Here is a 56867-nt window from a genome sequence, read left to right as displayed (position 1 = left end):
GACAGCAAGCCGCTGATCGCGACGTCCGGCGGGCGCTGGAGAGCGTTTGGTCGTTATCACCAGGCGCTGCGTCAGGACGATGACTGGAGCGAGCGTCTGCTGGCCCGCGACTTCGCCCAGGCTTACGAAGAACAGATCCGCCTGATCTCCACCCTCCACACCGACCACCAAGGATGATGCGCATGTCTCGCCGTTCGACCGCTTTTTTCAAGACGCTGACTGCGCTCACCGTGCTGGTGCTGCTCGCCGGTTGCTCGTCGCTGTCGCCGTACTCGAAAGTGACCAAGATCAACCTGAAGCTGACCGGCAGCGATCAGCTCAACCCGGACCTCAACGGTCGCCCGTCGCCGATTGTGGTGCGCCTGTTCGAACTCAAGCACCCGGTGACATTCGAGAATGCCGATTTCTTCAGCCTTTACGAGCGCGCCAAGGAATCCCTCAACCCGGATCTGGTGGCCAGCGAAGAACTCGAACTGCGCCCGGGTGAAACCGTGGAAATGAAGCTCAAGGTGGAAGAGGGCAGCCTTTATGTTGGCGTTCTCGCCGCTTACCGCGACTTGCCGGAAAGCCAATGGCGCTACACGGTGCAGATCACTCCGCTGGAAGTCACCGAAGTCGATCTGACTCTGGACCAGACCGGCATCCGCAACACAAATCAAGTGCTCGCCAAGGCGGATGACTGATCATGAATACCCATAAAGTCATTTGGCAGGAAGGCATGTTGCTGCGTCCGCAGCACTTCCAGCACAACGATCGCTATTACGATCACCAGATGAAAACCCGCACCCAATTGCTCGGTGGCTACACCTGGGGTTTCCTTAATCTGGAGATCGACTTGCAGTTCCTCAACATGGGCAAACTGGTGATCAGTGAAGCCTCGGGGATTCTGCCGGACGGCAGCCTGTTCGAACTCGGTGGCAACACCGAACCGCTGGCGCTGGATGTGCCGCCGAACACCGGCAACACGCCGATCTATCTGGCGCTGCCGCTGGTCACGGGTAACCACATCGAGTCGCGACGTCCGGAGCAATCCGACGTGCTGGCGCGTTACACCGCGTATGACGCCGAAGTGGCCGACTCCAACGCCGGCGACGATTCCGCCAGCCAGGTCAGCTGTGGTCGCCCGGATTTCAAACTGTTGCTCGGCGAGCAGCAAAGCGATCAGGCCTACGTGAAGCTGAAGATCTGCGACGTGCTCGACACCACGCCCGACGGCGTGATCAGCCTCGATCCAGACTTCGTGCCGACTTATATTCAGGCTCACGCGTCCAGCTATCTGCTGTCGTGTCTGAAAGAAGTCATCAGCATGCTCAACCACCGGGGCGACACCATTGCCGAGCGCATTCGCTCCAACGGCAAGGTCGGCGGCGCCGAGGTCGGTGACTTCATGATGCTGCAACTGATCAACCGCACCGAACTGCTGCTGCGCCACTATCTGGGCCTGGAGCAGGTGCACCCGGAAGAGTTGTATCGCACGCTGCTGACCATGCTCGGCGATCTGGCGACCTTCTCCGGCGAGAGCAAACGTCCGCGTCTGGACAGCCGCTACTCCCACGCCGACCAGGGCGGGAGCTTTCGCAAACTGATGGAAGCGATCCGTCAGGTGCTGTCGATGGTGCTCGAACAGCACGCCATCGAACTGATCCTGCAGGCGCGTCAGTACGGGATCATCGTGTCGCCGTTGCACGACCACAAACTGCTGGGCTCGGCCTCGTTCGTGCTGGCAGCCAGTGCCAATTGCGACTCCGAAGAACTGCGCCACCGCTTGCCGGCGCACCTCAAGGTCGGCCCGGTGGAGCGCATCCGCCAACTGGTCAACCTGCACTTGCCGGGGATCAAGGTCAAACCGTTACCGGTCGCCCCGCGGCAGATCGCGTTCCACTCCAACAAAACCTATTTCATCCTCGAACTCAGTTCCGAAGACCTGGCACAACTCGAGCGCTCCGGCGGCTTCGCGTTCCACGTGTCCGGCGAATTTGCCGAGCTTGAACTGAAATTCTGGGCCATCAGGAACTGACCGACATGATCAAGGAAACGGATTACAACCAGGACGACAAAACCGTCCTGCTCGATCGTCAGGGCCACGGACCGGCATCGAGTCCGCTGACCGACTTCGCTGCGCCGCCGCGTTTCGAGCAACTGGAAGAACGCATGATCTACGCCGCGCGCCTGCGCCCGGCGGAGGCGTTCAATATCAGCCTCAATTCGCTGGTGGCCGCGTCCTCCGAACTGCTCTCGGAAGTGGTGCGTCTCAAGCACAGCGAAACCCGCGAAGACCTCTACGCGCTCAATGAGCGCCTGACCGCCGGGCTCAAGCTGTTTGAAGTGCGCGCCTTGCACAACGGCGCCGAAAGCAGCCAGGTGATGGCCGCGCGTTACGTGCTCTGCACCGTGGTTGACGAAGCCGTCGTGACCACGCCGTGGGGCAACGAAAGCGAATGGTCGCAGATGAGCCTGCTCAGCAGCTTCCACAACGAAACCTTCGGTGGCGAGAAGTTCTTCCAGCTGCTCGATCGGCTGTCAAAGAACCCGGTCAAGCACCTGCCGATGCTCGAGCTGATGTACCTGTGCCTGTCCCTCGGTTTCGAGGGCAAGTACCGCGTGCAGGCGCGTGGCATGCTCGAGCTTGAAGGCATCCGCGATGCGTTGTACCGCCAGATCCGTCAGTTGCGTGGCGACGTGCCGCGTGAGTTGTCGCCGCACTGGGAAGGCCTCAACGATCAGCGCCGCAGTCTGGTGCGCATCGTGCCGGCGTGGATGGTGGTGTTGTTCACTTTCGTCTGTCTGGTGGTGATGTATTCGGGCTTCGCCTGGGTCTTGGGCGAGCAGCGCGAAACCGTTCTGCAACCATACCAGCCGCTTGATCCAGCCGCGGTTCAACCGCAGTCGCAGCCGTAAACAGGGACGTGTGATGAAAAAGTTTTTCAAGAAAGTCGGCGCCTTCCTGCGCCAGACCTGGGTCTGGACCCTGCTGCTGGTGCTGTTCGTGGCACTGCTGGTGTGGTTCGTCGGCCCGTTGTTGGCGGTTGATGATTACAAGTTCTGGGAAAGCGCGACCTCGCGTCTGCTGACCATCAGCGTCTTGTTCCTGATCTGGGGCCTGACCATGGTCTTCGTCAGCTGGCGCGCCGGTATCCGCAAGAAAGCCGTCGAAGAAAGCGAAGACGGCCAGGATCGTATCCGCCGTGAAGAGCAGATCGACGACGAGCAGAAAGAGTTGAAGGCGCGCTTCAAAGACGCGCTGAAAACCCTGAAGACGTCGAGCCTGTATCGTGGTCGCAGCGAGCGCTGGCGCAGTGACTTGCCGTGGTACTTGCTGATCGGTCCGCAAGCCTCTGGCAAAACCAGCCTGCTGGACTTTTCCGGTCTGGAATTCCCGATCAACAAGATCGACCGCAAGTTGACCCGCGACACCCTCGGCACCCGTCATTGCGACTGGTACTTCGCCGATCACGGTGTGCTGATCGACACCGCCGGGCGCTACACCACCCAACCGGACGCAGAAGTCGACGGCAGTGCCTGGCGCACCTTGCTCGAGTTGCTGCGCAAGCGTCGTCGCGGCCGTCCGTTGAACGGCGTGCTGGTGACCATTCCGGTGGAAACCCTCACCGGTGGCAGCGAGCAGGACATCGACACCCTGGCGCGCCAGGTGCGCGGTCGTCTGCAGGACATTCATCAGAAGCTGCACGTCGATGTGCCGGTGTATCTGGTCCTGAGCAAGGCTGACAAGCTGCTCGGTTTCGACGAGTTCTTCGATCAACTGACCCGCGAAGAAAGCGATCAGGTGCTGGGCACCAGTTTCCGCAAGGAACAGGTCGGCACCGACGTGGCTGTGCTGCGCAACGAGTTCGAAGAACTGCTGCGTCGCCTCAACAGCCAGGTGATCATGCGCATGCACTCCGAGCGCGATACCCAGCGCCGTGGCCGCATCCTCGACTTCCCGCATCAACTGGGGCAGATCGGCGAGCGTCTGTGCCTGTTCGTCGACATGGCGTTCACCGGCAACCGCTATCAGCGTGCAACACAACTGCGTGGTTTCTACCTGACCAGCGCACCGCACCTGACCCAGGAAATGGATTCGACCACCGCCGGCATCGGCGCCAGCCTCGGCATGAATGCCGGTGTGCTGCCGACGCTGCGCAGCGGTCGTTCGCGCTTCATCCACCACCTGCTTAGCCAGGTGATTTTCCCGGAGGCCGATCTGGCTGGCCTGGACAAACGTGAACGCAGCCGCATCCACTGGGGCCAACGTGCGCTGTATGTTGGCGCACTGGCGGCGCTGGCACTGTTCGGCATGCTCTGGGCGGGCGGATTCTCGGCCAACTACGAGCGTCTGGAAAACCTGCGCACACTGGCGCAAAACTGGACTCAGCAGCGCTCGGCGCTGACCCCGCGTGATGACGCGATGGGCGTGCTGAAAACCCTCGACACCAGCTACGCCGCCACTCAGGTGTTCCCGAAGAAGGGCGACGTGTCGTACCACGAGCGCGGCGGTCTGTATCAGGGCGAAGACATCAATCCGTCGGTCAAAGCGGCGTACGAGCGTGAGCTTGAAGCGCAACTGCTGCCACGGGTTGCCACGATGCTCGAAGGGCAGATCCGCGCCAACATGAAGGACCGCGAAAAGCTGCTCAACAGCCTGCGCGCGTACCTGATGCTGAACATGAAGGATCGCCGCGATGCCGCATGGCTCAAGGACTGGATCGCGAGTGACTGGTCGCAACGCTACACCGGCAACACGGCGGTGCAGAACGGCCTGAACGTTCACCTCGAACGCCTGCTGAAGCAGCCTTTCATCTACCCGCTGAACGATCAGTTGGTGACGCAGGCGCGTCAGGTTCTGCGCAGCGAATCGCTGGCTACCGTGGTCTATCGCATGCTTCGTGAGCAGGCGCGCAACCTGCCGGAATACCGTTTCAGCCAACACCTCGGCCCACAGGGTTCGCTGTTTATCGGCACCGAGTACGTGATTCCGGGTTTCTACACGCAAACCGGTTATCAGCAGTATTTCTCGGTACAGGGTTCGGCGCTGGTCACCGACATCCTGCGTGACAACTGGGTACTGGGTGAAGGCGCGGGCATCAGCGACATGGACTTGCGTCGCCTGATGGTCGAGCTGGAGCAACTGTACTTCCGCGACTATGCCAACTACTGGAGCGAGGCCGTTGGCCAGGTGGCCTTGCCACCGATCAGCGACGCCGGTGAAGGCGCCGAGCAACTGGCGGGCCTGACTTCGGCCAACTCGCCGGTGCTCGCGTTGCTGACGGAAGTGCGCGAAAACACGCGCTTCGAGGCCGCCGCAGACCCGGTCGACGAAGCGGGCGAAGCCGCCGATGCGCTGGCCGGGCAGAAGGGCAAACTGGGTAAAGTCGGCAAACTGGCAGCCGCCGCAGCGGACAAGGCTTCGGCCTTGAGCGTCGCGAAAAACCTGCCGGACACCGCCAAGAAATCCCTGCAACGTCGCTTTGAACCGCTGCATCGTTTGCTCGATGACAACAACGGCCCGGCCGCTGACCTGACTCCGGCCCTCAGCGCACTCAACGATCTGCAACTGCAATTGTCCGGTCTGGCCCGTTCCAGTACGCCGGAACAAGCCGCGTTCGAAATGGCTAAAACCCGCATGAGCGGCCAGCGTGATGCGCTGACCAACCTGCGTGCAGCCTCGGGTCGTCTGCCGCGTCCGCTGAGCGTGTGGTTCAACGTGCTGGCCGAAGACTCGTGGCGCCTGGTGCTCAACGATGCTTACCAATACCTGAACGGCCGTTATCAGAACGAGCTGTACAGCGTGTATGGCAAAACCATCAGCAAGCGTTATCCGTTCAGCGCCAGCAGCACCAGCGACGTGGCGATCAGCGACTTCCGCGAGTTCTTCCGCGCGCAAGGTACCGTCGACCGCTTCTTCGACAGCTACATGCGTCCGTTCGTCAGCGGTGATCCGGGCAACTACCGGATGCGCAGCGTCGACGGCCACAGCCTGCCGGTGTCCAAGGTCTACCTCGATCAGATGGCCGCAGCGCTGACGATTCGTCAGAGCTTCTTCTCGATCAACCCGGCCGAACCGACCGTGCAGTTCAAACTGGAGCCTTACACCCTCGATCCGGCAGTCAGCCGTTCCGAGTTCAAGTTCGGCGACAAGACCATGGAATACCGTCACGGCCCGATCCTGCCAATGTCGTTCAAATGGCCGACCGATGCTGAAGACGGGCGCACCAGCCTGGTCATGGACAAAATGGCCGGGCGTCCGATCGGCATCGAGAAGAACTCCGGCCCATGGTCGCTGTTCCGTCTGTTCGACCTGATGCAGACCGAGTACCTGACCGGCCGCGACGTACTGGTACTGAAAGCTGACGTTGGCGGCCTGCGCGCCAACTACCTGCTGACCAGCCAACGCTCGCCGAACCCGTTCGACCTCGGCGTGCTGCGCACCTTCCGTATGCCGGTGCAGCTCTGATGCTGGTGGCCAGTCCCTGGCGCAGCGCGGCGCGTACCGACCCGGGCAAGGTGCGGGCGCGCAACGAAGATGCCTTCCTCGACCTTCCGCAGCAGGGGCTGTGGGTGGTCGCGGACGGCATGGGCGGTCATCAGGGTGGCGACATCGCCAGCCAGTTGATCGTCGCCAGCCTGGCTGAACTGCCGCAACACGACGACTTCGACGAACGCCTCAAAGCCATCCGCCAGTGCCTGCACTGGTTGAACCGGCGTTTGGGGCAGGAGTTGACCGTCACTGCCGGCCGTCACGACAGCATCATGGGCAGCACCGTCGTGGCGCTGCTGGTGGAAGGTAATCGCGCGGCCTGTATCTGGGCCGGCGACAGTCGTTGTTACATGTGGCGCGGGCAGCGTCTGTATCAGCTGTCCAAAGACCATTCGCTGCAACAGCAACTGATCGACGAACAGCAAATGAGCGTCGAACAAGCGGCGGCGCACCCGGCGGCTCAGGCACTGACCCGAGCCGTCGGCGCGGCCGACACGCTGACCCTGGATGTGCTGGAACTCGAGGTGTATCCGGGCGATGCGTTTTTGCTGTGCAGCGATGGTTTGTATCAGGGCCTGAGCAGCGATGCCCTCGGCACCGCCCTCAGCCTCAGCGCGCCGCATGTGGCGCTGGAACGTTTGTTCGATGGCGCCCTGCGGGGCTCCGCTCGCGACAACCTGACTGCCGTGGTGATCCGCCAATGACCAAAATCGAATCGCCAATCGATGACTTGCTGATGAGTGAAGAACAGGCCAACAACCTGACCTACTTCGCCTTCGCCAAGCCCAATAATGCAGAGCCTTTGCTGGCGCCAACCAAGGCCAGCATTGGTGCACTGCCGGACGTATTGGCGGGCCGTTATCGCCTCGAGCGTCTGCTCGGGGCGGGCGGTATGGGCGCCGTCTACCGGGCAAGGGATCTGCTGCATGAACAGTTCGGCGATCCCGACCCTTACATTGCGCTGAAAATCCTCAGCGAAGAATTTGCCGAATCGCCGGACGCCAGTGCCTTGCTCTACAGCGAGTTCGCCCTGACCCGACGCCTGCGCCACGACAACGTCGTGCGTGCGCACACCTTTGAAGTCGACACCGACTGCCAGCGGGCCTTCATCACCATGGAATACATGCGTGGCCTGACCCTGGACAAACTGCTCTGCGAGCGGCCCCTGGGCCTGCCGTGGAAAGAATTGCGCGACATCGTCCTGCCGCTGCTCGACACGCTGGCTTATGCCCACCGTCGCGGCGTGCTGCACGGTGACATGAAACCGAGCAACGTCATGCTCAGCGAAGACGGCCTGCGCCTCTTCGACTTCGGTTTGGGCCAGGCAGAAGAGGGCACCTTGCCCGGTCTGCCGCACCTGAGCCGCGAGCGCTTCAACGCCTGGACCCCGGGCTACGCCGCCCCCGAACTGCTTGAGGGCCAACCGTTGTCGGCCAGCGCGGACGTGTACGGCTTGGCCTGCGTGATCTATGAACTGGCGAGCGGCAAACACCCGTTCCGCCGCTTGCCCTCGACCCAGGCCCGCGACGAGCATCTGGAGCTTGAGCTGCAAGCCCCGGCGAACTTACCGAAACACGGCTGGTCGGCGCTGCGAACCGCGCTGAGCTTCGATCCGGCAGAGCGCACCATCACTGCCCAACAATTGCGTGACGCCTTGGGCGCCACTTCATCCTGGCTGCAACGTCTGCGGTTTCGGGCATAACGGATGACATTCGAACAGGGAGCACTTTATGTTCAACTCAGCTAACGAGACCCACTTCAGCCTGACGGTTGAGGACTATGTCGGCGACCTGCAAGTGCTGTCGTTCACCGGCACCGAAGGCATCAGCCAGCCGTATCGCTTCGACCTCGAACTGGTCAGCGAAAACCCCGATCTGGACCTGGAAAAGCTTCTGCACAAGCAGGCATTCCTGGCGTTCGATCCGCAAGGATCAGGCATTCACGGTCAGATCTACCGCGTCGCCCAGGGCGACGCCGGCAAGCGCCTGACCCGCTACAAAGTGTCGATGGTGCCGCAACTGCAATACCTGCATCACCGCACCAACCAGCGCATCTATCAGCAGATGTCGGCGCCGAAAATCATCGCGCTGATCCTCGAAGAACACGGCATCAAGGGCAACGCCTACAGCTTCCAGCTGAGCCAGCCGTGCCCGGATCGCGACTACTGCGTGCAGTACGACGAAACCGACCTGCACTTCGTCCAGCGCCTGTGCGAAGAGGAAGGCATTCACTACCACTTCCAGCACAGCGACAAAGCTCACCTGCTGGTGTTCGGCGACGACCAGACCGTGTTCCAGAAACTCGGCCAGCCCACCGCCTACGTGCAAGGCAGCGGCATGGTCGCCGACGAACCGGTGATCAAAGGCTTCAAGCTGCGCCTGGAAACCCGCACCAGCCGCGTCACCCGCCGCGATTACGATTTCGAAAAGCCGCGCTTGCAAATGGACGCGGCGTACAAACCGGAGGGTGAAAGCACTGAGCCGGACCTCGAAGACTACGACTACCCCGGCCGCTTCATCGAGCGTGCGCGCGGCAAGTTCCTCAGCCAGCGCGCCCTCGAACGCCACCGCGCGGACTACCGCCAGGCCGAAGGTCGCGGCGACCAGACCAAACTGGTCAGCGGCCACTTCATGGAACTGTCCGACCACCCGCGCAGCGAGTGGAACGACCTGTGGCTGCTCACCGAAATCGTCCACGAAGGCAAACAGCCGCAAGTCCTCGAAGAAGGCGTGACCAGCGACACCACCGACAACAAGGACGACTTCCACCAGGGCTACCGCAACACCTTCCTCGCCACCCCGTGGGACGTGTTCTACCGCCCGGCCCTCGAGCACCCGAAACCCCGCGTCCTCGGCAGCCAGACCGCCCACGTCACGGGCCCCAAAGGCGAAGAAATCCACTGCGACCAATACGGCCGCATCAAGGTGCAATTCCACTGGGACCGCGAAGGCCAGGCCGACGACAAAACCAGCTGCTGGATGCGCGTCTCCAGCTCCTGGGCCGGCGACCGCTACGGCGCGATCAGCATCCCGCGCATCGGCATGGAAGTCCTCGTCACCTTCCTCGAAGGCGACCCCGACCAACCCCTCGTCACCGGCTGCCTGTACCACAAGGAAAACCCGGTGCCGTATGCACTGCCGGCGAACAAGACGCGCAGCGTGTTCAAGACACTCAGCTCGCCGGGTGGTGGTGGGTATAACGAACTGCGCATCGAAGACAAGAAAGGCGCGGAGCAGATCTACATTCATGCGCAGCGCGACTGGGATGAGAACGTTGAGCACGACCAGAAGATTCGGGTCGGGAATGAACGCCACGATACGGTGGTGAAGAACACCTACACCGAGCTGAAAGCCGAGGAACATCGCACCACGATTTCCGACCGCAAGATTGAAGCGAAGCTGGATGATCACCTGACGGTGGGGCAGAACCAGCATGTGAAGCTGGGGACTGCGCAGCTGACCAGTGTGGGGAAAGAGATTCACCTTAAGGCTGGGGACAAGATCGTTATTGAGGCTGGGACGGAGCTGACCATTCTTGGGGGTGGGAGCTTTATCAAGCTCGATGGCGGTGGTGTGACGGTGGTTGGGCCGGTGGTGAAGATTAATGCCGGTGGGTCGCCGGGGAATGGCACCGGGATCGGGATTAAGCCGTCGGTGCTGCCGGGGGCAGCGGATAAGGATAAGGCGGGGAGTTTGATGGATCAGGCGTTGTTGAATGCGCCGCCTGAGAAGGTTAAGCCGACAGTTGATTACCCTTTCTCGCTTTGAACGGACGGACTAGCGTCAATATGAACAAGGAATTTTTTGAATGATCATTAGCCCTCCCTTTCTTCCTGCTCCGGTGGCGGGTGAAACCGACGATGCTTATCTTGCGCGTGCCATGGTGGGTGGTATTCCCGGTGATGGTGGTTATCCGCTGAGCTTTGATCTCAATTGGCATGGCGGCATTCATTTGACCGCGCCGCAAGCAAACGGAAAAGCTCTGCCAGCATGTGCAATTTCCGACGGAACACTAGTTTACTTCCGCCAACCTACTACTGAGGCTGAAGCAGCCCCAGACCATGCTCTTCGTTATCGTGAGCAATGGACAGATGATGGCTGTGTTGTCATCAAGCATGAAACAGATATAGGCGAGGGAGAAAAAGGAAAAATAGTCTTTTATTCGATTTATATGCACTTATCTAAAATCACCTTGGCCGCGCCCGCTAAAGGGAAAAAAATATACCGTAAAGAGGTGCTTGGTGAAGCAGGTAAGATTTACGGAAAACAAGACAGAATTCACTTTGAAGTAATTGCTGACGATAGCAAGATCGAAAATATAGTTGGTCGTAAAGAGAGAGATCTGAACTTCAAAACTAGTGATGGGAGAAAAGATAGCTGTTGGGGGGATATTTATTTCTTTATACCTCCTGAGGTTTATGGGTATGAAAGTCAGCCTTCCATTCCTTTGTCTGCAGTTAACAACTCTCAAATTATTTACCGTTGCCCTGCTATGCCCTCGGGTCCAGCCCCTATCGAAGAGGCCGGATCTACAACTCCCGCTCCTGCAACATCAAATACAGTAGATGGCTATGAATGGGCTTTGGCAATGGAGCTACAAGAAGGCATTTTTGTGAGGATGAGCTTCGCTAGAGGGGGATGTAAGCTGACGAGCTTTACTCATTCAGGATTTGAGCTGGGTACTGTCGAGGAAAAAAGTGAGTACGAGTATTCGCTTTTTAAAACCGCCAGCGACTTATATCCTCAATCACCAAGCGCTGGTTTTGAGTTATTACGCTTTGGCAGAGTAATTGGTGAGGAACCGCTGCAGCCAGTTGATGCTGCTCACTGGCGGAAAATAAAATTTCCTGGAAAAAATGGCGGAGAAAGCAGCGCTGCTTGGGTTAACTTAAACTCACCCACGGTAGGAAAGTTTAGTGATGCTGACTTTCCACACTGGCAAGGTTGGCAGCTGATAAATGACGACAAGGATAAGGATAGTCATTGCCAATCGCCATTCATTCGGGCGTTGCTCGCTTTGGATGTAGGGAAAGTTGTCTCGGATAACACCGACGCTGTAGGTATAGCTACATCTCCTACCTATACCTCTCTGTCGGAAGAAGAGAAACTGAAACTCTCTGAGCGTTATGTCTCTGAGAGAGAGATTAGCAAGAAAAAACTAGAAGCCGCTGATACTCAGTCTCGAATTAAGCGCTTGGTATGTTTTTTTCCAAGTGAGTGGTGTAAAAATGATTTTGACACACGCTACGATTGGCTAAAGAGTGTCGCAGAAAACGGTCCAATGCCTCAAGAGAACTATGATAAGTTAAAAAGGCATCAGGTGGCTTTGGGGTTTTGGGAAGATGCAGCTATTGAAGGTGTAGAAAGTAAACACTGGCACTTTCCCCCTAAAGAATTTATCGCGATGTTTCGAAAGTGCAGCTGGTTAAGCCGAAACGAACTAGTCCAGCTATTGCCAATGAACTCGCTACGAAAAGCTTCAACATGGCAGTGGGAATCGATCAGTCTGCCGAATGCTGGAATAATTCTTGATGGCTCAAGTACGGAAGCGTTAACGCGCAGAAATGATTTGAATAAAGCACTGCGTAAGTTTTTGGTAGTAACTCCTGTCCGATTGGCTTGTTTTTTTGGAAACGCCACTCAAGAAACCCAATGGTACCAGAAGTTTCATGAGGCAAGCCCTTATTGGTATAAACCTTGGGATGGTAGAGGTTTTCTTCAATTGACGCATGCAAGTAATTACATAAAATATTGGGAGTTCAAGGGCGAAACTGTTAGCCCTCAGGTGAAACAAACTCTAGCTACTCATACTACAATGGCAAATAATAATCGGCCCATTGTAAATGGGAAGAAGTTGATGACTGACCCAACAAATTCGTTAAGTGATGCTTCAACCGGGATTCCGCAGGCCATAATTGCAAAGCGTGATGCAGTGAAAGGCTCATATGATGCTGCCAATAGTGCAGGTGCTTATTGGGCGTGGTCTGGTGCCTCCAAACAGGCAGATGGATACTATGGTAGCCCAGCCAGCGTGCTAAAAACACTGACTACCAATGCACAGATCAAGCACTATTATGAAAGCTCTGCATTTGGAAATGTTGCAGCAACGGTCAATCTCGGATCTCCTTCATCTAATTTCAGTTCAATTTGGGGGGTGCAGGCGAGGTTTATCGCTTTTGCGAACGCTCAGATGATTTTAATGGACGCATTGAGCTATCCGACCTCGTCTGAGGTGTTTTCTGACGCCCCATTAGATTTTGTTTATCGGAGACCTAATTAGTGAAAAAAATGACCAGGTTTAATCTATCCCTTGCTGCATGTTTGATTTCAATGTCGGCGGCTTCCTCCGAGGGGAATTCAAGTAGTGCGGCTCTAAAATTAGGAAATGAACCAGGTTACTCTACTTTGGCTTCTGGTGCTTCGGTTGTAGAAATACATCAGGGTAGTTGTAATTATTCTATTGATCTTAAAGCGAGCCAGTACGTAAAGTTTAATACCCCAGACGTAGTGTTTCTGGAGTCCGAGACGCCTCCAAAAGAAAAAGATTGGCCCTATCTCGAACAAGCCGAGATGTCTGCGGGTTATGATTGGAATTTTAAAAAAGATGATAATTTAAAGTCAAAATGGTTCGGGTTGATGTGTGACGGCATCGGGAATTTTGATTTTCAGTCTAACGGTGGCGTTGGTTCAGAAGAGGATAGCCCGGAGCTACAGGATGTTAAACAAACCAATGGTTTTAAATGCCCCGCAACTCTTACGGGCAACGGTTGGGTGCCAAACAAAAATGCCGGTCGTCCTGACAGTTACTTTTTTCAGAAGCTGTCAGGGGCTGGTTGGTCTGGATTTGTTTTCGGGTTTAAGGAGGGAGGAGGAAAAAATATTGCGAGAGTTAGTTTCTGCATAGTGCAGGGAGACAATATCTTGGTGGGGGCGGCAGAAAACCAACCTCGCTCTTTGAGTTTGAGTGAAGAGTCCTTTGATGGCATGAAATCTGTTTTGGAGTCTATACAGTTTCTGAAATAGAAAAGGTGACGGATTTATTTGTGGTATTGAAATTAAAGGGGGTGGATTTATTTGTTGCGCTCAGTGGCTTTGGTCTTGGTAGGGCGTTTAAATAGATCTATTCCGCTTCTTTCACTTTTAAGAGGTGAATTTGGTTGATTCGATTCGTTATTGTTGTGTTGTTCATGTATTGCGGTACGGCTTGGTCTGCTCCACTAGAGCATAAACTACTATGCAACGATGGCGATAATGAACACGGGTCATCGGCCGGTTTGATTCTCGCTTTTGAGGGAGTGGAGATTTTTCTGGATAACACTGATCGTGGATGTCGTGCAGAGTATGTCTATAGAGAGGCATTAGATGGTGCGAGCAATTCCCTGATATTCTCTTATCCAACAAGTGATGATATGGGTCTTAACGCGCAGATCATCATTTTTGCTGCGCCCGACAGTGGCGGTGTAGCTAGATACATCGGGTCGATACCTGCCGGAGCGACTGAATTGGAAGATGGGAATTATGAGGATATTCAACAGTCTGGTAATTCAATTTACAAGAATATCTATCGTATAGAGCGTCGTGAAGTAGTTGTGACCTATGGCAAAGAGCTGATTATTTCCGGTAAGCAATGTGTTTACAGGGATAGAAGTGACAGCGCTTGCCAAGAAATGCTGGGGAGTTTCAGTAGTCCTGTATGTGTTTTTAACGACGGCGAACGGAAAGTATTGGCGGCGATGAATGAATGCGCGGATATGAAGCAGTAATGCCTGATCTCCAAGACGGCCGGTGTGCGGTAGGGTCGGCTTCCGTTGAAAGCCGATAACTACCTTTCCTTCCTGTTGCTTTGACTAGTGCCAAGGCGCGTCATTTCTTCTGAACGGATTCAAGATGAGAAAGCTACTCCCGTTACTCATGGTTTTCCTTCCCCTGACTGCCCACAGCGAGGTCACCTCCGAAAACTACTGCTTCGATGACGCCCACTCGATCAAGTTCGAACTCAGAACCTTCTACGATCACGAAAGTAATTGGTCGGGTGGTTTCGTCAAATACGCGAAGTCGAAAACGCCGATTTCCATCGTACTGACGGATCATCAGGAAGAAATACTTGCCCCGGACGCACCCACGCAAAATACCCGTACCTGGTCCGAGATTGTCGACGGCAAGGTCACGGGAACCTATGAGTGGGTCACCCAGGCAGCGATGAGCGTTTCGATGGTTTACACCAAGAAGTCCAACGGCAAGGAATACAGTTTCCTACTTGACCCCAATGTCGATGTTTCTCTAGACGGTGGTTGCAAGTGGGAGCAGGGCGATCAATGAGTCGAGTGAGCTTGGGTCTGACGCTGTTCGGGGTGTTGGAATCGGCGTCGGCGGGGGCGGAGGCAACATCGTTCAGCCCTGTTAAAAACGTTGAAGTGATGTTGGAAGTGAGCGGGCCGAAAGTGACGGTTCAAGTTGATGCTCGCGAGTCGCGAACCATCGACTTTTCCGCTGAAAAATCCCTGCACGTCGCTATCGACGATTTCAACTTCGATGGCATGAAAGATTTTTCGGTCTGGCAGATCGACGACGGCATGGGCACCTACACTATCCACCGGATTTTCATCTACCGGCCGAAAACCGCTGACTTCGAGGAGGTGCAGCCGGATTGTGGCGATGGTTTCGTCAACCTCCGTGTCGACAAGAAACGCAAAGTATTGCTCAGCACTTACTGGGGAATGAACGGGCCGCAGTCATGCGTGACGCGCTTTCACAAGCGCTGAGCCTGAGCCCGTCACGGTAAACGTTTAGCGCTTGTGCATCTGACAACCCCATTTTCCTTTAAACTCCCCGCCCTCAAGGAACGCGCTCAGGACACGGAATGCCAGCCCCCTCATTCTCTCTTCGCCCCGCGATGGTGCTTTGGCTGTATGCCGCCGCGATCGTGCATGTGCTCGCCGGTCTCACGCTGACCTGGGCCGGTCATTCCGGATTACTCGACGGCTATTTGCACACCCTCGAGCTCGCATTCTGGGGCGCCGATGCGGTTCCTGCCGCCGGCCACGAACAACAGGTCTGGTGGCTCGCACTCTTCGGCGCGACGCTGCAAAGTTATTCGCTGTACATGCTTGCGCTGGTGCACATCGGCAATCGTTCGAAAGCGCCGATGGTGTGGGGCTGGTTGATGGCCGGCATCCTGTTATGGGCGCCGCAGGACATGTGGCTGTCAGCGCAACAACAGGTCTGGTCGCACCTGTGGCTCGACGGTTTTGCGCTGCTGGTGCTGTTGCCGCCGCTAATCTGGCTGTATCGCCATGACCGCAAAAAATCCCGTCCAGAAAAAGCACCGAACGAGTCCAACCCGTTTACCGGCAGCGCCTACAAACGAGTGCTGATCACCGGCGGAACCGGGTTTATTGGCGAGGCGGTGGTCAATCAATTACTCGACGCCGGCCACACCGTGAGTGTGCTGGCGTGTGATCCGTTGAAAGCGGCGAATCTGTTCGACGGTCGCGTGCGTTGTGTTCGGTCTATGAGTGAAATCAGCCACGACGAATCCTTCGACGTAGTGATCAATCTCGCCGGCGCGCCCGTCGCCGGCCCACGCTGGACCGCCAAGCGTCAGGCGCAACTGCTCGCCAGTCGAGTCGGCACTACCGAAGCGTTGATGACCTGGCTGAAGAACACCAAGCACAAACCAGCGCTATGGATTCAAGCCTCAGCCATCGGCTTCTACGGTGTGCGCGATGCCAGCGAAAGCCTCGACGAACACGCCAGCAAGGGCGACGGTTTCATGGCCGAACTCTGCTCGCGTTGGGAGGCCGCCGCGCAACCGGCCACTGAGTTTGGCGTGCGTCAGGTGGTGCTGCGCCTCGGCGTGGTGTTCGGCCCCGGCGGTGCGTTGTTGCCGCTGCTTTTGCCGTTCCGATTGGGCTTCGGCGGGCGCATGGGCGACGGTCGGCAGATCATGAGCTGGGTGCATCGCGACGATGTGCTTCAGGTAATCGCCCGTGCCTTCGACGATGAAAGTCTGGTCGGCACCTACAACATGGTCGCGCCCGAAACGATCAGTCAGGCAGCATTCGCCGAGCAGGCCGGCAAGGTCCTCAAGCGTCCGGTGTGGTTCCACATTCCCGCCGCGCCAGTGCGTGCATTGGCGGGGGAGATGGCGCAGTTGTTCTTCGACGGTCAGCGCGTGGTGCCGCAGCGTTTGACCGAGGCTGGCTACAAATTCCGTTACCCAACTCTCGACGCCGCTCTGCGCGATCTGACCTGAGGATCGCTCATGAGCAAGCCCTTGATGTACCTGCTGGCCGGCAACGGCAGCGCTGCCGATTGGTGGGACGATGCGTTGCCGCACTTTCAGCGCTACGACGTGGTGCCGCTGGAGTTGCCGGGCTTCGGCGCCAATCCGCAGCCACCCTGCGAGGAACTGGCGGACTACGCGCAGACCTTGCTGGCGATGACGGAGCAGGGCAGTGCGATCATGGCGGTCGGGGTCAATGCCTTGCTGGTGCTGCATGCGTTGCAACGGCGGCCGGGGCACTTTTCTCGCAGCGTTTTGCTGGCGCCGGTCGGGGCGTTTTTGTGGCAGCGTCGCTTGCCGGCGCTGATGTCGCCGCTGCCGATCCGCAAGACCATTCACTGGTTGCTGTCGAATAAACCCACGCTGTTCGCGCGCAAGTTTTCCAACCAGACCTGGACTCCCGCGCAGTACCAACGCATGGGCGCCGGCTATGCGCGCTGTCGTGCGTTTGTGCCGCACTGGGATCTGATTCGTGCCGATACTGCGCTGCCGCTGCTGGAGTGGATCACCGATCCGGTCGAGCTGGTTTGGGGCGATCAGGACAACGTGCTGGGCATCGAGCAAGCGGCGGCGTGGTCGGCGATTCTGGCCCGCGCTGATCTGACCATCAGCCTCAAACCCGGTTGGGGGCATTACCCGTGGATCGACGCGCCCGCGCAGTTCGCGCAGTGGCTGGAGTCGGGCGAGCGCGGGTTTGTTGCGCACACCAAGGGCGGGCGTTTGCGCCTGGCTGAGCTGGCGCGGCAACCGGTGCCGGCGGCACTGACGCTCAACGATTGCGCTGATCCGCGTCTGCCTGCGTTTCTCGCCGCCCAATCCGACGTGACCTGGGCGGTGCGCTCCTCCAGTTATGGCGAGGATCAGGCTGACTCGGCGAATGCCGGGTTGAGCACGACTTACCTGCGCGAGCCGCCCGCCAATGTGCCGAAACGCATCGCCGAATTGACTGCCGAAGGCGTCGAGGAAGTGGTGGTGCAACGCTTCATCACGCCGGTAGTGTCCGGGATCGCGTTCGTGCGACATCTCTCGGTAGAGCTCGAATGGGTTGAAGGCCATCTCGAATCGCTGGCCGACGGTCATGTCAGCCCTTCGCGGGCAACGCTTTCGCGGGTTGGCGATGCCTGGCGCAGCGGCGCGTTCACGCCATCCCACGGCTTGACCGAAGAGCGGCTATGGCAATTTCTGCAAGACGTGTTGCGGGTGTTCCACTACGTGCCCGGCGACGTCGAATGGGCCTGGGACGGCTCACAACTGTGGCTGCTGCAATACCGGCCAATCAGCGATTACGGCTGGCGCCGGCACCTGACCGCCGCCAACATCGCCGAGATCCTGCCGCCGCAACCGAGCGTGTTGGTGGAATACGCCCAGCGCCGCGCGGCAGCGAGTATTCCGGCGATCATGGCGCGGTGGGATGCGCGAGTGTTGCAGGACAACGAGCCGTTCACTGCCGTGTTCGGCGGCGCGTCCTACATCAACAACGACCTGTTCCTCGCCCGACTCGCCGACTGGGGCATCAGCGCCAGCAACTATGCCGGTGAAGTCGGCGGCGCGACCCCGCACCTGCCGTGGCAGCCGCTGAAGATGCTGCGCTCGTTGCCGCTGTTCCTGCGCATGCAGCGCATCGCCCGTGGTCATCTGCTGACGCTTGAACGCGGCTTGCAGCGCTTCGATCAAGAGCTCGCCGAACTCGTCGCCCAAGAGGCCGACGGCCAGCAACTGGCGGACTGGTTCACCCGGTTTTACGTGTTTGTGGTGCAAGGCAATCTGTGCATCGCCACGGCACTGGCCAGCAGTGGCGGCGACTGGCTGGGCCGCCCGCCGACCGCGTACGACAACCTTGAAAACAGTCCTCACCGCTTGCCTTGGGAGACCGATCCGGCCACCCCTCGGCCAGCGGCGAGCGAATTGCCGCTCCAGCCATTCCCGCAATGGTCAGGGCTGATCCGCCTCGCTCATTCCACTGGACTACCGGGCCTGCGCGGCTACTACCTGCAAGTGCGCGAGTGGTATCGCGATAACCTGATGCGGATATTTTTCCGCCTGCATCACGCGATGCCGCCGGCGGATCGCGAGCACTGGTTCGCGCCGCATCTCGACATTCGCAGCCGCGACGGTAGCTTCTGGCAGGACGGTCGTGAAGGATCGGAGCAGGCCACCGGGTTCATGATTTATCCGGGGCAGGTGCGGGGTGTTCTCGGGAAGGACATTTTGCTGGAGGACACGCTCGATCCCGGGCGACATGCGCACTATCAAACCGCGCGGGCGGTTATTGCGCGGATGGGCGGACGCTTGTCGCATGGCTCGACGTTGTTGCGTGAATTGCGCAAGCCGTCGGCGGTGATGCCACAGGTTGATCCGGCGTGGGTGGGGTGTGAGGTGGTGTATCGGGATGGTGAGTTGGAATTGATCAATTCGAAGGATATGAAGTGAAACCATCACCTTTGCCAGTAAGCCTTCAGTTACGGAGTGACAGCGTGAAAGGATTTTCGGTTCTTGTCGGCAGCCTGTTGTTGGCCACCGCTTCAATAGCATTCGCCGCCGACCCCGACTTCAAGGATTATCCCGTCGCGCCAATTTTCAGCGGCCCCCACCATGCACTGGTGCCACAGGAAAACAGCAATCCGGTGATGGATCAGGCACGCGCGAAGGCCTTGAAAGGCAAGGTCAACTTCGCGGGCCATTACATCCTCAATCCGTTGGGTTGTGGCGGCGGTGCCATCTGCGCCGAAGTCCTTGATGCACAAACCGGAGAAGTCGCTGGCGGCCTGCCGAATGCCTACGACGGCAGCACGTTCGCCATGCTCTACCAACCTGACAGCCGCTTGATCCTTATTTCCGGCATCACCCTCGACGGTGAAGAAGATGCCCAGGGGAATTCGCTGGAAAGCGTCAACCGGGATCGCTACTACGAGTTTGTGAACAACGAATTCCGGCTGCTGAGCATGACCGACGCGGAATCGCCGCCGCTTGATTAAGGATGATGGGATGAACCGTTTTTTCATTCGGCCCGTGCTGAGTGTGCTTCTGCTTTTGCCTTACGCCATGCCGGCGATTGCCAGTGAAGGGAGTTGCTATGGCTACCTCACCGAAATGGTCAGGAGCAGCGACTTCCCGTTTCAGTACGTCGGCAAGGACAAGGTCAATCTGCTTATCGACGACGATGACGGTGAAACCGTTCGAGCGCAGTTGTTCTTTGACACCGACGGCACCGGCACCATTGGCTGGATCAAATACACCCCGGCAACGCGCGTGTTGCTCAATACCTCGGCGGAACTGGACGAGCCGGTGGAATTGTCTTTCGACGCCAGGTTCGCCGATGGCTACGCAAATTGTTTGACGGAAAAACAGGCCGGATAACGGCGAAAGGGAATTCCCGATGAATCAGTTCTATCTCGCGGGCAGCCTGTCGTTGCTGCTCTCTGCGCCGGCGTTCGCTGCGCCGGCAGATGCTTATACCCAGCGCGACGTGATGCAGTGTGGCGGGGTTGAAGTGGTGTTGGTGTCGTCCTGCCGTTCGGTGACGGTGGATGACGCAGAAACCCACCTCATCCCGGTCTGCTCCGACCAGACCATCAACATCGGCGGCAAAGTGCTTCGGCGTGATATCGGCAAGGTTTCGCAACTCACCTCGGACGGGGTGAAGACGAAGATGCTGAGCAACGTGGTGATGGCGATGGATTGCGTGGCGGGCACCAAGGGTAGCCTTGTTTCAATCGGTGGTTATGGCGGTTGCGGTGCCTGTCCGGAGTGGCGCGGCTATTACTCGACGGCCGGGCGGTTGGAGCAATATAGCTTCGATAATACCCAGCGTTCGTTTGGTTCGAAGGGTTCCCGGGAAGCGCTGATGGGGGCCTATGGCGTTACCAAAAGGCAGCTGCAAGCGGACAGCCCGGCGGTGAAAAGGATTGAATATGGCCAGCCTTAAGTGGGTGTTGATGTTCGGCAGCTTGGTTGCCGCCAGCGCCTTTGCCGAAGAGCCGCCAATCGTCGGTATCGACGGGCACACCGTGACGTTACAGGCAAAAAAGTGGACGTCACCTGTGGTGGAGTCTGCCACTGCCTGGTTCTCGGCGAATGGAAAGACGTTTCCGCTCTTCCATGCCGGTATTGGTACTCAGGCCTATCCCGAATGGCTTAGTCCCGACAAGAAAATCTTGCTGGCGACCCCAGTGGAGTACGGCGTAGTCATAGGTGAGAACGGTGAGGAAATACCGACATCACAGGGGCATTGCGCTGTGATCTCGATGGAAACCGGTTGCGTGTTGGCCGAGAGTTACGAAAGGTTTTGTGAGGGTAAATGGGTGGGGAATCAGTGGGTTTCCGAAGAGGGCGGGGTGCTCAAGCCTGCCTTGGAAACTAGGCCTCCCAACGAATTGCTGAAACATGCCTTGAGCATCGAGGCGGCGCGGCCCCGCGCCGAATCTCTCGAGTGGAGCATGAGTTTTTTAAGTCCAGAGTCCTACATGGTGTGTCATCCCCCGGCGCAAAACGTTCAGGCCTACAACGACCTGGGTTTTTACCTCGCCGAGGGCGGTAAAGATGAACTGGCGCTGAAGTTTTATCGCGGCGTTGAGGCGGTCGGCAAGCGCACGGTGTTGATGTTGAACATGGCGGATTCATTGTGGCGACTGAACAAGAAAGACGAAGCGCAGCGCTATTACCGCGGGTACGACGAAGCGATGATTGCCGCTGGCAAGGCACAGAAAATTCCGCAACGAGTCGCTGAACGAACGGCATATCAGGGAATGAAAAATTGAACAGGATTGTCCGCTTCATCGCTTTGCCCCTTTGGATACTGTGCGCGTCGATTGCGCACGCCGAGGACGATTGCAAAATCATCACTGTGAGTTGGCAAGTCGATCAATGCATTGAGGCCGACCGCAAGGCCGCCGACGCAAAACTCAATGCCAGCTACAAAAAACTGATGGCAAGGTTCGAATCTCAGCAAAAACGCGATCCCGATCAGGGCAAGGCTTTCATGGCTATTGCCAGAGAATCACAGCGTGCGTGGATCAAGTTGCGCGATACCACTTGCCCGCTCGAAGCTACGGAAATCGACCCTGATGCAGTGATGCATTCCACATCAATCAATAGCTGTATCGCCAGAATGAGCTTGGAACGTGCGGCTTATCTGGACGGGATTGTGGCGGACGGTCCAGGTGACGTCGTTGATATGAACAAAGTCTCCAGATCAGGCACGCAGCGTTACAAAGACGTCGTCGCGCGCTATGTCTCCACGCTCGGCAGCTCATGCCTGACCATTCAGATCCTCGCACCTGACGGAAACTGGAGAGTGCTGTCGTCCAGGCAGTTTTGCAGTTTCGACGGCAAGGCATTCTGGAAGGACTATGCCGACGCTGGTTTCGAGGGGCACGCGTTTGCCGAGGATGGGTTACATCTAACGCTCAGCCTGACGGAACTTCGTGGGCCAGGAGAGAAACGTCGCGCCTGTGTAATTCCGATTCAGAACGCGCAAATCAAAGAGTTGAAATGCGGCGCACCTAAGTCGACATGACTATGAACCACGGAAGGAAAATGGAATTGGACAGGTTTTCAGGTTTGGTTCGTGCCCTTGGACTCATGGCCGGTTTGTCGGCTCAATCGGCATTGGCCGGCGATCCCCAAACCATCGGTGAGTTGCATCCGCCGGTAGTGGCTTCTTTGGGCGGACAAAAGATCACGGTGTTCTTTCTGAAGAACAACCTGAAAGAACAAGCGGCCGGGGTTCACGTTCCCGCCGCCGAGATCTTCTATTCAGCTTTGAACGCAGCCAAACCCACGCTGAATTATGTGTGGAAGGTGGAAGGCGAGCAGATAGCCTCGGTGTTCTTCTTCGAGCGCAAATCCCCCGAGCGCGCCGGAAAGTCCATGTTTGTTCTGACAAAGAACAAAATCTCGCACAGTCATTTCGAAGGTGATTCCTACTCGGTGCTGGAACTGCCGCTCTTCAAGGACGGTGATCAATTGTCTTTGCAGTTCTTCCGAGGTGACCCGCCAGAACCCGAATTCCAGAACTGCCGCGACGGCTTAAATCTTGAGGATGACGTAGAAGTCGAGTGTGCTTACAAGGATGCGGCGAGCATTAGGAAGCGCTTGGCAGAATTGGATGCAAAGACCATTACGGGTTCAAAGCTGGATCAGAGCAACCTTCAGGAACCACGCAAAACCGAAGGTGATACGGCAAATTTTGCTTGCCCCTCGACTCACTTTTCAGCGTTCCTCACAGCCTTCGCCGAACGCGTCAACGTGCAGAAATCCTTCGTCCAACAACCGCTTAAAATGGTCACGACCGTGGCCGGCGATCCCGAGCCTGAGATGGAAAAGCGCAGCCTCAGCGGCAATGAACTCAAGTTTCCAATTATCCTGGATCAGGCCAAGCGAGAAGTCCAAGGCCTGACATTGACCGTCAAGGAAGAACGGGGAGATCGCGCCGTCGCCATCCTGCAAAAACCGGATACCGACTACGTCTTCGAGTATCGGTTTGTCCGTGGGCAATGCTGGCGGTTGGAAGAAGTGATGGATTATTCACTTTAGATTGGCGGCATGCGCTGGCGAGGCCGCGTTGGCTCGTTCAAGCATGATTTCAATATGTGTAGGTACGTGTAGGAGAGGTGTGACTTGGTAGTCATCGTGCAGGAAAATAACAGCATCCTCTTCCAACGTTTGCCAATAGTGGCGTTATCGTCCGAATCCCTTACACTGCCCCGGCCGTTCATTTTTCTTTTGAGGCTGTGCGCATGAAATTTCGTTTTCTTCTGTGGATGCTGGGTTTGTTGATGGGTAAGGCCAGTCGGACAAATCCTGCGTTCCAGCAGCAGTTGGGGGACAAGGATCTGGTGTTTCAGATGCAGACGCTGGACGGGAAGGTGGCGCGGCATTTTGTGGTGAAGAATCAGCGGATTACCAGCAAGTCTGGCGCAGTGGCAGAGCCGGCGTTTGCGATTGCCTTTAAAGATGCGGCGTATGGTTTTGCCACGATGCAGGCGAAGAACAAGCAGTTGGCGTTTATGCAGGGGATTCAGGACAAGTCGATCCAGATCAAGGGCAATCCGGCGCTGGTGATGTGGTTTCAGGGGTTGATGAAGTATTTGAAGCCGAGGAAGGCCAAGCCTAAGGCTTGATGCGGGCAGTTGGACCGAGGTGAATTCATCGCGAGCAGGCTCGCTCCCACAGGGATTTTGGTAATCCTGAGGGAGCGGGCCTGTTTGCGTTTAGGCCTGGCTGAACTGCGAAGCGAGTTCGCGCAACAGGACTTCAGCCTCAAGCACTTTGCTGACGACGTCGTTGGCTTTTTCGCGGGTCAGGCCGACGCGTTCTAGCAGGGCGTCGGGGATGTCTTCATCCGGGCCGGAGCCGATGCCACGGCTACGCAGCAGGCGTACGGCCAAACACACGAGGTTCGGGTATTCGGCGTAGGAGCCGTCGTAGCTTGGGTCGTGCTGGAAGCGCAGGGCGGTGGCCAGTTCGTCCGGCATGTCCCAGTAGCGCATCAGCCACGAGCCGATCTGTTCGCGACTGATGCCCAGCAGGTGTTGCTCGATGTAGCTGTGGCACAGGTGCGGGTTGACCTCAAGGTGGCGGCAGATCAGCGAGAAGTGCGGCGGGAATACGTGGGCCAGTAGCAGGTAGCCGAAGTTGTGCAGCAGACCGGCGAGGTAAGTCAGGCCGGCTTCCGGGCGCTGGGCGCGCGGCATGGCGCGGGTCAGGCCTTCGATGACGGCAGCGGTGTAGATCGACTGCTGCCAGTACGGCGTGGTTTGTTGTGGGTGGTCTTTCGGCAGGCTCAATGTCTTGCCGAGGGCCAGGCCCAGCGCGAGGTTGATCACCAGATCGAAACCGAGCACGCGGACGATCGCGTCTTCCACCGAACGAATTTTGCCCGGCGAGGCGTAGTACGGCGACGCCGCCCAGCTCACCACTTGCGCGGCCAGCGCAGGGTCGGTTTCGACCACGCCGGTGATGTCGTCGATGGTGGCATTCGGGTCGACGCGCAGCTTGATGATCTTCTGTGCGGTTTCGGCCAGCGGCGGAATTTCGATGGTTGCTTCCAGTCGCTGCTGGATGCGTCGTGCGGTGAACGCCTGCACAGCCTGAGTGATTTCCTTGCGGTCGTCATCCGGGCGGTCGAGGTTCGGACGAATGCTGGTCAGGTTCTCGCCGAAGTTGGCGGCGCTGGCCTTGGTGAGCATGGTCTTGAAGTGTTCGCTGGTGATTTCCAGCAGCACGCCCGGTTCGCCGGAGTTGATCAGCAACTTCGGCTCGCGCAGCAGGCTTTCTTCGTAAAGGCATGGCGAACTGGTCAGCGCCGGCAGCCCTGGCAACAGGCTCAGGCTGTGTTTGCCGAGCATTTTTTGCAGGCGCTCAGTCGACACGGCGGTCAGACGACGGCCCGTCAGTTCGGCGAGGCGATTGAGATCGAGCAGTTGGCTCTGTGGAAATAGCACCATCAGCGCGCCGACAGCGTCGTCCAGCAACACGGCCTGGACCTTGCGCGATGCATTCAGGCCGTGGTGGTCGAGCACTTCTTCGTAGGCGATCCCGAGCTTGTCCAGCAGCAGCCGAATAACAGACGGAGCGTGCGGGGATTCGGTGGCGAGAGCAGCTTCGGTCATGGTCTGGATCCGTTTTTGAAACAAGTGCTGGAGTATAACCAGCTCTGTAAGAGCAGGCTGTCAGAAACTGCGACGGTGCTCACACTTGGCCATATTGCTGCCCGTGGCGCAGCCATCGGTCGAGTAAGGGGCTGACGTGGGTCGGCCAGCGTTCCAGCAAGGCTTGGGCGGCGTCGCGCACGGCGGGCAGCAAGTCGGCATCGCGCATCAGGTCGGCGACTTTGAATTGCAGCAGACCGGTCTGACGGGTGCCGAGCATTTCGCCGGGGCCGCGCAGTTCGAGGTCTTTTTCGGCGATGACGAAACCGTCGTTGGTCTCGCGCATGATGCCCAGACGCTGGCGGCCGATCTGCGACAGCGGCGGATGGTAGAGCAGCACGCAATGGCTGGCCGCACTGCCTCGGCCAACGCGGCCGCGCAATTGGTGCAGTTGCGCCAGGCCCAGGCGCTCCGGGTTTTCGATGATCATCAGGCTGGCGTTAGGGACGTCGACGCCGACTTCGATCACCGTGGTTGCGACCAGCAATTGCAGGTTGCCGGCCTTGAATTCGGCCATCACCGCGGCTTTCTCGACGGGTTTCATGCGGCCGTGGATCAGCCCGACTTTCAGTTCGCCAAGAGCGGCAGTGAGGTCTTCGAAGGTGGTTTCGGCGGCCTGACAGGTCAGCTCTTCGGATTCTTCAATCAGCGTGCACACCCAGTAGGCCTGACGCCCTTCGGCGCAGGCGCCACGCACCCGTTCGATGACCTCGACGCGGCGAGTGTCAGTGACCAGCACGGTGTTGACCGGGGTTCGCCCGGGCGGTAATTCGTCGAGGATCGAGGTGTCGAGGTCGGCGTAGGCGCTCATCGCCAACGTGCGCGGAATCGGTGTGGCGGTCATGATCAGTTGATGCGGACACATGCGCCCGCCGACGCCTTTCTGCCGCAACGCCAGACGTTGCTGCACGCCGAAGCGGTGTTGCTCGTCGATGATCACCAGCGCGAGGTTTTTGAACTTCACTTCTTCCTGAAACAGTGCATGCGTGCCCACCACCATCGGCGTGCCGGTGGCGATTTGTTCCAGCGCGGCGACGCGATTTTTGCCTTTGAGCTTGCCGGCCAGCCACGCGACTTCAATGCCCAGCGGTTCGAGCCAGCGCTTGAAGGTGATGAAGTGTTGTTCCGCGAGGATTTCGGTCGGCGCCATCAACGCGACTTGGTACCCGGCCTCCAGCGCTTGCAGCGCGGCGAGGGCGGCGACCACGGTTTTACCCGCGCCAACGTCACCCTGAATCAGCCGCAGCATCGGTTCGTGCTGACTGAGGTCGTAGGCGATTTCGTTCCCGACCCGCTGCTGGGCGCCGGTCGGGGCGAAGCCGAGGTTGGCCAGGTATTTGGGCGGCAGTTTTTCCGCTTTCGGCATGGCTGGCGCGCGCAGGGAACGCATGCTTTCGCGCAGACGTTGCTGCGACAGTTGATGCGTCAGCAGTTCTTCGAAGGCGAGGCGATGCTGGGCCCAGTGATGACCGAGGGCGAGTTCGTCGACGTCGGCATCGGCGGGCGGGTTGTGCAGGTAGCGGATCGCATCGGCCAGTGGCGCGAGTTGATAGTCGCGGGCCAGTTCGGTCGGCAGCCAGTCGGGCAGGCTGGTCGGGCCGAGCAGGGTCAAGGTCTGCATGCACAGTTGACGCAGGCGCGCTTGGGTCAGGCCTTCGGTCAGCGGATAGACCGGGGTGAGGGTTTCATCCACCGGCGGCGGCTCGTCGCCCGTGATGGCGCGGTATTCCGGGTGGTAGATCTCCAGTCCCGACGCACCGGGCCGGGCTTCGCCGTAGCAGCGAATGCGCGTGCCGCGCTTGAGGCCTTCTTTCTGCGCGTTGCTGAAATGGTAGAAGCGCAAGCTCAGGCCGCCCGTGCCGTCCTGCAAGCGCACGACGAGGCTGCGGCGACGGCCCATGACCACGTCGGCGCCGCTGACAGTGCCTTCGACCACGGCATCCTGTCCCGGTCGCAAGTGGCCGATCGGCACCACGCGGGTGCGATCCTGATAGCGCAGTGGCAGGTGGAACAGCACGTCCTGGAGATTCTCCAGACCGACCTTGGCCAATTTCTCGGCCATGGCTTCGCCGACACCCTTGAGTGCCGTCACCGACACTTGCGACAGCTCTGTCATGACGCTCGCTTAACCGGCTGTAACCGGTGCCGCTGGCTTGGCCACCGAGCACAGGCGAATGGAGTCGGCGAGAATTTCGATGGCTTTGGGCCGTGGGAAACTCGCGCGCCAGGCAATCGCCACGGTACGGAATGGAACCGGCGGCGACAAGGGCCGCACTTCGATCACGCCCGGGGCGTAGTGATGGCTGTCGACCGCCGACAACGGCAGGATCGAGATGCCCAGACCGGAGGCGACCATGTGGCGAATGGTTTCCAGCGAGCTGGATTCGACCGTGGTGTGCTTGGCGCCGTCACTGCCCTTGGTCAGGGTCGGGCAGGCTTCGAGTACTTGATCGCGGAAGCAGTGGCCTTCGCCGAGCAGCAACAGGCTCTTGTCGTTGAGCAGGCCGGCGTCGATGGTTTCTTTCTGGGTCCACGGGTGCTGCGCTGGCATCAAGACGTAAAACGGCTCGTCATAGAGTTGCAGGGTCAGCACGTCGGCTTCGTTGAACGGCAAGGCGATGATGATCGCGTCGAGTTCGCCGTTGCGCAGTTTGTCGCGCAGCACGTGGGTGAAGTTTTCTTCGATATACAACGGCATCTGCGGGGCGACCCGGTGCAGTTGTGGAATCAGGTGTGGAAACAGGTACGGGCCAACGGTGTAGATCGCGCCGACTTTCAGCGGAGCCGTCAGCTGGTTCTTGCCGGCCTGGGCCAGCTCGCGAATACCTTGGGCCTGTTCCAGTACTTTTTGCGCCTGGGCGACGATGCCTTCGCCGACCGGCGTCACACGCACGGCACTCTTGCTGCGCTCGAAAATCAGCACACCGAGTTCGTCTTCAAGTTTCTTCACGCCCACCGACAGGGTCGGTTGGCTGACGTGGCATTTTTCGGCGGCGTGGCCGAAATGCTGCTCTTGGGCGAGGGTGACGATGTAGCGTAATTCTGTGAGGGTCATAGCAAGCGTCCATGAAGATGCGGGCCAAGCATACCGGCTGCAATCGATAGACGCACGTTATCAGACTGAGGGAGGAGTGCGACACAGGGCAATGCCGGTTTGCCGTGCATAGATATGCAAAAGGCACCTTTCAGTGCCTTTTTGGCTGGATCTATCGGCTTGCGGATAGCCAATGCGGGAGCGAGCCTGCTCGCGAAAGCGGTGTGCCAGAAAAAATATGCGGACTGACACGGCCTCTTCGCGAGCAGGTATTGCGGTGTGTCTTAGCGACGGCGTTCCAGCGAGTAAACAAACGGCGCAACAATTTCAATCGAGCCATTGGTCAACATGTCGGCCGGTGGCTTGGGCAGCGGTTGTGCGCGGCGGATCATTTCCAGGGTGGCCCGGTCCAGATCGGCGTTGCCGGAGCGGCCCACCAGTTCGAACGACAGCACGTTGCCCTCGCCATCAACCACGAAACGCAGACTATTCAAGCCTTCCTTGCCCCGAGCCTGTGCGCTTTGCGGGTACTTTTTGTACTTGGCCAAATGCGCAAGCAGAGTGCCTTGCCAGCTAGCCTTGGCAGCCATCTGGGCTGGCGACGGGCCTGGCGCAGGTTGAGCGGATTTCTCCGTTGGCGCCTGAGTCGGTTGTGTGTCGGCCGGTTTTTCCTCGGAAGGTTTTTCCTTCGGCGGATCGGGCAGCTTTTTCTCGACAGGCTTCGGCGGTTTAGGCTTTGGCTTCGGTTTTGGTTTCTGCACCGCGATTTCGGCTTTCGGTGCTTCGGCCAGTTTCGGAATCGGCAGTTCTTCAACCGGAGCCGGTGGCTGCGGCGGGGTGACGACTTTTGGCGGAGCTGGCGGTGGCGGGGCTGGAACCGGAGCCAGCTCGACCATCATTGCCTGGGGAGGCAGTTCGATGGGCGGGCGGGTGGTCCAGTTCAGCGCCAGCGCGATGGCCAGCGCGTGAACGCCCAGCACCACGGCCAGGCTACCGCTGTAACGCGTCAGCTTATGGCGCGTCGTGATCATTTTTTGACTGCGCTCTCGAGCCCGACCAGACCGACCTTCAGGTAACCCGCGGCACGCAGGTTATCCATCACGCTCATCAGGTCGCCGTAATCCACGCCTTTGTCGGCCTGGAAGAAGATGGTGGTGTCTTTCTTGCCTTTGGTTCTGGCGTCGAGGGTGGCGCCCAGTGTTTCAGGCTTCACTTCGTCTTCGCCGAGGAACAGGCGCTGATCAGCCTTGACGCTGAGGAACACCGGTTTCTCTGGCCGCGGCGCCGGCTTGGCGGTCGAGGCGGGCAGGTCGACTTTGATATCCACAGTGGCCAACGGCGCGGCCACCATGAAGATGATCAACAGCACCAGCATCACGTCGATGAACGGCGTAACGTTGATTTCGTGGTTCTCGGCCAGATCGTCGTCTGCGCCTTCTTTCAAATGCAGGCCCATGGCCGATTACCCCACTTTCACCATGTGCGGTTGCGAGCTGCGCTCAGGCTGGTGATCGAGGTCACGGCTGACCAGCAGCAGGACTTCTGCCGAGGCATCGGAGACCTGCGCCTTGTAACCGGCGATGGAGCGCGCGAACACGTTGTAGATCACTACCGCAGGAATCGCAGCCACCAGACCCAGTGCGGTAGCCAGCAGTGCTTCAGCGATACCAGGTGCCACAACTGCAAGGTTGGTGGTTTGGGTTTTGGCGATGCCGATGAAGGAGTTCATGATGCCCCACACGGTGCCGAACAGGCCGACAAACGGTGCGGTGGAGCCGATGGTTGCGAGTACGCCGGTGCCGCTGCTCATGTTGCGACCGCAGGCTGCGACCAGACGCTCGAGACGGAAGCTGACGCGTTCCTTGATGCCTTCTTTCTCGCGGCTGTTGGTCGACAGGCGCATCTCTTCAAGGGCGTCGTGTACCAGCAGGTTGGCAAGCGTGCCTTCTTTTGCGGCAGTGGTGCTGGCTTCTTTAAGCGTGGTGGCTTTCTTCAGGGCGGCGATTTCACCTCGCAGACGACGCTTGGCGCCCATCAGCTCAAAGCCCTTGGCGATCCAGATGGTCCAGGTGATGATCGACGCAATGGCCAGGCCGATCATCACGATTTTCACGATGATGTCGGCGTTCTGGTACATGCCCCAAGGCGACAGATCGTGGGCCATGCCCAGGGTGTTGTCGGCTTCAAGGGCTTCTGGCGCGTCGGCCGGTGTGGCGTCGAGGGTTTGAGCCGGAGCTGTCGCATCCGGTGCAGCCGCCGCTGGAGCGCTCTGTTCGGTGGCGGCAGGAGCAGCAGGTGCCTGAGCGTCGGCGAAAGCGGCGGTTGGCGACAGCATCAGGCTGAGCAACAGAGCCGCCACCGCGCTCCAGGCGCGAGGTCGTTTGGTTGGCGAAGCGGGGATTTGATTACGATTCATGCTGGCCGGACCTGAGATAGAAAAACGGTAATGCTCTTCCAGGCCTCGTGAGGCCGAGAACAAAAGTGGCAGGCATTATTGCAAGTAATTCTTGTTAACAAAAGTAATAGAGTAACTTTTTTTCCTTCATTGCTAGCCGCTCGTCCACTGCCGAGGCTAGTCTGTGCCTTTCCGATGGGAGTTTTTTGATGTCCGCGCCTTCTGTTTTGATCGCCGGTTGTGGTGATGTCGGCAGCCGTCTGGCCACGCAATTGCTGGCTGCTGGTTGGGAAGTTCATGGCTTGCGCCGAAATGTCTCGCGTCTGCCTGAAGGGGTCATCGGCGTCGCCGGCGACCTGTTCAATGAAGACTGCCCGGCGACCTGGCCGGTCGGTGCCGTGGATTACCTGGTGTATTGCGCCGCCGCCACCGATCACGATGAGGCCGGTTATCGCGCGGCTTATGTGCAGGGTTTGCAGAATGTACTGAGTTGGCTGGACGACTATGGTCAAGTACCGGATCGGCTGATTTTCGTGTCCAGCAGCAGTGTTTTTGGACAGCTGGACGGCGAGTGGGTTGATGAAACGAGCGAGACCGCCGCTTCCGGTTACTCAGGTCGGTTGATGCTCGAAGCCGAGCAGGTAGCGCTCAACAGTGGTATCCCGGCGAGCATCCTGCGCCTGACCGGTATTTACGGCCCGGGCCGGGAATGGCTGTTGACTCAGGTACGGCGTGGCTATCGAGTGGCCGTTGATCCGCCGCTGTATGGCAATCGCATTCATGTTGATGACGCGGCGGGGTTGCTGGCGTTTCTGCTTGAGGCTGACCGTCGGGGCGTGGCGCTTGAGCCGGTCTACATCGGTGTCGATGATGCGCCGGCGCCGCTGGCCGAGGTGGTGGGCTGGTTGCGCGAGTTTATGGGGGTCACTGAATGGTCGGAAGATGAAAGCGTTCGGCGTACCGGTAGCAAGCGTTGCAGCAACGCGCGGGCGAAAGCGCTGGGTTGGGCGCCAAAGTATCCGAGTTATCGAGAAGGGTATGCGGCGATTCTCGAAGGTAAATGCTGAATCTCAGGCTCCACAACACAACTGTGGGAGCGAGCCTGCTCGCGAAGGGTCGTCACATTCAACATCTCTGCTGACTGTGACGCCGCTTACGCGAGCAGGCTCGCCCCCACATTTGGATCTTCGATGATTTCGGCAGCGGGTTACTGCTTCTCGAGCAACCACTTGCGCTCACCTGCGGTGAACTGCGGTTGTTCATCCGCCAGAGCGGTGTTCACCGCTTGCAGGATTTCCAGTTCCTTGCCCTTGCGCACAAAGATCCAGTTGTTGCCTTGGCCGTTCTGCTGCAACCACATGCTGTCGTTGCCACTGCTCATCGATGCGCAATCGCCCGCCAGGCACAGCGCGTAACGATCGGCGCCCGGCAGGCCGGAGACCTGGCCGTCGGCCTGAAACTGCACGGTGCCGCCTTCGCCCTGACCATTGGCGATTTTCCAGGTGCCGCCCATGTAGGTTGAATACAGTGCGCGTTCGAAGCTCGCACCGATCGGCGCGCCTTCGGGCACCGGGATCTGTGCGCGGTCGAAGAGCTGTTCCGGTTCGTTGTCGCTGGCGGCCTGTTGCAGTTGATTGCCGGCGCGTTTCAGCTCGCTGGCGGAGCTGCCATAAAAGTCGACTTTCCAGGCACCAGACTGTTCGCCCAGCAGCCGACCTTCGACTTTCTCAAAACCGTTGGTGTAGCGTGCCTGGCCGGCCTTGGTGTTGACGTCCCATTCCAGGTTCGGGCCGTAAGCCTGAAGTGCTTCGCGCAGGGAGCCGCCCTGGGTGGCAGCATCGATCGCCACCTGGTTGATCCAGGTGCCGCTGATGTCACGGTCGGCAGGGTCGCTGGCGCAGCCGCCGAGGAAAATGGCGAACAGCGAGAGAGCAAGCGCATTGCGCATGGTGGAATCCTTTCAAAACCTTTCTTGCAGAGCAGTCGGCGCGGCGTATGAAGGCCGCGCCGTGCGCATCACTCGATGACCAGAATGGCATCCATTTCAACCTGCGAACCCTTTGGCAGGGCAGCAACGCCAATGGCGGCGCGTGCCGGGTACGGCTGGTCGAAGTATTTGCCCATGATCTCGTTGACCTTGGCGAAGTGGCTCAGGTCGGTGAGGAAGATGTTCAGTTTGACGATGTCCTTGAACGAACCGCCGGCGGCTTCGGCCACGGCTTTGAGGTTCTCGAACACCTGGACGGTCTGGGCTTCGAAGCCTTCAACCAGTTCCATGGTTTTTGGGTCCAGCGGGATCTGGCCCGACATGTAGACGGTGTTGCCAGCCTTGATCGCCTGGGAGTAAGTGCCGATGGCGGCCGGGGCCTTGTCGCTGGTGATAACTGTCTTGGTCATGCATGACTCCTTGTAATGGTGGACTTATGCGCGCATGCGGGTGATGCGGATCACCCCGGTCAGTGCGCGCAGTTTCTTGATTACACGGGCCAGGTGCACACGGTCGTGAACGCTGACCACCAGTTGGACGACGCTGATACGACCATCGCGTTCGTCCATGCTGATTTTCTCGATATTGCCATCGGCTGCGTTGACGCTGCTGGCCAGCAGGGCGATCAGGCCGCGCTGGTGTTCCAGCTCGACACGCAGTTCGACGTTGAATTCGCCGGTGACATCCTTGGCCCACGAGAGCTGGATGCATTTTTCCGGGTTGTGCCTGATTTCGCTGATATTGCGGCAGTTGTCCAGGTGCACGACCATGCCTTTGCCCGCCGACAGGTGCCCGACAATCGGGTCGCCCGGGATCGGCGTGCAGCACTTGGCATAGCTCAGCACCAGACCTTCGGTGCCGCGAATCGCCAGCGGGCCTTCCGGGCTAGGCAGTTGCTCGCCTTCGCCAAGCAGGCGACGGGCGACCACGTAGGCCATGCGATTGCCTAGACCGATGTCTTCGAGCAAGTCTTCGATCAGTTCGAGGCGGTACTCGGTGAGCATCGCCTTGACGCGCTCGGCCGGAATCTTCTCCAGCGAACTGTCGAAACCGTTCAGTACCTTGTTCAGCAGGCGTTCGCCGAGGCTGATGGATTCGGAGCGGCGCTGCAGTTTCAGCGCATGGCGAATGTGCGTGCGCGCCTTGCCGGTGACCACGAAGTTGAGCCAGGCCGGGTTCGGTCGTGCGCCGGGAGCACTGACGATCTCGACCGTGGAGCCACTTTGCAACGGCTCGGACAGCGGTGCGAGGCGGCGGTTGATCCGGCAGGCGATGCAGCTGTTACCGACATCGGTGTGCACCGCGTAGGCGAAGTCGACGGCCGTGGAGCCTTTCGGCAGCTCCATGATCCGGCCTTTTGGCGTGAACACGTAGACCTCGTCCGGGAACAGGTCGATTTTCACGCTCTCGATGAATTCCAGCGAGTTGCCGGCCCGTTGCTGCATTTCCAGCACGCCTTTGACCCACTGGCGGGCACGTGCATGAGTGCCCTTCGGCTGCTCGTCACCGCTGGATTTGTACAGCCAATGGGCGGCGATGCCGTTGTTGGCCATCTCTTCCATTTCGCGGGTGCGGATCTGGATCTCGATCGGTACGCCGTGCATGCCGAACAGCGTGGTGTGCAGCGACTGATAGCCGTTGGCCTTGGGGATCGCGATGTAATCCTTGAAGCGCCCCGGCAACGGTTTGTACAAATTATGCACAGCACCCAGTACGCGGTAGCAGGTGTCGACCTTGTCGACGATGATCCGGAACGCGTAGACGTCCATGATCTCGTTGAAGGCCCGACGCTTGCCGCGCATTTTCTTGTAGATGCCGTAGAGGTGTTTCTGGCGACCGCTGACTTCGCCCTGGATGCCGTCGATAGCGAGGCAATGGCCGAGGGATTCTTCGATCTTGTTGACGATTTCCTTGCGGTTGCCCCGAGCGCGCTTGACCGCCTGGTAGATCCGCGCGGAACGCATCGGGTGCATGGCCTTGAAGCCGAGGTCTTCGAATTCGATGCGAATGGCATGCATGCCCAGCCGGTTGGCGATGGGCGCGTAGATTTCGAGGGTTTCCTTGGCGATCCGGCGGCGTTTTTCTCCGGACAGCACTTCCAGCGTGCGCATGTTGTGCAGGCGGTCGGCGAGTTTGACCAGGATCACGCGGATGTCGCGTGCCATGGCCATGGCCATTTTCTGGAAGTTTTCAGCCTGGGCTTCGGCCTTGGTCTCGAAGTTCATCTGGGTCAGTTTACTGACCCCGTCGACTAGTTCGGCCACGGTTTCACCGAACTGCGCTTGCAGCGCCTCTTTGGCGATACCGGTGTCTTCGATCACGTCATGCAGCATCGCAGCCATCAGGCTCTGATGGTCCATGTGCATGTCGGCAAGAATATTTGCCACGGCAAGAGGATGCGTGACGTACGCCTCGCCACTGCGTCGGCGTTGGCCGTCGTGGGCTTGTTCGGCGTAGAAATACGCTCGGCGGACCAGGTTGACCTGGTCATTGCCGAGGTAGGTCGATAAGCGATCGGCGAGGGCGTCTATGCTCGGCATGATGACTCCTGCCGTACGTTGTGACCCTGCGCCGTGCTACGTCGACCAGGCATAGGCTTAGACGGCCTCGTTGGACTCGTCCTCGAACGCTGCGAACAGCGGTTCATCCTGGACGATTTCCTGCTCGGCGATGAACTCGTAGCTCATCAGGCCTTCAGCGATTTCACGCAGCGCTACAACGGTAGGCTTGTCGTTTTCCCACTGAACCAGTGGCTCTTTGCCGCCGGTGGCCAGTTGACGGGCACGTTTGGTAGAGAGCATGACCAGCTCAAAACGGTTTTCCACGTGGTTCAGGCAGTCTTCAACGGTTACGCGGGCCATGGTATTCCTCGGAGCGAATGCAATATGCGCGCTGCCCGGTTGGGCGAGCGGACTGAGCAGTTTAAAAAAACACCAGCGATTAGGGAAGCGCTGATTTTTTGATCAACCTCTTCAACGCGCTGCAAGTGCCAATGTAAAGCCCTTGCAGCGCTTTTGGGAAGCGCTGATTAACCGAGCAATTCGGCCAGTAATTTGCCGAAACGCACCTGTTGGCGTTTCTGTTGCAACTGATTGGCGCGGAAAATCGCCTTCAGATCGTCCAGCGCATGAGCGAAGTCGTCGTTGATGATCAGGTAGTCGTATTCGACGTAATGGCTCATCTCGTTGACCGCTTCGCGCATCCGCCCGTCGATAATCTCGTCGCTGTCCTGGCCGCGATTGGTCAGACGCTGGTGCAAGGCCTGCAACGATGGCGGCAAAATGAAGATCGAGCGTGCCTGCGGCATCAGCTTGCGCACTTGCTCGGCGCCCTGCCAGTCGATTTCCAGAATCAGGTCGTGGCCTTCATCGAGGGTCTGTTGCAGATGGCTTTGCGAGGTCCCGTAGAAGTTGCCGAAGACTTCGGCGCGTTCGAGGAAGTCACCGTGCTCGCCCATCTTTACGAAGGCTTCGCGGGTTACGAAGTGATAGTTCACGCCGTTCACTTCACCCGGGCGCATGGCGCGGGTGGTGTGGGAGATCGACACGCGGATCTCCGGGTTGGCATCGGTCAAAGCCTTGACCAGGCTGCTCTTGCCCGCGCCCGATGGCGCGGAAATGATGTACAGGGTGCCGGTGCTGTGGGTCATGTCGGGGTAGCCTTACTCAATATTCTGTACTTGTTCGCGCATCTGCTCGATCAACACTTTGAGGTTGACGGCCGCCTGGGTGCTGCGCGGGTCGAAGGCCTTGGAGCCCAGTGTATTGGCTTCGCGGTTGAGCTCCTGCATCAGGAAGTCGAGGCGCCGTCCGGCTGCACCGCCGGATTTAAGCACCCGGCGTACTTCTATGATGTGAGTGCTCAGACGATCCAGTTCTTCGGCCACATCGCTCTTTTGCGCGAGGATGACCATTTCCTGTTCCAGGCGCTGCGGATCCAGCTCGGCCTTCATGTCGGCAAAGCGGTCGAGGACTTTCTGGCGTTGGGTGGCGAGCATCTGCGGAACCAGTTCACGCAGGGTCACGACGTCTTCTTCAATGGAAGTCAGACGATCGTTGATCAGCCGTGCCAGCTCCGAGCCTTCACGCTCGCGACCGGCCTTGAGTTCCTTCAGCCCCTGATTGAACAGGGCCAGGGCTTCGGCATTCAGTGCTTGCGGGTCACTGGCATCGGCGACCAGAACGCCGGGCCAGGCCAGCACTTCCAGCGGATTGAGTGCAGCAGGATTCTTGATCAGACCGGCAATCGTTTCGGCTGCGGCGACCAATTGCGCGGCGCGCTCGCGATCAACTTGCAGCGGTTTGCCGGTGCTTTCTTCAATGAACCGCAGGGTGCATTCCAGTTTGCCCCGCGACAGGCCTTGACGCAGGGCTTCGCGCACGGCGCCTTCAAGCTCGCGAAACGACTCCGGCAGACGCAGGTGCGGTTCCAGATAGCGACTGTTGACCGAGCGCAATTCCCAGCTCAGGGTGCCCTGTGCGCCGGCTTTTTCGACGCGGGCGAAGGCGGTCATGCTGTGCACCATGGCGGTGACCTCGCAATGCAGATCGGCGCGGAACCTGAGTTCCGCAGGCGCGATATCAATGAATTTAAGCCGACTGGCAGCAAAGGCGCAGGATTGTAGCGCAGTGCGGCGAATGCGCCCAAACACACGGTGTGACAAAGGGCTGCAGCCCGTCGGTAATAAGTGTTTGAGGGCCTTCGGTCGTCGGTGCGGATTTTTAACCAGTGCCCAGTGGCGGTGCACCGCTCTATAATGCTCGGCAGTTTTCCGTCCCCAGTACAGGTATTCCCTATGAAACGTCCAAGTGGTCGCGCTGCCGATCAGCTCCGCTCGATCCGCATTACCCGCAACTACACCAAACACGCCGAGGGATCCGTACTGGTCGAATTCGGTGATACCAAAGTCATCTGCACCGTCAGCGTCGAAAACGGCGTGCCGCGTTTCCTCAAAGGCCAGGGTCAGGGCTGGTTGACTGCCGAGTACGGCATGCTGCCGCGCGCCACCGGCGAGCGTAACCAGCGTGAAGCGAGTCGCGGCAAGCAGGGCGGCCGCACCCTGGAAATCCAGCGTCTGATCGGCCGGTCCCTGCGCGCGGCGCTGGACATGTCCAAGCTGGGCGACGTTACCCTTTATGTCGACTGCGACGTGATTCAGGCTGATGGCGGCACCCGCACCGCCTCCATCACCGGCGCCATGGTGGCCCTGGTCGATGCGTTGAAGGTCATCAAGAAGCGCGGCGGCCTGAAGGGCGGCGACCCGCTCAAGCAAATGATCGGCGCTGTATCGGTGGGCATGTATCAAGGCGAGCCAGTGCTGGATCTGGACTATCTTGAAGACTCCGCCGCCGAGACCGACCTCAACGTGGTGATGACCAGTTCCGGTGGCTTCATCGAAGTGCAAGGCACTGCTGAAGGCGCGCCGTTCCAGCCAGAAGACCTGAACGCCATGCTGGAACTGGCCAAGAAAGGCATGAACGAAATCTTCGAACTGCAGAAGTCAGCACTGGCTGACTGATCAGGTTGATAACCCGCAAGGAGGACGCGATGAGTGACCAAGAGCTGCTGCCCAAACCGAGCCAGGAGGTTCGTCAGTGGGCGATGTTTTGTCACTTGTCCGCCTTGCTGGGGATCTGGATTCCTTTCGGTAATCTGATCGGGCCGCTGATTCTGTGGCAGATGAAGCGTGAGTCGGATCCGTTTATCGATGCACAGGGCAAAGAGGCGCTGAATTTTCAGATCACCGTCGCAATTGTTACCGCGATCTGCATTCTGCTGATGCTGGTCATCGTAGGTTTCTTCCTTTATGGACTGGTCACCATTGCTGCGTTGGTTTTGGCGATCATCGGTGGTGTGAAAGCTAACGAAGGTTTTCCCTATCGTTATCCGTTTACCTGGCGCCTGATCAAGTAGCGATCAACGCCTGCAAAAGATTTGCATTTTTGCAATTAAAGCCGTTTCGAAAGTGTGTAGGAATGATCTTGCTGCGATGAGCGGTAGTTGAGATTGCTATATACATCAGCCTCTTACATCTTTAGTCACAACTGCGCCAACATAGTACTGCCCATGTCCTTGGCAATCAGGCGGAGTGGTTGTTAAAGTCCCCGCACGTCATATTCCTGCAGAATATTTCGATGTATTCAGGCCAGCGAAGGTCCTTGAAATCCAATTCAATCAGTGTTGAGAAAGTCAGCCAATTCATGAGGTGTGGACAGGTATAAAGTTCGCCTCTGAATATCTAGCCAAGAATAATCCCAATGATTCAGCTCGATTTTTATGGAACGCTTGTGGCCGCTTCCCTGGTGCTTTTGCTAGGACGCGGACTTGTTACACGTATTGCTTTTCTGCGTAATTACAATATTCCTGAGCCCGTCGCCGGTGGCCTGGTCGTGGCGCTGGCTCTTCTGTTGCTACGAACGTTCGACATCGAGGTTCGCTTCGACACTTCGCTGCAAACACCTTTGATGCTGGCGTTTTTCGCCACTATTGGCTTGAGTGCCGATTTTGCCAGCCTGAAGAAAGGTGGGCGTGTAGTGGGCATATTCGTGCTGGCGGTCACCGGCTTGCTGGTGGTTCAGAATGCCTTGGGCATCGGTCTGGCCACTGCGCTGGGGCTGGACCCGTTGATGGGGCTGCTGACAGGTTCGATAACGCTGGCGGGCGGTCATGGCACAGGTGCTGCGTGGGGCACGGTGTTTAGTGAGAAGTACGGTCTGGCATCCGCCTCCGAGCTCGCCATGGCATCTGCGACGTTTGGTCTGGTGTTGGGTGGGTTGATTGGTGGTCCCGTGGCTCGCCTGCTCATCAAGCGTGTTCGAGTGCCCGGATGCCAGCCGCAAGAAACGCCGCGATTGCCAAAAGGTTTCGAGCAGCCGAACAAGGAGCGCTCGATCACCCCGTTCTCGTTTATCGAGACACTGGCGCTGATTGCAGTCAGTCTGTTGGCCGGCAATTTGCTGAATGGTCTTCTGCACGGCACCGCATTTGAGTTGCCGACATTTGTCTGCGTCTTGTTCGTGGGTGTCGTTCTGCGTAACGGGCTATCAGCGCTGGGCTTGTATCAGGTGTTCGAGCGCGAAGTCTCGGTGTTGGGGAATGTCAGCCTGTCGCTGTTTCTGGCGATTGCCTTGATGTCGCTCAAGCTGTGGGATCTGGCAGCACTGGCACTACCGATATTCATCATCCTGGCTGCGCAAACACTGGTCATGGCGCTGTTTGCGATTTTCGTGACGTTCAGAATGATGGGCCGTAACTACGACGCGGCGGTATTGGCAGCGGGGCACTGTGGTTTTGGGCTGGGTGCGACACCGACGGCCATCGCCAACATGCAGGCGGTGACGCAGCGCTACGGTCCTTCGCAGATTGCGTTTCTCGTGGTGCCGATGGTAGGTGCATTCTTCATCGACATTATCAATGTCATCGTGATCAAGCTGTATCTGGTCTTGCCGTTTTTTGTCGCCGTCTGAGCTTCGGACCACTTTAGTCTGAGGCACAAAAAATGCCCGTATCTCGCGATACGGGCATTTTTTTGTCTGAATCGACGCTTAGATGGTCAGCGTCCAGTCGTAGTCGACGATCAGCGGTGCGTGCTGCGAGAACCGAGGCTGACGAGGCAGGCGTGCGCTGCGCACAAAGCGCCGCAAGCCTGGAGTCAGGATCTGGTAGTCGAAGCGCCAGCCCAGATTGAGCATCTCGGCCTGTTCGTTGTCCGGCCACCAGCTGTACTGGTCGCCTTCACGGCTGACTTCGCGCAGGGCATCTACATAGCCCATGTTGCCGACAATCTCGTCCATCCAGGCGCGTTCTGGCGCCAGGAAGCCCGGGGATTGCTGGCTGTCGCGCCAGTTCTTGATGTCGAGCTTCTGCTGCGCGACATACAGCGAGCCACAATAAATGTACTCGCGACGTTTACGCCGCTGTTTGTCCAGGTACTTGCCGAAGTCGTCCATGAGCTTGAACTTCTGGTTCAAGTCCTCATCGCCGTTCATTCCCGAAGGAAGCAGCAAGGTGGCAATACTGACTTTGTCGAAATCTGCTTGCAGGTAGCGCCCGTAGCGGTCGGCCGTCTCGAAACCGAGACCGCTGATGACAGCCTTCGGTTGCAACCGCGAGTACAAAGCCACGCCACCTTGGGCGGGGACTTCAGCATCGCAGGCATAAAGGAAGTAGCCATCCAGTTGGAAGGCTGGGTCATCCAGTTCAAAGGCGGAGGCACGGGTGTCCTGCAGGCAGATGACGTCGGCATTCTGTGCTTGCAGCCAACTGAGCAAACCACGCTCGACTGCAGCCTGAATACCATTGACGTTCACACTGATGATCCGCATAAATGGCCCCAAAAATCGCGTGCGTGTATGATACACGGCGTCAAGCTAATTAGCTAAATCCGTGGTATTTGGGGTTTTTTTCATGCAAGCGTATCAGCGCGATTTCATTCGTTTTGCCATCGATCGCGGCGTTTTGCGCTTCGGTGAGTTCACCCTGAAGTCCGGGCGCACCAGTCCTTACTTCTTCAATGCCGGCCTGTTCAACACGGGTTCGGCCTTGGCGCAGCTGGGTCGGTTCTACGCCGCAGCCATTGCCGAAAGTGGCATTTCTTTCGACGTGCTGTTTGGCCCGGCGTATAAAGGCATCCCGTTGGCAGCGACCACCGCCGTCGCGCTGGCCGAGCATCACGACCGTGACTTGCCATGGTGCTTCAACCGCAAAGAGGCCAAGGCCCACGGCGAAGGCGGCAGTCTGGTTGGCGCCCCGCTGACCGGTGATGTGCTGATCATCGACGACGTGATCACCGCCGGTACCGCGATCCGCGAAGTGATGCAGATCATCGCTTCCCAGGACGGCGCCCAGGCAGCTGGCGTGCTGATCGCCCTGAACCGTCAGGAGCGCGGCAACGGTGAGTTGTCGGCAATCCAGGAAGTGGAGCGCGATTTCGGCATCCCGGTCATCAGCATTGTTTCGCTGAATCAGGTGCTGGAGTTCCTCGCTGACGATCCGCAGCTCAAGCAGCATTTGCCAGCCGTGGAAGCGTACCGCGCCCAGTTCGGCGTGTAATCGCATTCCCCTCTGTAGGAGCAGCCGTCGGCAGCTCCTACAGAGATTGCAGGCAAAAAAAGACCCCGCTCAGCCAGGCTGAACGGGGTCTTTTGTTTGCACCAGTACTTACGGACGCTTGCGATTACTGATCAGCGTACCCACACCGGTATCGGTGAAAATTTCCAGCAGGATCGCGTTCGGTACGCGCCCGTCGATGATCAACGAGCTACCCACGCCACCCTGAACGGCTTCCAGCGCGCAACGGATCTTCGGCAGCATGCCGCCGTAGATGGTGCCGTCGGCGATCAGATCGTCGACCTGCTGGGTGCTCAGACCGGTCAGAACCGTGCCTGACTTGTCCATCAGGCCGGCGATGTTGGTCAGCAGCATCAGCTTCTCGGCTTTCAGCGCTTCGGCAACTTTACCGGCCACCAGATCGGCGTTGATGTTGTACGACTCGCCGTTCTCACCCACACCGATTGGCGCGATCACCGGGATGAAATTGCCTTTGACCAACAGGTTCAACAGCTCGGTGTTGATCCCGACCACTTCGCCCACTTGGCCAATGTCGATGATTTCTGGCTGGGTCATCTCCGGAGTCTGGCGGGTAACGGTGAGCTTCTTCGCACGAATCAGTCCGGCGTCTTTACCGGTCAGGCCAATGGCGCTGCCGCCGTGGCGGTTGATCAGGTTGACGATGCTTTTGTTGACCTGACCGCCCAGAACCATTTCAACCACGTCCATGGTCGCGGCGTCAGTGACGCGCATGCCGTCGACGAAGTGGCTTTCGATCGACAGGCGCTTGAGCAGGTCACCGATTTGCGGGCCGCCGCCGTGAACCACGACCGGGTTGATGCCCACGGCTTTCATCAGCACGATGTCGCGGGCGAAGCCGGTTTTCAGCTCCTCGCTTTCCATCGCGTTGCCGCCGTATTTGATCACCAGGGTCTTGCCGACATAACGTCGGATGTAAGGCAACGCTTCGGACAGGACCTGGGCGGTGTGGGCGGCGGCTTCGCGTTCGAGGGTCATTCAGGGCTCCGGGTGGATCAGAACGGTAGTTGGAGATCAGGTGCAACGCGTTTCAGTTGGGCGTGGAACACATCCTTGATGCGCTGCAGTTCAGCCTCGTCATCGGCCTCGAAGCGCAGCACCAGCACCGGTGTGGTGTTGGACGCGCGCACCAGGCCCCAGCCTTTGGCGTAATCGACTCGCACGCCGTCGATGGTGGTCAGGTCGGCGCCTGCGCCCCACTGTGCGTCGTGCAATGCATCAATGATGCTGAATTTGCTCTCTTCGGTCACATGGATATTGATTTCCGGCGTAGAAATATCGTTCGGGAAGGTCGCAAACAGCTCCTCCGCGGTGGATTTTTCCTTGCTGAGGATCTCCAGCAGACGTGCGGCGCTGTAGATCCCGTCGTCGAAACCGAACCAGCGTTCCTTGAAGAAAATGTGCCCGCTCATTTCACCGGCCAACAGCGCGCCGGATTGTTTCATTTTCTTTTTGATCAACGAATGACCAGTCTTCCACATTAGCGGCCGACCACCGTACTCCTTGATCAGCGGTACCAGGCGACGGGTGCATTTGACGTCGAAGATGATTTCCGCGTCCGGGTTGCGCGCCAACACGTCACGGGCGAACAGCATCAGCAGGCGATCCGGAAAAACGATGCTGCCGGTATTGGTTACTACGCCGACACGGTCGCCGTCACCATCGAATGCCAGGCCGATATCGGCGTTGGTTTCCTTGACCTTGGCGATCAGGTCGACGAGGTTTTCCGGCTTGCCTGGGTCCGGGTGGTGATTGGGGAAATTGCCGTCAACTTCACAGAACAGCGGGATGACTTCGCAGTTCAGCGCTTCGATCAGTTGCGGGGCAATCACGCCGGCTGCGCCGTTGCCGCAATCGACCACGACTTTCAGGCGTCGCGCCAGTTTGATGTCCTGGACGATCTCGGTGTTGTAGCGGTCGAGGATCTCGACCTGGGTGACGCTGCCGTTGCCGCTGCTCAGATTGTTGGTCTTGAGGCGTTCGTGCAGAGCCTGAATCTGTTCGTTGGCGAGAGTGTCGCCGGCGATGACAATCTTGAAGCCGTTGTAGTTCGACGGGTTGTGGCTGCCGGTGAGCATCACGCCGGACTTGCCGGCCAAGACGTTGGCGGCGTAGTACAGCGCCGGAGTGGGCACCAGGCCGACATCGCTGACGTGGCAGCCACTCTCGGCGATACCGCGGATCAGCTCGGCGACCAGTTCCGGCCCGGACAGGCGGCCGTCGCGACCGACGGACACATTGGGCTCGCCTTGGGCAAGGCTCTGCGAACCGACGGCGCGGCCGATCCAGTAAGCGGTTTCGGCATTGAGGAATTCCGGCACGGTGCCGCGAATGTCATAGGCGCGGAAGATGCTGTCAGGCAGCTTCGGGGCAATCTTGGCTGGGGTGCTCATCTGCGGAAATGCTCCATCTCGAAAGTGGTGGGTCACACCGACGATTCACTCGACGGCAGGCTCAAACTGAAGGGTATGACGGCGTTTTCCACAGAGAGTTCGTGGTGTGAAAGGGCCATGACGCCTCGGCTGGCGTGGCTTTGGTCCGGCAAAACCTTGATTGGCGGTGCTAAAACCTGTCGCTGAAATAACGCAAATTTCCCCCTGCAGGAGCTGCCGCAGGTTGCGATCTTTTGACTTTGATTGTTTAAAAACAGGATTAAAAGATCGCAGCCTGCGGCAGCTCACTACGCGGATTATTTGGTGCCGGTATGGCCAAAACCACCGGTACCGCGCTCGGTTTCGACGAACGCTTCAACCATCTCGAAATGCGCCTGTACCACCGGCACAAGCACCAGTTGCGCCAGGCGTTCGCCGACGGCCATGGTGAAATCGGTCTGGCCGCGGTTCCAGCAGGAAACCATCAGCGGGCCCTGGTAATCGGAGTCGATCAGGCCAACAAGGTTGCCCAGCACGATGCCGTGTTTGTGGCCCATGCCCGAGCGAGGCAGGATCAGCGCGGCGAGGTTCGGGTCACCGATGTAGACCGACAGGCCGGTCGGGATCAGCACGGTTTCACCCGGTTTGATCACGATGTCCTGCTCCAGCATGGCGCGCAGGTCGAGGCCGGCGGAGCCCGGGGTGGCGTATTGTGGCAGCGGGAATTCGGTGCCGATGCGTGGGTCGAGGATCTTGGCTTGCAAAGCGTGCATGTAAATTAAACCTGGTTCAGACGTTCGGCGATAAAAGTGACCAGTTGGCGAGCGATCTTGCTCTTGCTGGTCTGGGCGAAAACCGTGGCGTGAAGCTCACGGTCAATTACGCTGCAGGCGTTTTCTTCGCTGTTGAAACCGATGCTCGGGTTGGCGACGTCGTTGGCGACGATCAGATCGAGATTCTTGTCCTTCAGCTTGCGCGCAGCGTAGTCGAGCAGATGTTCGGTCTCGGCGGCGAAACCGACACTGAATGGACGATCGGGGCGGGTCGCGATGGTGGCCAGAATGTCTGGGTTGCGCACCATTTGCAGGACGAAGCCGTCGCCGCTCGTAGGATCTTTCTTGAGTTTTTGCGGGGCGATGACTTCCGGACGGTAATCCGCAACCGCTGCCGAGGAAATGAACACGTCACAAGGGATCGCGGATTCGCACGCCGCGAGCATGTCGCGGGCACTGACCACGTCGATGCGCGTGACGCGATCCGGGGTCGGCAGGTGCACCGGGCCGCTGATCAAGGTCACGCGGGCGCCGGCTTCCACCGCCGCTTCGGCCAGGGCGAAGCCCATTTTTCCGGAGCTATGGTTGGTGATGTAGCGCACCGGATCGATGTTTTCCTGGGTCGGCCCGGCCGTAATGACGACGTGCTTACCAGTCAGCGCCTGACGCTGGAAGCAGTCCGCCGCGCACTGCGCCAGATCGGTAGCTTCCATCATGCGGCCCATGCCGACGTCGCCGCAGGCCTGGCTGCCGGAGGCCGGGCCGAACGTCTTCAGGCCGCGGCTTTGAAGCAGTTGCAGGTTGGCTTGGGTCGCGGGGTCGCGCCACATCGCCTGATTCATTGCCGGGGCGACCGCCACGACGGCGTCGGTGGCCAGCACCAGCGTGGTCAGCAAATCGTTGGCGATGCCTTGGGCCAGTCGGGCGAGCAGGTCGGCGGTGGCCGGGGCGATGAGCACCAGATCGGCCCACTTGGCCAGTTCGATGTGGCCCATCGCCGCTTCGGCGGCAGGGTCGAGCAAATCCAGGTGAACCGGGTGCCCGGACAGGGCCTGCATGGTCAGCGGGGTGATGAACTCGGCGCCGCCATGGGTCATGACCACACGCACTTCGGCGCCCTGGTCGATCAGGCGACGAACCAGATCGGCGCTCTTGTAGGCAGCGATGCCGCCGCCGACGCCCAGAACGATGCGTTTCCGATACAGCCGCTGCATAGGTCTGCCTTTGATTTCGTGGGTGACATACGTGGCGAAACCCCCTCCCCAGGGTGAATCCGCCCGCAAAAAAGATGGGCTAAGATATCACAGCGACCGCTACGGAACAGCGGCGCCCACAGACAGGGAAAGTGTATGAGTATTCGCGATTGGCCTGCGGCGGAGCGCCCGCGGGAGAAGCTACTTGAACAGGGCTCTGCGAGCCTTTCCGACGCCGAATTGCTGGCGATCTTCTTACGCACTGGCGTCACTGGAAAAAGCGCGGTGGATCTTGCGCGACACCTGTTGACTCAATTCGGCAGCCTGCGCGTGTTGCTGGAGGCCGATCTTGCACAATTCAGCAAGGAGCTGGGATTAGGGCCGGCGAAGTTCGCCCAGTTGCAGGCGGTGCTGGAAATGGGCCGTCGGCATCTGGCTGAGCGCATGCGCAGGAAACCCGCACTGGAGAATCCACAGGCGGTTCGCGATTACCTCAAATCGATGCTGCGCCACGAGCCGCACGAGGTATTTGGTTGTCTGTTTCTGGACTCCAAGCATCAAGTGTTGACGTTCGAGGCGCTGTTTCGCGGCTCCATCGACAATACCAGCGTACATCCCCGTGAGGTGGTGAAGCGTTCCCTGGCCAATAACGCGGCGGCGGTGATCCTTTGTCACAACCACCCGTCCGGGAACAGCGACCCCAGTCAGGCGGATCAGTTGTTGACCAAGCGTTTGCAAAAGGCGCTGGACCTGATTGATGTGCGGGTGCTCGATCACTTCATCGTGGGGGAGGGTGAGCCTCTGTCGATGGCGGAGTGCGGCTGGATGTAAGTCTCAGGATCATGCGCAACCTTGTGGGAGCTGGCTTGCCAGCGATAGCCGGCAGGCAACATTCGTTCTGAATGTGCCGCCTTCATCGCTGCCAAGCCAGTTCCCACAGGTTTATAGCGTGACGGTTACTTGAGGTTGACCCTGGAGTAGTCCTGCCGGCCAAACGGGCTTACCGAGTAACCCTGAACGTCTTTACGTGTCAGCGCGAACGCCGTTGGGTGTGCCAGGGGCAGCCACAGTGCCTGCTGCTGAATCTGCGCCTGCGCCTGCTCGTAGAGTTTGGTGCGCACGCCTTGTTCGCTGGTGGTCTTGCCGGCGCTGATCAGCTTGTCGAGATCGGCGTTGCAGTAGCGTGCGAAGTTGGTGCCGGACTTGACCGCGGCGCAGGAAAACTGCGGCGTGAGGAAGTTGTCCGGGTCGCCGTTATCACCGGCCCAGCCCATGAACAAGAGGTCATGCTCGCCTGCTTTGGCGCGGCGAATCAGCTCGCCCCATTCGATCACGCGGATTTGCGCCTGAATGCCGATTTGCGCCAGATCCGATTGCAACATCTGGGCGCCCAGGCTCGGGTTCGGGTTGAGCAGACTGCCCGACGGCCGCGTCCAGATGGTGGTCTGGAAGCCATCCTTCAAACCGGCCTTGGTCATCAGTGCCTTGGCTTTCGCTACGTCGTGAGGGTAGCCCGGCAGGTTTTTCGCGTAACTCCAGGTGTTTGGCGGGTAAGGGCCGTTGGCTGCTTCAGCCGTGTCTTCGAACACGGCTTTGATGTAGTTGGCCTTGTCGAAGGCAAGGTTGATCGCCTGACGCACTTCCGGTTTGTCCAGTGGCGGATGCTGGCTGTTGATGCCGACGAAGGCAGTCATGAACGCGTCGGCTTTTTCGACTTTCAGCGTCGGCTCTTTCTGCGCAGCCTCTACGTCCAAGGGTTTTGGCGACAGGGCAATCTGGCATTCATTGCGTCGCAGTTTTTGCAGGCGCACGTTTGCATCTGGCGTGATCGCGAAGATCAGCGGATCCACGGCGGGCTTGCCACGGAAGTAGTCCGGGTTGGCCTTGTAGCGGACCGCGGCGTCTTTCTGGAATCGCGTGAAGACAAACGGGCCGGTGCCGATTGGCTGGCTGTTGAGCTTGTCGGTGGCGTTGGCCTTCAACAGTTTGTCGGCGTATTCGGCGGAATAGACCGAGGCGAAACCCATGCTCAGGGTCGCCAGAAACGTCGAGTCCGGGTGATCAAGTGTGAAGCGCACGGTCAGTGGGTCCAGCGCGTCGATCTTCTTGATGAGCGCCGATAGTTGCATCGATTGCGCGTGAGGGAAGCCGCTTTGGGCAACTTTGTGCCAGGGATTGGCCGGATCGAGCATGCGGTCGAAACTGAATTTGACGTCTTCGGCAGTCAGCTCGCGGGTTGGCTTGAAGTACTCGGTCGTATGAAATTTGACCTGCGGGTGCAATTTGAAGATATAAGTCAGGCCGTCGGTGCTGATTTCCCAGCTGTCGGCCAGGCTCGGGATGACCTTGCCGCTGGCAGTATCGAAATCAACCAGGCGGTTCATCAGCACATCGGCCGACGCATTGGTGGTGGTCAGCGAGTTGTACTGCACCACATCGAAGCCTTCAGGGCTCGCCTCGGTGCAGACGCTCAGTGCGGCGGCCTGGGCCAGAGGGCTCAGCAGGAGCGGGGCGAACAGCAGGGGTAGGGCAGCGAGGCGCATGGTCGGTTTCCTATTACAGATCGAAGGCCCATCTGCAAGTGCAGTCTGGAAAAGTCCTACCCTAGAGGTCGCGATTGCAAATGACTATCCCCTTTTGTATTTTCGCAGACGTTTTTACGCAGTTCCGGCGTGTGCTCGGTGCAACGACGATCCAGAATCGGGCGCATGAGCGGTTTTCTTCGACGAGTGGTAAAACCCCGTCCCGGCCTTTGTCCAAGGCGTTCGCGAGCAGAATCTGCGTCTTTTTGTGGATTGATTGCACACGGAAAGTTGTTGCACCCCAGTCTTTCTGGTATAAAGCAGCGCTCTTTTCTAGGGGCCCGGTTCCTTCACTGTAGGTGTAGCCGGTAAGACCTCTAAAGAAACGCGGCGCCTGGCGCCAAATGACTGAGAGATTAAGCGGCCAACCCATGCCGGGTTGGGCATGTGGTTTTAGAGGGCTGAGGCATGTCGAGAGTATGTCAAGTTACCGGTAAGGGTCCGGTGACTGGGAATAACATTTCCCACGCAAACAACAAAACCCGTCGTCGTTTCCTGCCGAACCTGCAGCATCACCGCTTCTGGGTTGAAGAAGAGAAACGTTTTGTGCGTCTGCGCGTATCTGCCAAAGGCATGCGTATCATCGACAAGCGTGGCATCACTGTCGTGCTCGCCGAACTTCGCCGCGATGGCAAGATTTAAGGGAGCTAATCATGCGTGAATTGATTCGTTTGATCTCGAGCGCCGGTACTGGTCACTTCTACACTACCGACAAGAACAAGCGTACTACCCCGGACAAAATCGAGATCAAGAAATATGATCCGGTTGTTCGCAAGCACGTGATGTACAAGGAAGGCAAAATCAAGTAATTGATTTTTCCCGACTTACAAAAAAGGCCCGTATCTCACGATACGGGCCTTTTTTGTTTCTCAGGTTTTGTCGCGCCCGTCCGGGCCTCATCGTTGGCAAGCCAGCTTCCACAGTAATTGTGGGAGTTCACAAATTATGCGTTCACCAAAAAAACTGTGGGAGCTGGCTTGCCAGCGATGGGGCCAGATCAGCCAGCGAAAATCCTCAGCCCTTCTGTTCGAAAATCACATAGACCTTGCGGCAAGCCTCCAGCACCTCCCAAGTGCCGCGAAACCCTGCCGGAATTACAAAACGATCACCCACGCGCAACGTCTTGGCATTGCCGTCGCTGTCACGCAGCACCGAAACACCCTGGAGAATTTCGCAGTATTCATGCTCGGTGTAGTTCACCGTCCACTGACCCACCGCACCTTCCCACACGCCGACACCCATCTGCCCGCAAGGACTTTCATATTGATGGAACACTGCCTGCTCGGGATCGCCCTTGAGTACTTTGGCCGGGTCCGGGCGATAGCGTTCGGCTTCGCTGGAGGTCAGGCTGATGTCGACGACGTTCTGGATGTTCATTGTTGTTATCTCCCGTAAATGCGGCGCAAGGCTGGAAAAGGCCAAAGTCTATGTTGATTAAAATCAACACTGCAAGGTCGTATAGCCGCCTTATGTCAAATATATTGAAACAAACCCGGCCGCTGGTTTAGGGTGGCGGGTGCCTCGGGCCGAAATGCAGGCTGGCCGGGCAGAATTGCTGAGGACGTCGGCGAAGATCGCGCGGCGCTCGTATTCAACAAGAGGAGGACACCTGAATGACCACCCTGACTCGTGCCGATTGGGAACAACGCGCCCGCGACCTGAAGATCGAAGGCCGCGCCTACCTCAATGGCGAATACACCGACGCCGTCTCCGGCGAGACTTTCGAATGCATCAGCCCGGTCGATGGCCGTCTGCTGGGCAAAATTGCCAGCTGTGACGCCGCCGACGCCCAGCGCGCCGTGGAAAATGCTCGCGCTACCTTCAATTCCGGCGTGTGGTCGCGCCTGGCGCCGACCAAACGCAAAGCCACCATGATCCGTTTTGCCGGCCTGCTGAAGCAGCACGCCGAAGAACTGGCCCTGCTCGAAACCCTCGACATGGGCAAGCCGATCAGCGATTCGCTGAACATCGACGTGCCGGGCGCGGCGCAAGCGCTGAGCTGGAGCGGTGAGGCGATCGACAAGATTTACGACGAAGTCGCAGCTACGCCGCACGATCAACTGGGTCTGGTGACCCGCGAGCCAGTCGGCGTGGTTGGCGCCATCGTGCCGTGGAACTTCCCGCTGATGATGGCGTGCTGGAAACTCGGCCCGGCGCTGTCGACCGGTAACTCGGTGATCCTCAAACCGTCGGAAAAGTCGCCGCTGACCGCCATCCGTATCGCGGCGCTGGCTGTCGAGGCCGGCATTCCGAAAGGCGTGCTCAACGTGCTGCCGGGTTACGGCCACACCGTGGGCAAGGCGCTGGCCCTGCACAACGATGTGGATACTTTGGTGTTCACCGGTTCGACCAAGATCGCCAAGCAATTGATGATTTATTCCGGCGAATCGAACATGAAACGCGTGTGGCTGGAAGCCGGTGGCAAGAGCCCGAACATCGTCTTTGCCGATGCTCCCGATCTGCAAACCGCTGCCGAATCGGCCGCCAGCGCCATCGCCTTCAACCAGGGCGAAGTCTGCACCGCCGGTTCGCGTCTGCTGGTCGAGCGTTCGATCAAGGACAAATTCCTGCCGATGGTGATCGAGGCGCTGAAAGCCTGGAAACCGGGCAACCCGCTGGATCCGGCGACCAACGTCGGCGCGCTGGTTGATACCCAGCAGATGAACACCGTGCTGTCCTACATCGAGTCCGGTCATACCGACGGCGCCAAACTGGTGGCTGGCGGCAAGCGCATTCTTCAGGAAACCGGTGGCACCTACGTCGAGCCGACGATTTTCGACGGCGTGAGCAACGCGATGAAGATCGCACAGGAAGAGATCTTCGGCCCGGTGCTGTCGGTCATCGCTTTCGACACGGCTGAAGAAGCCATCCAGATTGCCAACGACACGCCTTACGGCCTGGCCGCTGCGGTTTGGACTCAGGACATCTCCAAGGCACACCTGACCGCCAAGGCGCTGCGCGCCGGTAGCGTGTGGGTCAACCAGTACGACGGCGGCGACATGACTGCACCGTTCGGTGGCTTCAAGCAGTCGGGCAACGGTCGTGACAAGTCGCTGCACGCGTTCGACAAGTACACCGAACTGAAGGCGACATGGATCAAACTGTAAACCGTTGAAGGGAGCCTGATTCCGTCGGGCTCCCCAGCCATGCAGAGATCCCTTGTGGGAGCGAGCCTGCTCGCGAAGCGGTTTATCAGTCAGCCCAGGTGCTGAATGTGAAACGGCTTTCGCGAGCAGGCTCGCTCCCACAGTGTTTTGGGTGAATACAAAAAGAATATCCACAGGAGCGTGGAACATGCGGTGGGCGACGTATTTCGCCGTGTTGGCGTCTGTCTTGAGTGTCGGCCTGGCCCTGGGGGTCAGCATGCCGTTGGTGTCGTTGCGTCTGGAGGGCTGGGGCTACGGCGCCTTCGCCATTGGCGTAATGGCAGCGATGCCGGCCATTGGCGTGTTGCTTGGCGCGAAAATCTCCAGTCACCTGGCGGCGCGTTTCGGCACGGCGAACCTGATGCGTCTGTGCCTGTGGGCCGGAGCGCTGTCCATTGGCCTGTTGGCGCTATTGCCGAGCTATCCGGTCTGGCTGGTGCTGCGCCTGATGATCGGCGTGATCCTGACCATAGTGTTCATCCTCGGCGAGAGCTGGATCAATCAGCTGGTGGTCGAGCATTGGCGCGGTCGACTGGTGGCGCTGTATGGCAGCAGTTATGCGCTGAGCCAGCTGTCTGGCCCTTTGCTGCTGGGCGCGCTCGGCACCGAAGACGATTACGGATTTTGGGTCGGTGTCGCGCTGCTGATGGTTTCCCCGTTGCTGTTGTTGCGCCGTAGCGGTGCGCCGAGCAGTGAAGCGAGCAGCGTGACCTTCCGCGACCTGTGGGGCTTTGCCCGCGAGCTGCCGGCGATTGCCTGGGCGGTGTCGTTGTTTGCCGCGTTCGAGGCGATGATCCTGACGTTGCTGCCGGTGTATTGCCTGCAACAGGGTTTTACCGCCGAAATCGCCTTGGCGATGGTCAGTACCGTGGTGGTGGGCGATGCGCTGCTGCAATTGCCGATTGGCGCGTTAGCCGATTACCTGTCGCGGCGCACCCTGTTTACCGGGTGCGCGGTGGTGTTGATGCTGTCGAGCCTGGCGATTCCGATGCTGATCGACACGTTGCTGATCTGGCCGCTGTGGGTGTTGTTTGGCGCCAGTGCCGGTGGTTTGTTCACGCTGTCGCTGATCCTCATCGGTGAACGTTACCGTGATGACGCGCTGGTGCGAGCCAATGCGCATATCGCGCAACTGTGGGGCGTTGGCTGTCTGATCGGGCCGTTGGCGGCCGGGGCGGGCAGTCAGTGGATCAGCGGGCATGCGTTGCCCTGGTTGATGGCAGCGGGGGCGTTCGGGTTGGTGATTCTGCTGTCGCGCCAAGGCGCTTTCGGCTCGGCACAGACTGCTTAGATCAAAAGACCGAACGATCTTCTGATCTTTAAAGCATCCGCTCCAGGCCAACGCTGGTACTGAACCACGCATTGAACCGGCGCCACCAACTCCCCGGTTCCTTGCTCAGCGTGTGCATCTGACCGTTATCCTCGGTCACCCAGACGATATTCCCATCCTGCAATTTCGCTTCGTAGCTGAGTGCCGGCGCCATGCCTTGCATCGCCAGTTCGCGCACATGCTCGGCAAGCTGCGGACTGTCCACCAGCACGCCGACTTCGGTATTCCACAGCACCGAGCGAGGGTCGAAATTGAACGAGCCAATAAACGATTTACGCCGGTCGAAGATTATCGCCTTACTGTGCAGGCTGGAGTCCGAGCCGCGAAAGGACTTGCTGTAAAACACGTGCGGGCCACTGCCCCCACCGTCCCCCGGTTGGCGGCGCAGTTCGAACAGTTTTACGCCATGCTCCAGCAGCGCCTTGCGATAAGGCGCATACCCGCCATGCACCGCCGGTACATCCGTGGCCTCCAGCGAGTTGGTCAGCAGGCTTACCGAAACCCCGGCATCAGCACGCCCGGTCAGGTACACGAGCCCCGGCTGGCCCGGTACGAAATAGGCCGAGATCATGATCAGTTCTTTGCTGACCCCCGTGAGCTCTGGCGCCAGTTGCGTGGTCAGGAGCAATTGCGGGTCTGGCTCGCCTTTGGACAGCACCTTGCTCGGCGCATCCCACAGCGCCTGGTTCCACGCCCAGATCAGCTCTTTGCGCCAGATGTCCATGCGCGGGTCTGTCTTGAACGTCATCAACTGCTGATACAGCGCGTGGTTCTGCTTTCGGGTTTCCTCCAGCGATTTTTCGAGGCGCATGCGGGTGTTTTGCAAATCCCTGGCCGTCGGTTTGCTGCTGAGGAACTCGTCGATGGGTTTGCTCAACGCGCTGTTCCAGTACTGATCGAAACTGTGCCCGAGCTGCTCGGCCACCGGCCCCACGCTGAGCATGTCGATGTCAGTGAAATTCAGATTCGGCTCGGCATCGAAGTACTCGTCGCCCAGATTGCGTCCGCCGACGATGGCCACGCTGTTATCCGCCAGCCATAACTTGTTGTGCATCCGCCGGTGTTGCAGCGACAGGTTGAACAGTCGTCCGGCTGCCCGGGTCACGCCGGTGCTGCGCCCCAGGTGCAGCGGATTGAACAGACGGATATGGATCTGCGGGTGCGCCGCCAGTGTCGCGATGATCTGGTCGAGACCGTCGCTGGTGGTGTCGTCGAGCAGAATCCGCACGCGTACGCCACGGTCGGCGGCTTTCAACAATTCTTCCACCAGCATCCGTGTGCTGACGCCGTCATGCACGATGTAGTACTGCAAATCGAGGCTGCTTTGCGCGTGGCGAATCAGTTCGGCACGGGCGGTGAACGCCTCGGTGCTGTTGGAAAGCAAACGAAAGCCGGATTGCCCTCCGTACGGCGCCGCCTGAGCTTGAATCGACCGGCCGAAAGCCGAGTCGGACGCTGGCATTGCCTGGCTCGGTTCGCGTGGGACGTTCAGGCTCGCGCAACTGCTGAGCAGGAGCATGAGAAGTACAGGGAAAAGTAGGACCGTTCTGGATCTCAAGGAGGATCATCTCATGGCGGGTCGAAGGTCGAAGTATGGCACGGGCGTAGGACATTCTTTGTTCAGATTAAATTCACTCTGGACTTTGAGTCGGCTCTGTCGATGCCCGCTGAAAAGGACTACGCAGTACGTCGAAAACGCTATGCCTGCCAGGTGACTGGAACCTACAGAAAAGCCTCTCTGAACCGGGAATGATGTGCGGGCATAACGGCCGCTCAGGACTGCGCAACGTCCTGAAACGACCTGTGTATGTACCCAACCATCAACCGGTAAATAACAATGAAAAAACTCTATGCAGCCAGTGCCTTGCTATTGGCACTGTCACCCTTTGCAGCTCGGGCCGCCAGCGTCGACCTTACGGTCTCCGGCACAGTGATTCCGACGTCCTGCGTTCCGGCATTCGCCGGTGGCAGCAACGTTAATCTGGGGCGTATTTTTTCCGCCAGTCTGAGCGCAACGCAGCAGAACGATCTGCCTCCAAGGGACATCACCCTAAAAGTCGCGTGCGATGCACCGGCGGCGGTTGAAATCTCGGCGACTGACAACCGTGCCGCCACCAAAGTGTCAGGCCTGACGTTCAATGGCCGGACTTCTGACACACTTTATTACGGTCTAGGCAACACAAAGGGTGTCGGCATTGGCGGTTTCGGTCTGTTGACCGGCCAGCCACTGGCCGATGGCACGCCACAAACCTTCCTGGTACGCAGCCCACAAAACCGCGTTTGGCGTGTACCGGCCGCCGGCCTGGTATCCAACGCACCTATCACTTATTCGTGGGGGCCAAGTGCTGCGGCGGGTCCTGCCGCTGCTCGGCTGCACACGTTCCCGATGCAGGTCGCGGCAGCGATTCGCCCGACCGCCGATCTGCCGCCGACCACAGATGAGTTCCAGCTCGATGGTTCGGTGACGTTCAACGTGTTCTACCTCTGAGTCGAAAAACTGACGAGCCCGTGCGGATCGCGTGATGCGCCTCGCAGGACCTGAATAGCGTTAGCGCGTATTTTTTCGCATCAAGGTATCGGCCGAAATCGCCTGGCGCATTCGGCCGATGCCCGCTGGAGAATTTCATGTATCCCCTTTTATCTTTCCAGGTGCCTGCCGCCTTCGTGGCCGTGTGCCTGTCATTCATGAGCACCAGTAGCCATGCCGCTGGCATGGTTCCGGAAACGCCGGTTGTGGTGGTCGATCAAGCGTCGGGGGAGGCGACCCTGAATGTCCGCAACTCCAACGACCAGCCAGCACTGCTCTACAGCACCATCGAGCACATCCCTCAGGATACCGAGCCGCTGCTATTGCTCAATCCGCCGGTGGCTCGTGTCGAGCCGGGCAAAAGTCAGCAGGTGCGGTTCATTTTGCGGGAGGTCGGACCGCTGAAAACCGAGCGCCTGCAACGCGTGGTATTCGAAGGGATCAGCCCGCGGCAAGGGGGGAGCGGCGCGCAGGTGCATCTGACCGTGCGCCAGAACATCCCGGTGATTGTCCGGCCGGCCAACCTGGCTATCGACCGTATGCCCTGGAAGCGCCTGGTCTGGAGCGTTGCCGGCCAGCAAGTGCGCGTGAGTAACCCGAGTCCGTATGTGGTCAGGCTGTCCAAAGCGGTGAACCTGATTCCCGGTGGCGTCACGCTCGATCTGCAACGCACTTACATTCTGCCGGGCGAAGTGCTGATGCTCGACGCATCGTCGACATTGGGCAGTCACGTACGGTTGTTTCCGGCGTCAACTTACGGTTTTGCCGTCGACAGCTACGACGCGCCGTTGATCGTTCAAAAATGAAACGCAGCGCGCTGCTCCTGCGGGCATTTTGCGCTGTCCCCGGCTGGCTGGCACCGGTCCTCCTGATGCCTTCAGTAGTCGCCGCTCAGACATATATCGAATTCGACCCGGCGGTATTGGAAGCTCGCGGTATCGACCCTGCCACCGCCCGGTTTTTCGGCGTGGAACCCCGTTTCACGGCCGGACGCAGTCGAGTGGCGCTTGAGGTCAACGGCAGGGCTATGG

Annotated in this window: 54 protein-coding genes and 1 pseudogene (2 of these 55 cut by a window edge); 35 read left to right on the top strand and 20 right to left on the bottom strand. The window is 58.8% G+C overall.

What is annotated here, in order from left to right:
• The 22 genes from tagH to AB4P97_RS22980 all read left to right on the top strand — a co-directional run.
• Nucleotides 1–177, top strand: partial view of a type VI secretion system-associated FHA domain protein TagH gene (gene tagH / locus AB4P97_RS23085; protein WP_042561787.1) — the end only. Its footprint begins 1020 nt before the window's first position; only the last 177 of its 1197 coding nucleotides appear in the window; its start codon lies off the left edge, out of view; it ends in the stop codon at nt 175–177.
• 5 nt (nt 178–182) lie between these two features.
• Entirely contained in the window at nt 183–683 is a 501-nt protein-coding gene (gene tssJ, locus AB4P97_RS23080; protein WP_042561786.1) for a type VI secretion system lipoprotein TssJ, read from the top strand.
• 2 nt (nt 684–685) lie between these two features.
• A complete protein-coding gene (tssK, locus tag AB4P97_RS23075; RefSeq protein ID WP_007920300.1) occupies nt 686–2017 on the top strand; it encodes a type VI secretion system baseplate subunit TssK in 1332 nt (443 codons plus the stop codon).
• A gap of 5 nt (nt 2018–2022) precedes the next feature.
• A complete protein-coding gene (icmH, locus tag AB4P97_RS23070) occupies nt 2023–2898 on the top strand; it encodes a type IVB secretion system protein IcmH/DotU (protein ID WP_042561785.1) in 876 nt (291 codons plus the stop codon).
• 13 nt (nt 2899–2911) lie between these two features.
• Nucleotides 2912–6451, top strand: a complete 3540-nt coding sequence (tssM, locus tag AB4P97_RS23065) for a type VI secretion system membrane subunit TssM (protein ID WP_042561784.1) — start codon at nt 2912–2914, stop codon at nt 6449–6451.
• The gene (locus AB4P97_RS23060; RefSeq protein ID WP_042561783.1) at nt 6451–7179 is read left to right on the top strand and encodes a PP2C family serine/threonine-protein phosphatase; all 729 of its coding nucleotides are present in this window, start codon (nt 6451–6453) and stop codon (nt 7177–7179) included. The genes tssM and AB4P97_RS23060 overlap by 1 nt, the downstream gene beginning before the upstream one ends.
• Nucleotides 7176–8177, top strand: coding sequence for a serine/threonine-protein kinase (locus AB4P97_RS23055; RefSeq protein WP_395601668.1), 1002 nt, complete (start codon nt 7176–7178; stop codon nt 8175–8177). Before AB4P97_RS23060 ends, AB4P97_RS23055 begins: the two co-directional genes overlap by 4 nt.
• 28 nt (nt 8178–8205) lie before the next feature.
• The gene (locus AB4P97_RS23050) at nt 8206–10242 is read left to right on the top strand and encodes a type VI secretion system tip protein VgrG (RefSeq protein WP_395601667.1); all 2037 of its coding nucleotides are present in this window, start codon (nt 8206–8208) and stop codon (nt 10240–10242) included.
• 40 nt (nt 10243–10282) lie between these two features.
• Nucleotides 10283–12754 carry a M23 family metallopeptidase gene (locus tag AB4P97_RS23045; protein ID WP_042561780.1) on the top strand — a complete coding sequence of 824 codons (2472 nt, stop codon included), beginning with the start codon at nt 10283–10285 and terminating at the stop codon, nt 12752–12754.
• Nucleotides 12754–13497, top strand: a complete 744-nt coding sequence (locus tag AB4P97_RS23040; RefSeq protein ID WP_147282607.1) for a hypothetical protein — start codon at nt 12754–12756, stop codon at nt 13495–13497. Before AB4P97_RS23045 ends, AB4P97_RS23040 begins: the two co-directional genes overlap by 1 nt.
• Before the next feature lie 134 nt (nt 13498–13631).
• On the top strand, nt 13632–14237 hold the full coding sequence (locus tag AB4P97_RS23035; RefSeq protein WP_042561778.1) for a hypothetical protein: 606 nt from the start codon (nt 13632–13634) through the stop codon (nt 14235–14237).
• Between the two features lie 124 nt (nt 14238–14361).
• Nucleotides 14362–14793, top strand: coding sequence for a hypothetical protein (locus AB4P97_RS23030; protein WP_042561777.1), 432 nt, complete (start codon nt 14362–14364; stop codon nt 14791–14793).
• Nucleotides 14794–14798: 5 nt separating this feature from the next.
• Entirely contained in the window at nt 14799–15236 is a 438-nt protein-coding gene (locus tag AB4P97_RS23025; protein ID WP_309473235.1) for an XAC2610-related protein, read from the top strand.
• Between the two features lie 98 nt (nt 15237–15334).
• Nucleotides 15335–16729: a TIGR01777 family oxidoreductase gene (locus AB4P97_RS23020; protein WP_395601666.1), complete on the top strand. Its 1395-nt coding sequence runs from the start codon at nt 15335–15337 to the stop codon at nt 16727–16729.
• Nucleotides 16730–16738: 9 nt separating this feature from the next.
• Complete coding sequence (locus AB4P97_RS23015) at nt 16739–19189, top strand: alpha/beta hydrolase (RefSeq protein ID WP_395601665.1); 2451 nt, start codon at nt 16739–16741, stop codon at nt 19187–19189.
• 44 nt (nt 19190–19233) lie between these two features.
• Nucleotides 19234–19734 carry a hypothetical protein gene (locus AB4P97_RS23010; RefSeq protein WP_395601664.1) on the top strand — a complete coding sequence of 167 codons (501 nt, stop codon included), beginning with the start codon at nt 19234–19236 and terminating at the stop codon, nt 19732–19734.
• A gap of 10 nt (nt 19735–19744) precedes the next feature.
• On the top strand, nt 19745–20116 hold the full coding sequence (locus AB4P97_RS23005) for a hypothetical protein (protein WP_042561772.1): 372 nt from the start codon (nt 19745–19747) through the stop codon (nt 20114–20116).
• Between the two features lie 19 nt (nt 20117–20135).
• The gene (locus tag AB4P97_RS23000; RefSeq protein ID WP_042561771.1) at nt 20136–20684 is read left to right on the top strand and encodes a hypothetical protein; all 549 of its coding nucleotides are present in this window, start codon (nt 20136–20138) and stop codon (nt 20682–20684) included.
• Complete coding sequence (locus AB4P97_RS22995) at nt 20671–21516, top strand: type IV pilus biogenesis/stability protein PilW (RefSeq protein WP_395602964.1); 846 nt, start codon at nt 20671–20673, stop codon at nt 21514–21516. Before AB4P97_RS23000 ends, AB4P97_RS22995 begins: the two co-directional genes overlap by 14 nt.
• Nucleotides 21513–22274: a lysozyme inhibitor LprI family protein gene (locus AB4P97_RS22990; protein WP_042561769.1), complete on the top strand. Its 762-nt coding sequence runs from the start codon at nt 21513–21515 to the stop codon at nt 22272–22274. Before AB4P97_RS22995 ends, AB4P97_RS22990 begins: the two co-directional genes overlap by 4 nt.
• A 20-nt stretch (nt 22275–22294) precedes the next feature.
• Entirely contained in the window at nt 22295–23293 is a 999-nt protein-coding gene (locus tag AB4P97_RS22985; protein WP_235378436.1) for a hypothetical protein, read from the top strand.
• A gap of 203 nt (nt 23294–23496) precedes the next feature.
• A complete protein-coding gene (locus tag AB4P97_RS22980) occupies nt 23497–23880 on the top strand; it encodes an SCP2 sterol-binding domain-containing protein (protein WP_042561768.1) in 384 nt (127 codons plus the stop codon).
• A 90-nt stretch (nt 23881–23970) separates the two neighbouring features.
• Here AB4P97_RS22980 and AB4P97_RS22975 read toward each other — a convergent pair whose 3' ends face one another.
• The 6 genes from AB4P97_RS22975 to exbB all read right to left on the bottom strand — a co-directional run bounded on the left by AB4P97_RS22975 (nt 23971) and on the right by exbB (nt 30860).
• Nucleotides 23971–25371, bottom strand: a complete 1401-nt coding sequence (locus tag AB4P97_RS22975; RefSeq protein ID WP_042561767.1) for an aminoacyl-tRNA deacylase and HDOD domain-containing protein — start codon at nt 25369–25371, stop codon at nt 23971–23973.
• A 79-nt stretch (nt 25372–25450) separates the two neighbouring features.
• Nucleotides 25451–27526, bottom strand: coding sequence for an ATP-dependent DNA helicase RecG (gene recG / locus AB4P97_RS22970; protein WP_042561766.1), 2076 nt, complete (start codon nt 27524–27526; stop codon nt 25451–25453).
• Between the two features lie 9 nt (nt 27527–27535).
• Entirely contained in the window at nt 27536–28465 is a 930-nt protein-coding gene (locus AB4P97_RS22965) for a hydrogen peroxide-inducible genes activator (protein WP_042561765.1), read from the bottom strand.
• A gap of 263 nt (nt 28466–28728) precedes the next feature.
• Nucleotides 28729–29475 (bottom strand): TonB family protein, encoded by a 747-nt coding sequence (locus AB4P97_RS22960; RefSeq protein ID WP_395601663.1) that lies wholly within the window; start codon nt 29473–29475, stop codon nt 28729–28731.
• Nucleotides 29472–29900, bottom strand: a complete 429-nt coding sequence (gene exbD, locus AB4P97_RS22955) for a TonB system transport protein ExbD (RefSeq protein ID WP_042561763.1) — start codon at nt 29898–29900, stop codon at nt 29472–29474. The genes AB4P97_RS22960 and exbD overlap by 4 nt, the downstream gene beginning before the upstream one ends.
• A gap of 6 nt (nt 29901–29906) precedes the next feature.
• Nucleotides 29907–30860: a tonB-system energizer ExbB gene (gene exbB / locus AB4P97_RS22950; protein WP_042561762.1), complete on the bottom strand. Its 954-nt coding sequence runs from the start codon at nt 30858–30860 to the stop codon at nt 29907–29909.
• A 188-nt stretch (nt 30861–31048) separates the two neighbouring features.
• Between exbB and AB4P97_RS22945 the strand changes: the two genes are divergently transcribed.
• Nucleotides 31049–31906, top strand: coding sequence for an SDR family oxidoreductase (locus tag AB4P97_RS22945; protein ID WP_042561761.1), 858 nt, complete (start codon nt 31049–31051; stop codon nt 31904–31906).
• A gap of 140 nt (nt 31907–32046) precedes the next feature.
• Here the strand turns inward: AB4P97_RS22945 and AB4P97_RS22940 are convergent, their stop codons facing one another.
• The 6 genes from AB4P97_RS22940 to AB4P97_RS22915 form a co-directional block, all read right to left on the bottom strand.
• Nucleotides 32047–32787: a hypothetical protein gene (locus tag AB4P97_RS22940; RefSeq protein ID WP_042561760.1), complete on the bottom strand. Its 741-nt coding sequence runs from the start codon at nt 32785–32787 to the stop codon at nt 32047–32049.
• Nucleotides 32788–32855: 68 nt separating this feature from the next.
• Nucleotides 32856–33236, bottom strand: coding sequence for a RidA family protein (locus AB4P97_RS22935; RefSeq protein ID WP_003229509.1), 381 nt, complete (start codon nt 33234–33236; stop codon nt 32856–32858).
• Nucleotides 33237–33260: 24 nt separating this feature from the next.
• Nucleotides 33261–35366 (bottom strand): bifunctional GTP diphosphokinase/guanosine-3',5'-bis pyrophosphate 3'-pyrophosphohydrolase, encoded by a 2106-nt coding sequence (gene spoT, locus AB4P97_RS22930; RefSeq protein ID WP_007920338.1) that lies wholly within the window; start codon nt 35364–35366, stop codon nt 33261–33263.
• A gap of 57 nt (nt 35367–35423) precedes the next feature.
• Nucleotides 35424–35687, bottom strand: a complete 264-nt coding sequence (rpoZ, locus tag AB4P97_RS22925) for a DNA-directed RNA polymerase subunit omega (RefSeq protein ID WP_016985812.1) — start codon at nt 35685–35687, stop codon at nt 35424–35426.
• Between the two features lie 167 nt (nt 35688–35854).
• Nucleotides 35855–36475: a guanylate kinase gene (gmk, locus tag AB4P97_RS22920; protein WP_042561759.1), complete on the bottom strand. Its 621-nt coding sequence runs from the start codon at nt 36473–36475 to the stop codon at nt 35855–35857.
• Nucleotides 36476–36487: 12 nt separating this feature from the next.
• Nucleotides 36488–37351: a YicC/YloC family endoribonuclease gene (locus AB4P97_RS22915; protein WP_395601662.1), complete on the bottom strand. Its 864-nt coding sequence runs from the start codon at nt 37349–37351 to the stop codon at nt 36488–36490.
• A 270-nt stretch (nt 37352–37621) separates the two neighbouring features.
• Between AB4P97_RS22915 and rph the strand changes: the two genes are divergently transcribed.
• The 3 genes from rph (at nt 37622) to gltS (ending at nt 40292) form a co-directional block, all read left to right on the top strand.
• The gene (rph, locus tag AB4P97_RS22910; protein WP_042561757.1) at nt 37622–38344 is read left to right on the top strand and encodes a ribonuclease PH; all 723 of its coding nucleotides are present in this window, start codon (nt 37622–37624) and stop codon (nt 38342–38344) included.
• Nucleotides 38345–38373: 29 nt separating this feature from the next.
• On the top strand, nt 38374–38739 hold the full coding sequence (locus tag AB4P97_RS22905; protein WP_042561756.1) for a DUF4870 domain-containing protein: 366 nt from the start codon (nt 38374–38376) through the stop codon (nt 38737–38739).
• 344 nt (nt 38740–39083) lie between these two features.
• Entirely contained in the window at nt 39084–40292 is a 1209-nt protein-coding gene (gene gltS, locus AB4P97_RS22900; protein WP_042561755.1) for a sodium/glutamate symporter, read from the top strand.
• A gap of 78 nt (nt 40293–40370) precedes the next feature.
• Here gltS and AB4P97_RS22895 read toward each other — a convergent pair whose 3' ends face one another.
• A complete protein-coding gene (locus AB4P97_RS22895; protein ID WP_007920349.1) occupies nt 40371–41150 on the bottom strand; it encodes an exodeoxyribonuclease III in 780 nt (259 codons plus the stop codon).
• A gap of 82 nt (nt 41151–41232) precedes the next feature.
• Between AB4P97_RS22895 and pyrE the strand changes: the two genes are divergently transcribed.
• Nucleotides 41233–41877 (top strand): orotate phosphoribosyltransferase, encoded by a 645-nt coding sequence (gene pyrE, locus AB4P97_RS22890; RefSeq protein WP_042561754.1) that lies wholly within the window; start codon nt 41233–41235, stop codon nt 41875–41877.
• A gap of 108 nt (nt 41878–41985) precedes the next feature.
• Here pyrE and argB read toward each other — a convergent pair whose 3' ends face one another.
• The 4 genes and pseudogenes from argB to coaBC all read right to left on the bottom strand — a co-directional run bounded on the left by argB (nt 41986) and on the right by coaBC (nt 46272).
• Nucleotides 41986–42891 carry an acetylglutamate kinase gene (argB, locus tag AB4P97_RS22885; RefSeq protein WP_003229488.1) on the bottom strand — a complete coding sequence of 302 codons (906 nt, stop codon included), beginning with the start codon at nt 42889–42891 and terminating at the stop codon, nt 41986–41988.
• Between the two features lie 17 nt (nt 42892–42908).
• Nucleotides 42909–44312 (bottom strand): annotated as a pseudogene (locus AB4P97_RS22880) (phosphomannomutase/phosphoglucomutase); the annotation flags it as partial.
• Between the two features lie 290 nt (nt 44313–44602).
• Nucleotides 44603–45058, bottom strand: a complete 456-nt coding sequence (gene dut, locus AB4P97_RS22875; RefSeq protein WP_042561752.1) for a dUTP diphosphatase — start codon at nt 45056–45058, stop codon at nt 44603–44605.
• Nucleotides 45059–45063: 5 nt separating this feature from the next.
• The gene (coaBC, locus tag AB4P97_RS22870; RefSeq protein ID WP_042561751.1) at nt 45064–46272 is read right to left on the bottom strand and encodes a bifunctional phosphopantothenoylcysteine decarboxylase/phosphopantothenate--cysteine ligase CoaBC; all 1209 of its coding nucleotides are present in this window, start codon (nt 46270–46272) and stop codon (nt 45064–45066) included.
• Between the two features lie 135 nt (nt 46273–46407).
• On the opposite strand from coaBC, the gene radC reads away from it, so the two are divergent.
• Complete coding sequence (radC, locus tag AB4P97_RS22865) at nt 46408–47082, top strand: DNA repair protein RadC (protein ID WP_042561750.1); 675 nt, start codon at nt 46408–46410, stop codon at nt 47080–47082.
• Nucleotides 47083–47207: 125 nt separating this feature from the next.
• Here the strand turns inward: radC and AB4P97_RS22860 are convergent, their stop codons facing one another.
• Complete coding sequence (locus tag AB4P97_RS22860) at nt 47208–48794, bottom strand: ABC transporter substrate-binding protein (RefSeq protein ID WP_395601661.1); 1587 nt, start codon at nt 48792–48794, stop codon at nt 47208–47210.
• A 447-nt stretch (nt 48795–49241) separates the two neighbouring features.
• On the opposite strand from AB4P97_RS22860, the gene rpmB reads away from it, so the two are divergent.
• Nucleotides 49242–49475, top strand: coding sequence for a 50S ribosomal protein L28 (gene rpmB / locus AB4P97_RS22855; protein ID WP_007920377.1), 234 nt, complete (start codon nt 49242–49244; stop codon nt 49473–49475).
• Between the two features lie 11 nt (nt 49476–49486).
• Entirely contained in the window at nt 49487–49642 is a 156-nt protein-coding gene (rpmG, locus tag AB4P97_RS22850) for a 50S ribosomal protein L33 (RefSeq protein WP_016772554.1), read from the top strand.
• Nucleotides 49643–49847: 205 nt separating this feature from the next.
• On the opposite strand, the gene AB4P97_RS22845 is transcribed toward rpmG, so the two are convergent.
• Nucleotides 49848–50210 carry a cupin domain-containing protein gene (locus AB4P97_RS22845; protein WP_042561748.1) on the bottom strand — a complete coding sequence of 121 codons (363 nt, stop codon included), beginning with the start codon at nt 50208–50210 and terminating at the stop codon, nt 49848–49850.
• A 236-nt stretch (nt 50211–50446) separates the two neighbouring features.
• Between AB4P97_RS22845 and AB4P97_RS22840 the strand changes: the two genes are divergently transcribed.
• Both AB4P97_RS22840 and AB4P97_RS22835 read left to right on the top strand, forming a co-directional pair.
• The gene (locus tag AB4P97_RS22840; protein ID WP_395601660.1) at nt 50447–51940 is read left to right on the top strand and encodes an aldehyde dehydrogenase; all 1494 of its coding nucleotides are present in this window, start codon (nt 50447–50449) and stop codon (nt 51938–51940) included.
• 187 nt (nt 51941–52127) lie between these two features.
• The gene (locus AB4P97_RS22835) at nt 52128–53270 is read left to right on the top strand and encodes an MFS transporter (protein WP_042561746.1); all 1143 of its coding nucleotides are present in this window, start codon (nt 52128–52130) and stop codon (nt 53268–53270) included.
• Nucleotides 53271–53298: 28 nt separating this feature from the next.
• Here AB4P97_RS22835 and AB4P97_RS22830 read toward each other — a convergent pair whose 3' ends face one another.
• The gene (locus AB4P97_RS22830) at nt 53299–54828 is read right to left on the bottom strand and encodes a phospholipase D family protein (RefSeq protein WP_395601659.1); all 1530 of its coding nucleotides are present in this window, start codon (nt 54826–54828) and stop codon (nt 53299–53301) included.
• Between the two features lie 318 nt (nt 54829–55146).
• Here AB4P97_RS22830 and AB4P97_RS22825 point away from each other — a divergent pair, with 318 nt between their 5' ends.
• From AB4P97_RS22825 to AB4P97_RS22815, 3 genes are all read left to right on the top strand, one after another.
• The gene (locus AB4P97_RS22825) at nt 55147–55797 is read left to right on the top strand and encodes a DUF1120 domain-containing protein (RefSeq protein WP_395601658.1); all 651 of its coding nucleotides are present in this window, start codon (nt 55147–55149) and stop codon (nt 55795–55797) included.
• 137 nt (nt 55798–55934) lie between these two features.
• Nucleotides 55935–56642: a fimbria/pilus chaperone family protein gene (locus AB4P97_RS22820; protein WP_395601657.1), complete on the top strand. Its 708-nt coding sequence runs from the start codon at nt 55935–55937 to the stop codon at nt 56640–56642.
• A 65-nt stretch (nt 56643–56707) separates the two neighbouring features.
• Nucleotides 56708–56867, top strand: partial view of a fimbria/pilus outer membrane usher protein gene (locus tag AB4P97_RS22815; protein WP_395601656.1) — the 5' end (the start) only. 2222 nt of this gene lie beyond the right edge of the window; the window shows 160 of its 2382 coding nt (coding positions 1–160); its start codon is at nt 56708–56710; its stop codon lies off the right edge, out of view.

The organism is Pseudomonas sp. A1230, assembly GCF_044218825.1.
In the GTDB taxonomy this organism is placed as follows: domain Bacteria; phylum Pseudomonadota; class Gammaproteobacteria; order Pseudomonadales; family Pseudomonadaceae; genus Aquipseudomonas; species Aquipseudomonas iridis.
The sequence above is the reverse complement of the archived record's forward strand: the minus strand, read 5'-3'. Positions and strand labels throughout refer to the sequence as shown.

Excerpts from the sequence above, each read along its gene's own strand:
- exbD (WP_042561763.1), bottom strand. The coding sequence starts at position 29,900 with ATGGGCCTGCATTTGAAAGAAGGCGCAGACGACGATCTGGCCGAGAAC.
- rph (WP_042561757.1), top strand. The coding sequence starts at position 37,622 with ATGAAACGTCCAAGTGGTCGCGCTGCCGATCAGCTCCGCTCGATCCGC.
- AB4P97_RS22945 (WP_042561761.1), top strand. The coding sequence starts at position 31,049 with ATGTCCGCGCCTTCTGTTTTGATCGCCGGTTGTGGTGATGTCGGCAGC.
- AB4P97_RS23060 (WP_042561783.1), top strand. The coding sequence starts at position 6,451 with ATGCTGGTGGCCAGTCCCTGGCGCAGCGCGGCGCGTACCGACCCGGGC.
- gmk (WP_042561759.1), bottom strand. The coding sequence starts at position 36,475 with ATGACCCACAGCACCGGCACCCTGTACATCATTTCCGCGCCATCGGGC.
- AB4P97_RS23020 (WP_395601666.1), top strand. The coding sequence starts at position 15,335 with ATGCCAGCCCCCTCATTCTCTCTTCGCCCCGCGATGGTGCTTTGGCTG.
- AB4P97_RS22825 (WP_395601658.1), top strand. The coding sequence starts at position 55,147 with ATGAAAAAACTCTATGCAGCCAGTGCCTTGCTATTGGCACTGTCACCC.
- icmH (WP_042561785.1), top strand. The coding sequence starts at position 2,023 with ATGATCAAGGAAACGGATTACAACCAGGACGACAAAACCGTCCTGCTC.
- AB4P97_RS22835 (WP_042561746.1), top strand. The coding sequence starts at position 52,128 with ATGCGGTGGGCGACGTATTTCGCCGTGTTGGCGTCTGTCTTGAGTGTC.
- rpmG (WP_016772554.1), top strand. The coding sequence starts at position 49,487 with ATGCGTGAATTGATTCGTTTGATCTCGAGCGCCGGTACTGGTCACTTC.
- recG (WP_042561766.1), bottom strand. The coding sequence starts at position 27,526 with ATGACAGAGCTGTCGCAAGTGTCGGTGACGGCACTCAAGGGTGTCGGC.
- tssK (WP_007920300.1), top strand. The coding sequence starts at position 686 with ATGAATACCCATAAAGTCATTTGGCAGGAAGGCATGTTGCTGCGTCCG.
- AB4P97_RS22830 (WP_395601659.1), bottom strand. The coding sequence starts at position 54,828 with ATGCTCCTGCTCAGCAGTTGCGCGAGCCTGAACGTCCCACGCGAACCG.
- AB4P97_RS23030 (WP_042561777.1), top strand. The coding sequence starts at position 14,362 with ATGAGAAAGCTACTCCCGTTACTCATGGTTTTCCTTCCCCTGACTGCC.
- AB4P97_RS22820 (WP_395601657.1), top strand. The coding sequence starts at position 55,935 with ATGTATCCCCTTTTATCTTTCCAGGTGCCTGCCGCCTTCGTGGCCGTG.
- coaBC (WP_042561751.1), bottom strand. The coding sequence starts at position 46,272 with ATGCAGCGGCTGTATCGGAAACGCATCGTTCTGGGCGTCGGCGGCGGC.
- AB4P97_RS23045 (WP_042561780.1), top strand. The coding sequence starts at position 10,283 with ATGATCATTAGCCCTCCCTTTCTTCCTGCTCCGGTGGCGGGTGAAACC.
- AB4P97_RS22995 (WP_395602964.1), top strand. The coding sequence starts at position 20,671 with ATGGCCAGCCTTAAGTGGGTGTTGATGTTCGGCAGCTTGGTTGCCGCC.
- AB4P97_RS22980 (WP_042561768.1), top strand. The coding sequence starts at position 23,497 with ATGAAATTTCGTTTTCTTCTGTGGATGCTGGGTTTGTTGATGGGTAAG.
- AB4P97_RS23050 (WP_395601667.1), top strand. The coding sequence starts at position 8,206 with ATGTTCAACTCAGCTAACGAGACCCACTTCAGCCTGACGGTTGAGGAC.
- AB4P97_RS23015 (WP_395601665.1), top strand. The coding sequence starts at position 16,739 with ATGAGCAAGCCCTTGATGTACCTGCTGGCCGGCAACGGCAGCGCTGCC.
- argB (WP_003229488.1), bottom strand. The coding sequence starts at position 42,891 with ATGACCCTCGAACGCGAAGCCGCCGCCCACACCGCCCAGGTCCTGTCC.
- spoT (WP_007920338.1), bottom strand. The coding sequence starts at position 35,366 with ATGCCGAGCATAGACGCCCTCGCCGATCGCTTATCGACCTACCTCGGC.
- pyrE (WP_042561754.1), top strand. The coding sequence starts at position 41,233 with ATGCAAGCGTATCAGCGCGATTTCATTCGTTTTGCCATCGATCGCGGC.
- AB4P97_RS22985 (WP_235378436.1), top strand. The coding sequence starts at position 22,295 with ATGGAATTGGACAGGTTTTCAGGTTTGGTTCGTGCCCTTGGACTCATG.
- AB4P97_RS22895 (WP_007920349.1), bottom strand. The coding sequence starts at position 41,150 with ATGCGGATCATCAGTGTGAACGTCAATGGTATTCAGGCTGCAGTCGAG.
- dut (WP_042561752.1), bottom strand. The coding sequence starts at position 45,058 with ATGCACGCTTTGCAAGCCAAGATCCTCGACCCACGCATCGGCACCGAA.
- AB4P97_RS22965 (WP_042561765.1), bottom strand. The coding sequence starts at position 28,465 with ATGACCCTCACAGAATTACGCTACATCGTCACCCTCGCCCAAGAGCAG.
- AB4P97_RS22960 (WP_395601663.1), bottom strand. The coding sequence starts at position 29,475 with ATGATCACGACGCGCCATAAGCTGACGCGTTACAGCGGTAGCCTGGCC.
- gltS (WP_042561755.1), top strand. The coding sequence starts at position 39,084 with ATGATTCAGCTCGATTTTTATGGAACGCTTGTGGCCGCTTCCCTGGTG.
- rpoZ (WP_016985812.1), bottom strand. The coding sequence starts at position 35,687 with ATGGCCCGCGTAACCGTTGAAGACTGCCTGAACCACGTGGAAAACCGT.
- AB4P97_RS22975 (WP_042561767.1), bottom strand. The coding sequence starts at position 25,371 with ATGACCGAAGCTGCTCTCGCCACCGAATCCCCGCACGCTCCGTCTGTT.
- AB4P97_RS22940 (WP_042561760.1), bottom strand. The coding sequence starts at position 32,787 with ATGCGCAATGCGCTTGCTCTCTCGCTGTTCGCCATTTTCCTCGGCGGC.
- AB4P97_RS22845 (WP_042561748.1), bottom strand. The coding sequence starts at position 50,210 with ATGAACATCCAGAACGTCGTCGACATCAGCCTGACCTCCAGCGAAGCC.
- AB4P97_RS22905 (WP_042561756.1), top strand. The coding sequence starts at position 38,374 with ATGAGTGACCAAGAGCTGCTGCCCAAACCGAGCCAGGAGGTTCGTCAG.
- AB4P97_RS22915 (WP_395601662.1), bottom strand. The coding sequence starts at position 37,351 with ATGGTGCACAGCATGACCGCCTTCGCCCGCGTCGAAAAAGCCGGCGCA.
- tssJ (WP_042561786.1), top strand. The coding sequence starts at position 183 with ATGTCTCGCCGTTCGACCGCTTTTTTCAAGACGCTGACTGCGCTCACC.
- AB4P97_RS22935 (WP_003229509.1), bottom strand. The coding sequence starts at position 33,236 with ATGACCAAGACAGTTATCACCAGCGACAAGGCCCCGGCCGCCATCGGC.
- AB4P97_RS23000 (WP_042561771.1), top strand. The coding sequence starts at position 20,136 with ATGAATCAGTTCTATCTCGCGGGCAGCCTGTCGTTGCTGCTCTCTGCG.
- tssM (WP_042561784.1), top strand. The coding sequence starts at position 2,912 with ATGAAAAAGTTTTTCAAGAAAGTCGGCGCCTTCCTGCGCCAGACCTGG.
- radC (WP_042561750.1), top strand. The coding sequence starts at position 46,408 with ATGAGTATTCGCGATTGGCCTGCGGCGGAGCGCCCGCGGGAGAAGCTA.
- AB4P97_RS22840 (WP_395601660.1), top strand. The coding sequence starts at position 50,447 with ATGACCACCCTGACTCGTGCCGATTGGGAACAACGCGCCCGCGACCTG.
- exbB (WP_042561762.1), bottom strand. The coding sequence starts at position 30,860 with ATGAATCGTAATCAAATCCCCGCTTCGCCAACCAAACGACCTCGCGCC.
- AB4P97_RS22860 (WP_395601661.1), bottom strand. The coding sequence starts at position 48,794 with ATGCGCCTCGCTGCCCTACCCCTGCTGTTCGCCCCGCTCCTGCTGAGC.
- AB4P97_RS23055 (WP_395601668.1), top strand. The coding sequence starts at position 7,176 with ATGACCAAAATCGAATCGCCAATCGATGACTTGCTGATGAGTGAAGAA.
- AB4P97_RS23005 (WP_042561772.1), top strand. The coding sequence starts at position 19,745 with ATGAACCGTTTTTTCATTCGGCCCGTGCTGAGTGTGCTTCTGCTTTTG.
- rpmB (WP_007920377.1), top strand. The coding sequence starts at position 49,242 with ATGTCGAGAGTATGTCAAGTTACCGGTAAGGGTCCGGTGACTGGGAAT.